The 57,380-nt window shown below is 36.8% G+C and carries 62 protein-coding genes, 1 tRNA gene and 1 pseudogene; 39 read left to right on the top strand and 25 right to left on the bottom strand.

Going from position 1 to position 57,380, the window contains the following annotated elements; all coding sequences use genetic code 11:
* Positions 1-11 precede the first annotated feature (11 nt).
* The 3 genes from K0A91_RS03995 (at position 12) to K0A91_RS03985 (ending at position 1,923) form a co-directional block, all read left to right on the top strand.
* Positions 12-101: transfer RNA gene (locus K0A91_RS03995), tRNA-Ser, on the top strand.
* A gap of 130 nt (positions 102-231) precedes the next feature.
* Positions 232-480 carry a hypothetical protein gene (locus tag K0A91_RS03990; protein WP_295008388.1) on the top strand — a complete coding sequence of 83 codons (249 nt, stop codon included), beginning with the start codon at positions 232-234 and terminating at the stop codon, positions 478-480.
* Between the two features lie 147 nt (positions 481-627).
* Positions 628-1,923, top strand: a complete 1,296-nt coding sequence (locus K0A91_RS03985; protein ID WP_295008386.1) for a hypothetical protein — start codon at positions 628-630, stop codon at positions 1,921-1,923.
* 47 nt (positions 1,924-1,970) lie between these two features.
* Here the strand turns inward: K0A91_RS03985 and K0A91_RS03980 are convergent, their stop codons facing one another.
* The 4 genes and pseudogenes from K0A91_RS03980 to K0A91_RS03965 all read right to left on the bottom strand — a co-directional run bounded on the left by K0A91_RS03980 (position 1,971) and on the right by K0A91_RS03965 (position 7,456).
* A complete protein-coding gene (locus K0A91_RS03980) occupies positions 1,971-2,576 on the bottom strand; it encodes a LuxR C-terminal-related transcriptional regulator (protein ID WP_295008384.1) in 606 nt (201 codons plus the stop codon).
* Positions 2,577-3,923: an HlyD family type I secretion periplasmic adaptor subunit gene (locus K0A91_RS03975; RefSeq protein WP_295008382.1), complete on the bottom strand. Its 1,347-nt coding sequence runs from the start codon at positions 3,921-3,923 to the stop codon at positions 2,577-2,579.
* A pseudogene (locus K0A91_RS03970) lies at positions 3,904-6,086 on the bottom strand (type I secretion system permease/ATPase). Before K0A91_RS03970 ends, K0A91_RS03975 begins: the two are co-directional and overlap by 20 nt.
* 26 nt (positions 6,087-6,112) lie before the next feature.
* Positions 6,113-7,456, bottom strand: a complete 1,344-nt coding sequence (locus K0A91_RS03965) for a TolC family outer membrane protein (protein ID WP_295008380.1) — start codon at positions 7,454-7,456, stop codon at positions 6,113-6,115.
* A 329-nt stretch (positions 7,457-7,785) separates the two neighbouring features.
* On the opposite strand from K0A91_RS03965, the gene dapE reads away from it, so the two are divergent.
* From dapE to K0A91_RS03800, 33 genes are all read left to right on the top strand, one after another.
* Positions 7,786-8,883, top strand: a complete 1,098-nt coding sequence (gene dapE, locus K0A91_RS03960; protein WP_295008378.1) for a succinyl-diaminopimelate desuccinylase — start codon at positions 7,786-7,788, stop codon at positions 8,881-8,883.
* Between the two features lie 9 nt (positions 8,884-8,892).
* The gene (locus K0A91_RS03955; protein ID WP_295008376.1) at positions 8,893-9,285 is read left to right on the top strand and encodes a thioredoxin family protein; all 393 of its coding nucleotides are present in this window, start codon (positions 8,893-8,895) and stop codon (positions 9,283-9,285) included.
* Between the two features lie 11 nt (positions 9,286-9,296).
* Complete coding sequence (locus K0A91_RS03950; RefSeq protein WP_295008374.1) at positions 9,297-9,671, top strand: RidA family protein; 375 nt, start codon at positions 9,297-9,299, stop codon at positions 9,669-9,671.
* On the top strand, positions 9,668-10,894 hold the full coding sequence (locus tag K0A91_RS03945; protein ID WP_295008372.1) for a TolC family protein: 1,227 nt from the start codon (positions 9,668-9,670) through the stop codon (positions 10,892-10,894). Before K0A91_RS03950 ends, K0A91_RS03945 begins: the two co-directional genes overlap by 4 nt.
* A complete protein-coding gene (locus K0A91_RS03940; protein ID WP_295008370.1) occupies positions 10,891-11,643 on the top strand; it encodes an efflux RND transporter periplasmic adaptor subunit in 753 nt (250 codons plus the stop codon). The genes K0A91_RS03945 and K0A91_RS03940 overlap by 4 nt, the downstream gene beginning before the upstream one ends.
* Before the next feature lie 4 nt (positions 11,644-11,647).
* Positions 11,648-14,692, top strand: a complete 3,045-nt coding sequence (locus K0A91_RS03935; RefSeq protein ID WP_295008368.1) for an efflux RND transporter permease subunit — start codon at positions 11,648-11,650, stop codon at positions 14,690-14,692.
* A 133-nt stretch (positions 14,693-14,825) separates the two neighbouring features.
* Positions 14,826-15,134 carry a 50S ribosomal protein L21 gene (rplU, locus tag K0A91_RS03930; protein WP_295008366.1) on the top strand — a complete coding sequence of 103 codons (309 nt, stop codon included), beginning with the start codon at positions 14,826-14,828 and terminating at the stop codon, positions 15,132-15,134.
* 34 nt (positions 15,135-15,168) lie between these two features.
* Positions 15,169-15,426: a 50S ribosomal protein L27 gene (rpmA, locus tag K0A91_RS03925; protein ID WP_295008364.1), complete on the top strand. Its 258-nt coding sequence runs from the start codon at positions 15,169-15,171 to the stop codon at positions 15,424-15,426.
* A 181-nt stretch (positions 15,427-15,607) separates the two neighbouring features.
* Positions 15,608-16,714 carry a GTPase ObgE gene (gene obgE / locus K0A91_RS03920; RefSeq protein WP_295008362.1) on the top strand — a complete coding sequence of 369 codons (1,107 nt, stop codon included), beginning with the start codon at positions 15,608-15,610 and terminating at the stop codon, positions 16,712-16,714.
* A 10-nt stretch (positions 16,715-16,724) separates the two neighbouring features.
* Positions 16,725-17,489 carry a glutamate 5-kinase gene (proB, locus tag K0A91_RS03915; RefSeq protein WP_295008359.1) on the top strand — a complete coding sequence of 255 codons (765 nt, stop codon included), beginning with the start codon at positions 16,725-16,727 and terminating at the stop codon, positions 17,487-17,489.
* Positions 17,489-18,397 carry a methionyl-tRNA formyltransferase gene (gene fmt, locus K0A91_RS03910; RefSeq protein WP_295008358.1) on the top strand — a complete coding sequence of 303 codons (909 nt, stop codon included), beginning with the start codon at positions 17,489-17,491 and terminating at the stop codon, positions 18,395-18,397. The genes proB and fmt overlap by 1 nt, the downstream gene beginning before the upstream one ends.
* On the top strand, positions 18,378-19,013 hold the full coding sequence (locus tag K0A91_RS03905; protein ID WP_295008356.1) for a biotin--[acetyl-CoA-carboxylase] ligase: 636 nt from the start codon (positions 18,378-18,380) through the stop codon (positions 19,011-19,013). The genes fmt and K0A91_RS03905 overlap by 20 nt, the downstream gene beginning before the upstream one ends.
* Positions 19,010-19,795 (top strand): AAA family ATPase, encoded by a 786-nt coding sequence (locus K0A91_RS03900; RefSeq protein WP_295008354.1) that lies wholly within the window; start codon positions 19,010-19,012, stop codon positions 19,793-19,795. Before K0A91_RS03905 ends, K0A91_RS03900 begins: the two co-directional genes overlap by 4 nt.
* Complete coding sequence (locus tag K0A91_RS03895) at positions 19,792-20,634, top strand: ParB/RepB/Spo0J family partition protein (RefSeq protein WP_295008352.1); 843 nt, start codon at positions 19,792-19,794, stop codon at positions 20,632-20,634. Before K0A91_RS03900 ends, K0A91_RS03895 begins: the two co-directional genes overlap by 4 nt.
* Positions 20,635-20,760: 126 nt before the next feature.
* Positions 20,761-21,183, top strand: a complete 423-nt coding sequence (locus K0A91_RS03890) for a FoF1 ATP synthase subunit B' (RefSeq protein WP_295008351.1) — start codon at positions 20,761-20,763, stop codon at positions 21,181-21,183.
* Between the two features lie 9 nt (positions 21,184-21,192).
* Positions 21,193-21,702 (top strand): F0F1 ATP synthase subunit B, encoded by a 510-nt coding sequence (locus tag K0A91_RS03885; protein ID WP_295008349.1) that lies wholly within the window; start codon positions 21,193-21,195, stop codon positions 21,700-21,702.
* On the top strand, positions 21,703-22,236 hold the full coding sequence (locus tag K0A91_RS03880) for a F0F1 ATP synthase subunit delta (protein WP_295008348.1): 534 nt from the start codon (positions 21,703-21,705) through the stop codon (positions 22,234-22,236).
* A 21-nt stretch (positions 22,237-22,257) separates the two neighbouring features.
* Positions 22,258-23,775 (top strand): F0F1 ATP synthase subunit alpha, encoded by a 1,518-nt coding sequence (atpA, locus tag K0A91_RS03875; protein ID WP_295008346.1) that lies wholly within the window; start codon positions 22,258-22,260, stop codon positions 23,773-23,775.
* A 9-nt stretch (positions 23,776-23,784) separates the two neighbouring features.
* Positions 23,785-24,672 carry an ATP synthase F1 subunit gamma gene (gene atpG / locus K0A91_RS03870; protein ID WP_295008344.1) on the top strand — a complete coding sequence of 296 codons (888 nt, stop codon included), beginning with the start codon at positions 23,785-23,787 and terminating at the stop codon, positions 24,670-24,672.
* 11 nt (positions 24,673-24,683) lie between these two features.
* The gene (gene atpD / locus K0A91_RS03865) at positions 24,684-26,078 is read left to right on the top strand and encodes a F0F1 ATP synthase subunit beta (RefSeq protein WP_295008343.1); all 1,395 of its coding nucleotides are present in this window, start codon (positions 24,684-24,686) and stop codon (positions 26,076-26,078) included.
* A 16-nt stretch (positions 26,079-26,094) separates the two neighbouring features.
* Positions 26,095-26,487, top strand: coding sequence for an ATP synthase F1 subunit epsilon (gene atpC, locus K0A91_RS03860; RefSeq protein ID WP_295008341.1), 393 nt, complete (start codon positions 26,095-26,097; stop codon positions 26,485-26,487).
* 3 nt (positions 26,488-26,490) lie between these two features.
* Positions 26,491-27,057, top strand: a complete 567-nt coding sequence (locus K0A91_RS03855) for a MotA/TolQ/ExbB proton channel family protein (RefSeq protein ID WP_295008339.1) — start codon at positions 26,491-26,493, stop codon at positions 27,055-27,057.
* A gap of 3 nt (positions 27,058-27,060) precedes the next feature.
* Positions 27,061-27,453 carry a biopolymer transporter ExbD gene (locus K0A91_RS03850; RefSeq protein ID WP_295008337.1) on the top strand — a complete coding sequence of 131 codons (393 nt, stop codon included), beginning with the start codon at positions 27,061-27,063 and terminating at the stop codon, positions 27,451-27,453.
* Complete coding sequence (locus K0A91_RS03845) at positions 27,446-28,213, top strand: TonB C-terminal domain-containing protein (RefSeq protein ID WP_295008335.1); 768 nt, start codon at positions 27,446-27,448, stop codon at positions 28,211-28,213. The genes K0A91_RS03850 and K0A91_RS03845 overlap by 8 nt, the downstream gene beginning before the upstream one ends.
* A 3-nt stretch (positions 28,214-28,216) precedes the next feature.
* On the top strand, positions 28,217-29,467 hold the full coding sequence (tolB, locus tag K0A91_RS03840; protein WP_295008333.1) for a Tol-Pal system protein TolB: 1,251 nt from the start codon (positions 28,217-28,219) through the stop codon (positions 29,465-29,467).
* Positions 29,468-29,545: 78 nt separating this feature from the next.
* Entirely contained in the window at positions 29,546-30,085 is a 540-nt protein-coding gene (locus tag K0A91_RS03835) for an OmpA family protein (protein WP_295008331.1), read from the top strand.
* Between the two features lie 3 nt (positions 30,086-30,088).
* Positions 30,089-31,000, top strand: a complete 912-nt coding sequence (locus tag K0A91_RS03830) for a tetratricopeptide repeat protein (RefSeq protein ID WP_295008329.1) — start codon at positions 30,089-30,091, stop codon at positions 30,998-31,000.
* A gap of 67 nt (positions 31,001-31,067) precedes the next feature.
* Positions 31,068-31,580, top strand: a complete 513-nt coding sequence (locus K0A91_RS03825; RefSeq protein WP_295008327.1) for a peptidylprolyl isomerase — start codon at positions 31,068-31,070, stop codon at positions 31,578-31,580.
* The gene (locus K0A91_RS03820) at positions 31,534-32,319 is read left to right on the top strand and encodes a helix-turn-helix domain-containing protein (RefSeq protein ID WP_295008325.1); all 786 of its coding nucleotides are present in this window, start codon (positions 31,534-31,536) and stop codon (positions 32,317-32,319) included. The genes K0A91_RS03825 and K0A91_RS03820 overlap by 47 nt, the downstream gene beginning before the upstream one ends.
* A gap of 10 nt (positions 32,320-32,329) precedes the next feature.
* Positions 32,330-33,268 (top strand): ACP S-malonyltransferase, encoded by a 939-nt coding sequence (fabD, locus tag K0A91_RS03815; protein ID WP_295008323.1) that lies wholly within the window; start codon positions 32,330-32,332, stop codon positions 33,266-33,268.
* A gap of 1 nt (position 33,269) precedes the next feature.
* On the top strand, positions 33,270-33,986 hold the full coding sequence (locus K0A91_RS03810; RefSeq protein ID WP_295008321.1) for a nitrilase-related carbon-nitrogen hydrolase: 717 nt from the start codon (positions 33,270-33,272) through the stop codon (positions 33,984-33,986).
* A gap of 9 nt (positions 33,987-33,995) precedes the next feature.
* Complete coding sequence (locus K0A91_RS03805; RefSeq protein ID WP_295008319.1) at positions 33,996-34,688, top strand: 5'-methylthioadenosine/adenosylhomocysteine nucleosidase; 693 nt, start codon at positions 33,996-33,998, stop codon at positions 34,686-34,688.
* 16 nt (positions 34,689-34,704) lie between these two features.
* Positions 34,705-35,436 (top strand): ATP-binding protein, encoded by a 732-nt coding sequence (locus K0A91_RS03800; RefSeq protein WP_295008457.1) that lies wholly within the window; start codon positions 34,705-34,707, stop codon positions 35,434-35,436.
* Here the strand turns inward: K0A91_RS03800 and K0A91_RS03795 are convergent.
* Entirely contained in the window at positions 35,426-35,917 is a 492-nt protein-coding gene (locus K0A91_RS03795; protein ID WP_295008317.1) for a hypothetical protein, read from the bottom strand. The genes K0A91_RS03800 and K0A91_RS03795 overlap by 11 nt on opposite strands.
* 97 nt (positions 35,918-36,014) lie before the next feature.
* Here K0A91_RS03795 and K0A91_RS03790 point away from each other — a divergent pair, with 97 nt between their 5' ends.
* Entirely contained in the window at positions 36,015-36,725 is a 711-nt protein-coding gene (locus K0A91_RS03790) for a YebC/PmpR family DNA-binding transcriptional regulator (protein WP_295008315.1), read from the top strand.
* A gap of 34 nt (positions 36,726-36,759) precedes the next feature.
* On the opposite strand, the gene K0A91_RS03785 is transcribed toward K0A91_RS03790, so the two are convergent.
* From K0A91_RS03785 to K0A91_RS03700, 18 genes are all read right to left on the bottom strand, one after another.
* Positions 36,760-38,007: a type II secretion system F family protein gene (locus K0A91_RS03785; protein ID WP_295008313.1), complete on the bottom strand. Its 1,248-nt coding sequence runs from the start codon at positions 38,005-38,007 to the stop codon at positions 36,760-36,762.
* Positions 38,007-39,740, bottom strand: coding sequence for a GspE/PulE family protein (locus K0A91_RS03780; RefSeq protein WP_295008311.1), 1,734 nt, complete (start codon positions 39,738-39,740; stop codon positions 38,007-38,009). The genes K0A91_RS03785 and K0A91_RS03780 overlap by 1 nt, the downstream gene beginning before the upstream one ends.
* 8 nt (positions 39,741-39,748) lie before the next feature.
* Positions 39,749-40,291 carry a hypothetical protein gene (locus tag K0A91_RS03775; protein ID WP_295008309.1) on the bottom strand — a complete coding sequence of 181 codons (543 nt, stop codon included), beginning with the start codon at positions 40,289-40,291 and terminating at the stop codon, positions 39,749-39,751.
* Positions 40,288-41,145 carry a hypothetical protein gene (locus K0A91_RS03770; protein WP_295008307.1) on the bottom strand — a complete coding sequence of 286 codons (858 nt, stop codon included), beginning with the start codon at positions 41,143-41,145 and terminating at the stop codon, positions 40,288-40,290. The genes K0A91_RS03775 and K0A91_RS03770 overlap by 4 nt, the downstream gene beginning before the upstream one ends.
* Entirely contained in the window at positions 41,138-41,953 is an 816-nt protein-coding gene (locus K0A91_RS03765) for an AAA family ATPase (protein WP_295008305.1), read from the bottom strand. Before K0A91_RS03765 ends, K0A91_RS03770 begins: the two co-directional genes overlap by 8 nt.
* Entirely contained in the window at positions 41,950-43,542 is a 1,593-nt protein-coding gene (mshL, locus tag K0A91_RS03760) for a pilus (MSHA type) biogenesis protein MshL (protein WP_295008303.1), read from the bottom strand. Before mshL ends, K0A91_RS03765 begins: the two co-directional genes overlap by 4 nt.
* Positions 43,543-43,551: 9 nt before the next feature.
* Entirely contained in the window at positions 43,552-44,016 is a 465-nt protein-coding gene (locus tag K0A91_RS03755) for a hypothetical protein (RefSeq protein WP_295008301.1), read from the bottom strand.
* Entirely contained in the window at positions 44,013-44,654 is a 642-nt protein-coding gene (locus tag K0A91_RS03750) for a hypothetical protein (protein ID WP_295008299.1), read from the bottom strand. The genes K0A91_RS03755 and K0A91_RS03750 overlap by 4 nt, the downstream gene beginning before the upstream one ends.
* Positions 44,651-46,204 carry a hypothetical protein gene (locus K0A91_RS03745; RefSeq protein WP_295008297.1) on the bottom strand — a complete coding sequence of 518 codons (1,554 nt, stop codon included), beginning with the start codon at positions 46,202-46,204 and terminating at the stop codon, positions 44,651-44,653. Before K0A91_RS03745 ends, K0A91_RS03750 begins: the two co-directional genes overlap by 4 nt.
* Positions 46,201-47,514 carry a M99 family carboxypeptidase catalytic domain-containing protein gene (locus K0A91_RS03740; RefSeq protein WP_295008295.1) on the bottom strand — a complete coding sequence of 438 codons (1,314 nt, stop codon included), beginning with the start codon at positions 47,512-47,514 and terminating at the stop codon, positions 46,201-46,203. The genes K0A91_RS03745 and K0A91_RS03740 overlap by 4 nt, the downstream gene beginning before the upstream one ends.
* Positions 47,515-47,527: 13 nt before the next feature.
* Positions 47,528-48,493, bottom strand: coding sequence for a L,D-transpeptidase family protein (locus tag K0A91_RS03735; RefSeq protein WP_295008293.1), 966 nt, complete (start codon positions 48,491-48,493; stop codon positions 47,528-47,530).
* The gene (era, locus tag K0A91_RS03730; protein ID WP_295008291.1) at positions 48,490-49,392 is read right to left on the bottom strand and encodes a GTPase Era; all 903 of its coding nucleotides are present in this window, start codon (positions 49,390-49,392) and stop codon (positions 48,490-48,492) included. The genes K0A91_RS03735 and era overlap by 4 nt, the downstream gene beginning before the upstream one ends.
* Before the next feature lie 8 nt (positions 49,393-49,400).
* Positions 49,401-50,729, bottom strand: coding sequence for an HslU--HslV peptidase ATPase subunit (hslU, locus tag K0A91_RS03725; RefSeq protein WP_295008289.1), 1,329 nt, complete (start codon positions 50,727-50,729; stop codon positions 49,401-49,403).
* Positions 50,726-51,271, bottom strand: a complete 546-nt coding sequence (gene hslV, locus K0A91_RS03720; protein ID WP_295008287.1) for an ATP-dependent protease subunit HslV — start codon at positions 51,269-51,271, stop codon at positions 50,726-50,728. Before hslV ends, hslU begins: the two co-directional genes overlap by 4 nt.
* A 92-nt stretch (positions 51,272-51,363) precedes the next feature.
* Positions 51,364-51,810 (bottom strand): 50S ribosomal protein L9, encoded by a 447-nt coding sequence (rplI, locus tag K0A91_RS03715; protein ID WP_295008285.1) that lies wholly within the window; start codon positions 51,808-51,810, stop codon positions 51,364-51,366.
* Between the two features lie 9 nt (positions 51,811-51,819).
* Complete coding sequence (locus K0A91_RS03710) at positions 51,820-52,557, bottom strand: ferredoxin-thioredoxin reductase catalytic domain-containing protein (RefSeq protein ID WP_295008283.1); 738 nt, start codon at positions 52,555-52,557, stop codon at positions 51,820-51,822.
* Positions 52,558-52,575: 18 nt separating this feature from the next.
* Positions 52,576-53,814, bottom strand: coding sequence for an argininosuccinate synthase (locus K0A91_RS03705; protein WP_295008455.1), 1,239 nt, complete (start codon positions 53,812-53,814; stop codon positions 52,576-52,578).
* A 135-nt stretch (positions 53,815-53,949) separates the two neighbouring features.
* The gene (locus K0A91_RS03700) at positions 53,950-54,333 is read right to left on the bottom strand and encodes a flagellar protein FlaG (RefSeq protein ID WP_295008281.1); all 384 of its coding nucleotides are present in this window, start codon (positions 54,331-54,333) and stop codon (positions 53,950-53,952) included.
* Positions 54,334-54,453: 120 nt separating this feature from the next.
* Here K0A91_RS03700 and K0A91_RS03695 point away from each other — a divergent pair, with 120 nt between their 5' ends.
* Both K0A91_RS03695 and K0A91_RS03690 read left to right on the top strand, forming a co-directional pair.
* Entirely contained in the window at positions 54,454-55,662 is a 1,209-nt protein-coding gene (locus tag K0A91_RS03695) for an MFS transporter (protein ID WP_295008279.1), read from the top strand.
* Between the two features lie 15 nt (positions 55,663-55,677).
* On the top strand, positions 55,678-55,818 hold the full coding sequence (locus K0A91_RS03690) for a hypothetical protein (protein WP_295008277.1): 141 nt from the start codon (positions 55,678-55,680) through the stop codon (positions 55,816-55,818).
* Between the two features lie 214 nt (positions 55,819-56,032).
* Here K0A91_RS03690 and K0A91_RS03685 read toward each other — a convergent pair whose 3' ends face one another.
* Both K0A91_RS03685 and K0A91_RS03680 read right to left on the bottom strand, forming a co-directional pair.
* Positions 56,033-56,359 (bottom strand): hypothetical protein, encoded by a 327-nt coding sequence (locus K0A91_RS03685; RefSeq protein WP_295008275.1) that lies wholly within the window; start codon positions 56,357-56,359, stop codon positions 56,033-56,035.
* Complete coding sequence (locus K0A91_RS03680; RefSeq protein WP_295008273.1) at positions 56,353-57,228, bottom strand: HAMP domain-containing sensor histidine kinase; 876 nt, start codon at positions 57,226-57,228, stop codon at positions 56,353-56,355. The genes K0A91_RS03685 and K0A91_RS03680 overlap by 7 nt, the downstream gene beginning before the upstream one ends.
* Positions 57,229-57,380 lie beyond the last annotated feature (152 nt).

The raw sequence follows: 57,380 nt of genomic DNA, 5'->3' as shown, positions 1-57,380 counted from the left end.
CAATCTTCAAAGGATAGATGGGTGAGCGGCTGAAACCACATCCCTGCTAAGGATGCGTACGGGTAACTGTACCGAGGGTTCAAATCCCTCTCTGTCCACCACGAAATTTTACTTTTCCTGCGCCAATAATACAATCATACAATAGAACCTCAAATATTATTTAATTGATTTAGCTATATTTTTGGTTACAATTTAAAAATTGAATAAAATAAAAAATATTAGGGAGCCGTAATGTTTGTCAAAGAGATGAAAATGTTAATAAAATACGGTGTTGAATTGGACATATCAGGGCTTGAGTGTAAAATAGGCTACAAGGGTGATGCAATTTTACGATTTAGTTCGAGTGACGACGATACTGTACATAAGATAGAAGAGTTTTGCAAAAAAGCTGACATTGAGCATAAAACTAGTTATAACATGGGAAGAGCGACAACAGATGTGTTCTGCGTTTTTAGCTCCGATATCTACAGCTTCAAATAGATAAAATCTTTCAATAATCTCTTTTTTCTACATACGCAAAAATCAATAAATTTTTAACAAATCTTCAGTAGCTGTACTTAGGTACAATATATTTTTTTTTAAACTTGTCGTATTATTGCCAAAATAGACTATATTTTGGAGTTACAGATGGCAGCAGTTGTTGGAAAAATCGCAAGCGTGGATGGTGTTTTTCATATAAAAGGGGTTGATGGTTCACTTCGTAAAGTTTCTGATGGTGAGACGATTTACGTGGGTGAGGTGGTTATTGGTGATAGAGGTAATAACTCTGCAAACAATCTGGTAGTCTCTGTTATGGATGGTTCAGACATTATAGTTATTGGGCAGGATAAACAGCTTTTTGACTCTTCTATTTTAGAGGAAGAGTTTACAAAAGAGGAGAGCGTTACACAAAAAGATACTATCATAACTCTGCTAGAAGAGAGCGGTGATATTGAAAATATAGAAGATTTAGAGACCGCTGCAGGAGAGGGCGCATCTGCTGAGTCCACAGAGGGTGCAGATGCTGTTTTTTCACAAATAAGCGATGATGCAGCAGATGTTAACGCCGAGCTTCGCGATAGAAGTTTTGTTGATGAGCCGTTTAATAATAGCATTGATGGCGAACTAATTGTTGAAACAGAACCTGAAGTACCTGCAACTGAAACAGAACCTGAAGTACCTGCAACTGAAACAGACAAAGAAGATAAATCTGACAAAGAAGATAAATCTGATAAATCTGACAAAGAAGATAAAAAAGACAAATCTGACAAAGAAGACAAATCTGACAAAGAAGATAAATCTGACAAAGAAGATAAATCTGACAAAGAAGACAAATCTGACAAATCTGACAAAGAAGATAAATCTGACAAAGAAGACAAATCTGACAAATCTGACAAAGAAGACAAATCTGACAAATCTGACAAAGAAGATAAAGAAGATAAAGAAGATAAATCTGATGCAAACGACAAGGGCGGTAATAAGCACGATAGAGACGATAAAGAGAGTGACGCTCAAGAAAAAGCAGAAGATAAAAAAGATCAAGAAGATAATGGAGATGAACATCAGTACCAAAATGGCGAAAATAATAATGAAAATGCGCTTTTAATCTCTGAAGAGATAGAGATAGATTTTGGCAAATTAACAAAAGAGAGTTCAGATGTTAACTCTATAAATCTTGGTGAAGGAAGTCAAACTTTAACAAATATTACCATTGAAGATGTTTTAGATATAACAGGCAATGAGAATATATTGAGAATTGACGGTGACAATGGTGACACTATAGAGTTGAGTGCTAAAGGAAATAGCGGCGAGTGGAGTTTAGGCGAGAGTGTAGTTATCGATTCTGAGACAAACCAGTCATACAATGTATACAATGGACACGACAGTGACGGCTCTGATGTTGCTTTAGAAGTAAACACAAACATTCAGGTTGACGAGAGTTAATAAGAATGTCGGCTATTTACATGTAGATATATTTTCTACATGTAAATCTATCTAAGAAGCAGTATTAAAGATACTCTGTCATTCACATGCAGTTTGTTAAAAATCGAACTTACATGCGCTTTTACTGTTCTTGTAGTAATATTTAGCGAGGATGCTATAGCATCGTTTGTCAGTCCCTCAAGCATAAGATAAACCACATCCTGCTCTTTATCTGACAATCTGTCCTCAATAAGCTTTTTTGACTCATCATCAATAGATGGTTTTTTGCTTTTTTTAACAAGCTGAGCGGTTAATTCCGGATATGTCCAGATATCTCCATCAGTAACCGTATTTAGCATCTGTGTGAAGTGATTATTAAGCATTCTCGAGTTTCCATAAGCCTTTGCCCCAAGCAAAATTAATCTCCTACCGGTTACTACCGATGGCTCTTTTTCAAGAACTACCAGCCTCTTTGGAATAAAGCCCGAAGATATCATGCCGTTTATATCAGAGGCAATACTGTCATAATCTGCTATTACTATTGACTGCGGGCTTTTTTTTAGTTCACTCTTTAGCCCCTCGGCGTCATAACAGATTGTGTTTTCTTTGATAGCATCTCTCGTTTTGAATTCATCTATAATATTTATGCTTGAGCTAAAAAAAATAATTTTCATCTATTTTTCCGAAAATACGTACTGTTTGGATTTGAGGATAGGCTTTAATATATATCCCATAACACTCTTTTTACCAGTAATTATATCTACGTTGGCGGTCATGCCGGGTATTATTTTTAGAGGGCTTGTTTTTGGCCCTAAGTAATTTTTATCAGTTACTACATGTATAATATAAAATGTGTTGTCTTTGCTGTCCGTTATCGTATCAGGCGATATATTTACAACTTTGCCTATAAGTCCGCCATGGATTGTAAAATCATATGCAGAAACCTTTACTTTTGCCTCTGCTCCCGGGTGAATAAAAGCGATATCGCTCGGTTTTATTTTAACTTCTAGATAGAGCTTTTGATTTGTCGGAACAATCTCTATCAAGTCGGCCCCTGGTTTAATTACACCGCCTATAGTATTTACAAATAGTTTTTGAACAATTCCCTCAACCGGAGACTTTACCATAGTCCTATCAACCTGATCGCTGTATGCAATTTGTTGGGTTTTTAGTCTGGAGATTTCTGCAATTACTTCGTTTAACTCTTTTTTAGCAGTATTTATAAAAAGCTGTTTGGATTCCTCCCTTTTATTTCTAAACTCTTCTATTACAGAGGTTAGTCTAGGCAGAGATAGTTTTGCCGCTTCTATATCGTTTTCAATAGCACTTGCTTCTCTTTTTAGCTTTAGAAAATCAACCCTTGATTTTACACCCTCTTTAACCATTGGCTCAGTCATCTCTATCTCTTGAGTTACAAATTCTAAAGATTTTTGCAAAGAAGAAACTCTTGCTCTTGCCTCTTTGTATGCCTGTTTTTTTTGCTCAATTTGATTAATAAAAGAGCTATCTTTTGCGTAAAACTCCGTCCTGTTAGAGTTGTATAGATTTTGTGCCAGTTTTATCTGGCTTCTAAACTCTTCGTCATCAACTTCGGGCACTGTAAAAGGAGCTAGATTCGCCTCTGCGTAAAGTCTAAGCCTTTTTGCTTCAAGCTCATAATATGTCATCTCATTTGTTCGAGAGGTAGAGACGGATTTTGCATTATTTATTTTTAAAATAACCTCTCCCTCTTTAACAATCTGTCCCTCTTCAACTAGGATAGATTCTACAATCCCGCCTTCTAGATTTTGAATGATTTTATTTTGACCGTATGGGATGATATCGCCATCACCTCTTGTTATCTCATCAACTTCCGCTAAAGAAGCCCAGATTAAAAATGCCGCTATCGTAAAGAGCCATATTTTTATGACTCTGCTCATCTTGAATGGTGTTTGTTCTAAAACTGCAGCACTGAGGCTGTTCATAAAGTTGTAGTCGTTTTTTGTATACTCAAAGGGTTTGTTATTTTTTTTCAATACCATCTCCTTCACTATCTTGCTTGTTTTGAAGTTTTTTAAGCGCTTCTTCTTTAGGAGCATCTATGAAAATCCTCCCCTCGTTCATAACTATTACCCTCTCTACTATTTTTAAAAGGTTTATCTTTTGTGTAACTATAAGAGAGCTTTTCCCTTTTAGAGCTGTTTGCATATTGCCCAAAAGTTTTGCTTCTGTCATCTGGTCCATTGCATTACTAGGCTCATCAAGGAGCATAATCTTTGATTCAAGCAAAAAGGCGCGGGCAATGCCTATGCTTTGTCGCTGACCCCCAGATAAACCTTGCCCCCGCTCTCCTATTGGCATCTCATACCCTTTTGGGTGTTTTTTTATAAAGTCTGAAGTTGTGCTGATTTGTGCGGCTCGAATCATGGAAGAGTCACTTGCATGCGATGCACAGAATGTTATGTTCTCTTTTACCGTTCCTCGAAATAGCATTATATCCTGAGAAACATAGCCTATATTTTTTCTCAAATCAGAAGGGTCTATTTGCTTAATATCTATGCCATCAATTAGTATTTGCCCAGAATTAGGCTCATAAAGACCTAAAATAAGTTTTTGTATCGTACTTTTTCCGGAACCTATTCGACCGATAATTGCTACATGTTCCCCCGGTTTTATTGTAAAAGAGACATTTTTAAGTGCAGGAATATCGCTGTTAGGGTAAGAAAATGTAACATCGACAAACTCTATATTTCCGCTAAAATCAGGTTTTTGCAGGAACTTTTTGCCAACAGGACGCTCGCTTGGCTGAGAGATTATCTCATTTAATGTTTCGTATGAGGTTTTTGTATCCTCGTAGTTTGTTAAAAGTGCTGCAACTTGACCCATCGGAGCAAGTGTTCTTGATGTCAAAATTACAATAGCTATTAGCCCGCCCATAGAGAGCTCAAACTCCTGAATCAGGTAGACACCTGCGACAATTATCATAACCGTATTTAGCTGGATAAGAAACTGTGTTACTGTCGGAATGGAAGCGGATAAAAGTCTTGATTTTAAACTTCTTGAAGCTATCTCTCCAGTCGACTCTTCCCAGTTCCATTGAGCCTGATTTACCGCACCTAACGTCTTTAATGTTTCGATATTATTAAGAGATTCAATAAGTATTGAGCTTTTTTTAGCACTTGCCTCGTGAGTGCTCTCTATGCTCTCTTGCAGCGGTTTTTTTATCAAAAATGCGTAAGTTACTATAAAAAGCATTGTAATTATCGGAATTAAAACAATAACTCCGCCGATATACGATATCACAAGCAGAAAGATTATAGTAAAAGGAAGGTCAATCACGGCCGCCATAGTGGCATTTGTTAAAAAACTTCTGATACTGTCAAAATCTCTTATATTGCTTGCGAATGAGCCAACAGAAGCGGGATGATGAGCCATTTTAAGGTCTAGTACCTTTTCAAAAATGATTGACGACATAATTACATCGCTTTTTTTTGCAGCACTCTCAAGCAGGTAAGTTCTTGTAAATTTTAAAAATGTGTCTATAAGATAAACAATTGTTACACCTATTGCAAATACCCAAAGTGTTTCAATCGCGTTATTCGGAACGACTCTGTCATAAACGTTCATAGTAAAGAGAGGAGAGGCAAGAACAAAAAGATTTATAAGCAAAGAGGCGTATAAAACATCTTTATACATAGGTAATGATAATTTTATGGTGCTCCAAAACCAGTGTTTTTGGTTAAGATGAAGCGTTCTTGAGTTTTTGTCGTTGTACTCAAAAGCTTTTTTATCATAAAGCCAAAACCGATATACTCATCTCTTAAAACATCAACTTCAACCCACTGTTCAATCGCTTCTTCTGCAGGCATAATGATTTTTGCCATTGTGCCCTCTTTGTTGAAGCTGTCTAAGATACAAGCTCCCTGATTTGAGAGCAAAAGAATCATAGGCAGCTGTAGAGGCGAAATTTGAGAGAGAGGTCTTTTGATAAGCGAAGATTTAAGTCCGGCCTTCTCCGCAGCACGGGAGAAGAGACCTTTTGCGTTGTTTATAGAGAAGAGTTCAGGTGCATCAGACCCTGGTTCAATAGGCAATCCAGCAGTTAGAGCCTCTGCAGAGAAAGGTTTGTGATATAGTTTTGTAAACAGCACCAAGCACTCAAGCAAGGCATCCATTTTTAAATTTTCTGTGCTTGTTAAAAGCATTTAACACCTTTAGAGTACTATTTTATCTATTCATCATAAGAAGTTGGTAGTTTATCATTATTTTGCGGAGCTTTTCCATTCAAACCGACATTTGAGTATAAAATATCAGTCTCACCCAGAACTGTTGAAACAAGTGTCCCCATTGCATCTAAAATTCTGTATTTTGCAAAAAGCATGCTGTATTCTGTATTTATAATCTGCGCTTTTGCCGCTATAAAATCATTTTGAGCAGAGAGAAGGTCAAGAAGCGAGCGGCGACCTAAATCATACTCTTTAGAGTAGAGCGTTAGAGTTTGAAGAGAGAATCTTTTGTATTCGTTTAGGTGCTCAAGCTGATTTGCAAGCTTTTCATGTGCGGACCAAGCTAGATTTAATCCCTCCATAACCTCGCGTCTTAATTGGTTTTTTGTCTCAATCTCTTGATGAATTGCGCTTACGCTTTTTTGGAGTTCAGCTTTGTCTGCGAATCCGTTAAAGAAGTTGTATCTAAGATATGCCATAGCTCTTAGATTGTCATACTTGCCCTCGATGCCGCTTAGGTTTTTGTTCATACTTTGAGATATTTCGATATCAAGTGAGGGGTAAAAAGGCGCTTCTTTCTCTTTATGTGTCTCTTGTGCCAGCTTAACGTTATATTTTCCAACCAAAAGAGATGGATTGTTTTGTATCGCAAACTGCGTCGCTTCATCAATATTTGCAGGAAGAGCAACGTTGAGTTCAGGTCTTAGCATCTTCTCTGGTTCAATAAAGCGCCCAAGAACTTTTTGCATGTTATAAGTTGAGTTTAGAAGCGTGTTTTCTTGAACTACATAGTTGGCTTTTGCAAGAGAGAGAGCCGATTCAATTTTATTTACTTCAGAGAGAGTAGTAAGCCCTGCATCATATAGCTTTTGTACTTTTTTAAATATTTCAGAGTTTATCTCTACATTCTCATTTTCTATATTAAGTAGCTCTCTGTTTTTCATAACTTGCAGGTAAAAGTTTAATGTCTCAAAAGAGGTGTCGTTTACTTTTTCAATATAGCTGTATGCTGCGGCAATTGTTCTGTTCTCTTGCTGTCCTACTCTGTGGGTTGTTTTAAAACCATTAAATAGATTATGAGTGTAGGTAAGAGAATTTTGGTATACGCTATAGTCAAACTTTTGATTTAGGGCTCTTTCGCCATCTTCTTTGCCGACACCGATTGATAAGTCAAGTTTTGGATAATAACCTGCCTGCGCGGTTGTAATGTCCTCTTTTGTAACATTGTAGTTTTTGAGTCTCTCCAAAACAACAGGATTTGTCGATAAAACTTCGCTTATTGTTGTCTTGATATCTTGAGAGAAAAGGGCAGTGGTAACTGAGAGTGCTAACGCAATTTTGAATTTCATAAAGTAAACTCCCAAGTATTAGATTTTGTTATTTTGTGATTATAGTGGGAGATTTATCTGTTGTCAATATAATGTCACATTGTTTTATTATTTTATATTGAAACTGTAACATTTTGTTAGATATTCTTTGTGATATAATCTTAGGCTTTAAAAAAATAAGAAAAAAGTAATTCATGTTTGCATCTGATATAGACTCAATTTTAAATAACGAAGATAGATTGTGACTTAATGAATATTAAAAAATGTGAAAATTAATAACAATAGAGATGTGATTAAAAAATAGTATAATTCACTTTCAAGTAAGCATAGAAAATTGATTTAGGTATTGAATGAAAATAATTGAACTTTTTAAATTTATGATAGAGGCTAAAAGCGAAACGCCCGATGACGGCGGACTTCTTGATTTTATAGAGAGCTACTTGGACGGCTATAAAGTAGTGCGTGTTGATGTAGAGGGTGTAAAAAATATCTTTATCTATAAAAAATTCGGTGATGGAGAACACCTATGTTTTGCAGGACATGTCGATGTTGTTCCTGCCGGAAAAAATTGGGAGAGCGACCCTTATAAGGCCGTAGAGAAAGACGGTTTTATCTACGGACGCGGAGCGCAGGATATGAAGAGCGGAGTGGCTGCGTTTGTGCAGGCTGTAAAAGAGACGGACTTATTTGATGGAACACTCTCAATTTTACTTACCTCTGATGAGGAGGGCGAGGCAACGTATGGAACTGTTGAGGTTTTAAAATATCTGCAAAATAACTCGCTTCTTCCTGATGCGGTAGTTGTTGCAGAGCCAACATGCGAAGAGATTTTTGGAGATGCCATAAAGGTCGGCAGACGCGGCTCAATTAACGGCTACATAACTCTTAAAGGAAAGCAGGGACATGCTGCTTATCCCGAAAAATCTATAAATCCTATAAGCCTTATTGCGCCAAGGCTCTTAAATATGGTGGGCGTAGATTTGGATAACGGAGATGAATTTTTCTCTCCGAGCAAGTTTGTCATAACCGACATCAGAGCAGGAATGCAGGTGACAAATGTAACTCCAGATGAGTTAAGTATGATGTTTAACGTAAGAAATACGACTCTTACAACACAAAAAGAGGTTAGAGAGTTTGTTGAAAAAAATTTAGAGGGGTTAGAGTATGAACTTCGTCTGACTCAGGGTTCATACCCTTTTAGAACAGATACGGATACAAAACTTGTAAAAAATATTGATGCTTCCATAGAAAAAGTGACCGGAGTAAGACCAAAACACTCAACTGCAGGCGGCACTTCCGATGCTAGGTTTATAGCTCCTCTTGGGATACCTGTTATTGAATTTGGAGTGAAAAACGATACAATTCACTCAACAAATGAGAGAACGTCAATAAAAGAGGTTGAAGAACTCTATGAAGTGTTTAAAAATTTAATTAAGATGTGGAAATAGGAGAGGGTTATGAGATTTTTTATATTGATAACGGCTTTAATATCGCTGCTCAGTGCCGGTCCTGATTGGCCAAATGACTATGAAAAAGCATTGGTAGAGGCTAAACAAGAGAAAAAAGATATCTATCTTTTTATAGGTTCGGAGTATTGCAAATATTGCGACAAGCTTGAAGCTGAAGTTTTTTCAAAAGAAGATGTTATAAAAAGATTGAAAAAGGATTATGTGCTTATCTATCTCTCAAGAGATATAGATGATATCCCAGAGAAATTTGAGACAAAGCCCGTTCCAAGACACTACTTTTTAACTACCGATGGCGAGATAATTTATACTACAATCGGCTACAGAAGCGTTGAAGCTTTTTACGAGCTTTTGGATGAAGTAAAAGAGGCAAAAAAAGATTAAAGGAAATTGATATGAAATTCGTACAAACAAACAGAGCGCCATCGGCAATAGGTCCATATTCACAAGCAGTAGTTGCAAACGGAATGGTTTTTACATCTGGGCAGATTGCTCTTACACCTGAGGGCGTTATGCTTGATAGTGATGTGGTTGTGCAGACAAAACAGGTGCTAAAAAATCTTCAAGCGGTTTTAGAAGAGGCTGGAAGCTCAATGGGCAGCGTGGTAAAAACTACTATCTTTTTGGCTTCAATGGATGATTTTGTGACAGTCAACGAGATATATGCGACAGCTTTCGGCTCTCATAAACCAGCGCGCTCAACAGTGGCGGTAAAGACGTTGCCAAAAAATGCGTTAGTAGAGATTGATGCAATCGCACTAGTAAAATGAGAACATTTTTCCTCTTATTGCTGCCCGTACTCATATTTGCGGATGATTTAAGGTCAATTTTGGATGCAGCGCACCAAAATAACGACCTGCTGCTCTCATCAAAATTTAAAAAAGAGGCAAAAGAGAGAGAAGTCGAATCAAAGAAGAGCGACTTCTTTCCAACGGTTGATATCGGCGCATCCTACCAAAACACAAGCGATACTACACTTTTTCAAATCAGAGACATCTACGCTGGATACGGCAAAATTGAGATGGATATTTATGATGGCGGAATCAAGTCATCACTTCTTAGTAAGACCAAAGATGAGTTCAGAGGAGCTGTCCACGACGAAGAGCAGATGAAAAAAAGCCTCTCATTGCAGATAGTCCAAGATTTTTATAACATCAAGAGTTTGGAATCAAGCCTAAGAGCAAAAGAGGATGCAGGAAAATCTCTCCAAGAGCAGCTAGGGAGAATTAAACAGTTTTATGATGCGAAACTTGCCACACAGGATGATATAGAAAGACTTCAAGCCTCATATGATAACAATCTTTATGAGATTGAGGCGCTAAGCTTTGAGATGCTGAGCGTTAAAAAATCTTTGGAGCTAAAAGTCGGCAAAGAGATAGAGAGTTTCGATGCTTCAGGCTTTAAAGAGGCGGAGCTTTTTGACTTAGAGCCAAGTGATGAGATAAAATCACTTACCTATAAAGTGAGTGCTATGAAAAACAGTGCCGAAGCGCTTGAGGGCGCATACTATCCAAATGTGAAACTCGAAGACAAATATACAATCTACGGCTATGATGACATCGCGCCAAATCATCCTGCAAAAATAGATAGACAAAACGTCTTGATGCTAAGTCTCAATATGAGGATTTTTGATTACTCAAGCACAAGCGAATCAAAGCAGGCTCTTATGTTAAACTCAAAAGCTCTGAGCCAAGAGATAAGCTACATGTCAAAAGAGCAGAAGATGCGTCATGAGATTTCTGTTGCAAGAGTAAAGAGTTCAAAACTAAAAATCAGAAGTGCAAAAAGTGCCTTGAATGCAGCTTTTAGTGCCTTTGCTATTATAAACGAGAAGTACAACGCGGGCATAGTTGATTATGTAATTTATCTCGATGCACTAAGTGCAAAAACAGACGCGTCCGCACTTTATGAGAAGTCGCTGAATGATTTGGAAGTTGCCTATGCAATGTTCTACTACTACGGCGGAAAAAAATTAAAGGATTTTATAAAATGAGAAAAATATTTTTAGGATTGATTTTTTCAATCATTACTCTAAATGCAGAAGATGTTTATGCCAATTTTTTCGTAGAGGCTTCAAAAAGCGCAAGTTTGGCATTTGACGCAGGCGGCATTGTAAAAAAAGTACATGTAGATATTTCCAGCAGTGTAAAAAAGGGTGAAAAGCTCTGTGAGCTTGCAAATGAGGATATAAAAGCATCTTTGGATATCACAAAGGCTGAGTTGGCAAATGCCGAGGTTGCGCTTAAATATGCAAAAAAAGATTATGAGAGACAAGAAAAAGTTAAGCATCTCGTAGACGAGGCACGTTTTGACGTTTATGCACTTGCTTACGAGAGGGCAAAAACAGCTGTTGCTTTGTCATCCGCAGCTCTTTCACATCAGCAAACACTTTATGACAAAACAGTGCTTTATGCTCCCTTTGATGGAGTGATATTTGAAAAAAATATAGAGATTGGAGACGTAGTGACAGAGATGTCGCCAAAAACAATCTTGAAGCTTCAAAGCGTAAACGAGAGAAAACTTGTTTTAGAGTTTGACCAAAAGTATTGGAAAAAAGTAAAAGCAGGGCAGAGCTTTAAGTATAAGATTGACGGTGACGAGGATGAGCATGTAGGCGTTATAGCAAAAGTGTATCCGCATGTAGATTTAAAGAGCAGAAAGCTAAACGCAGAGGTGTTTGCAAAAGATTTTGTAGTCGGGCTTTTTGGTGATGGCTATATAGATACAAACAGAAAAAAGTAACTACATGTACAAAATTTCAATCAAGAGACCTATTGCCACTCTGATGTACGTAGCAACGCTCGTAATATTCGGCTATATGAGCTACAAATCTATGCCATCGGCTCTTTTTCCAAATGTTGATTTTCCCATAGTTACCATTCAGACAAACTATCCGGGTGCAGAAGCGGGCACGATTGAGTCTCAGATTACCGACAAGGTAGAAGAGGCGATATCGAGAATCGGCGGAATAGACAGCATAACCTCAAGCAGCAGCGAGGGTGTGAGCGTAGTAACAGTTAAGTTTTTTTTAGAGCGGGATATTGATGAGGCAACTAATGATGTGCGAGATAAAGTCTCTGCAATTAAGCTTCCAAATGATGCTGAAGTTCCGCTTGTAAGCAAGCTGGACATCGGCGCTGCACCCATTGTAAATATATTTTTGACCGCAAAAGGGGATAGTCTTAAAAATCTTATGCTTTTTGCAGACGAGAAGGTAAAGCCGACAATCCAAAAGATAAACGATGTCGGGGCTATTAACATCGTGGGCTATAAAGATAGAGAGATAAAAATATTTCCAGATGCTCATTCACTTGGCAAATATGCAATTACTATTGCGGAGCTAAATGCGGCTGTTGCAAAAGAGAATGTAAAAATCGGTGGCGGAAAACTAATAACCAAAACCAAAGAGCTTACTCTTAAGACAAAAGCTGATGCACTAAGTGTCGAAGAGCTAAAAAATATAAAGATAAGAGATAATATAAGGCTAAGAGATATAGCAACTGTTGAAGACTCTCTGAGTGATGCTAAAAGCTATGCTTCTTACAACGGCGTAGAAGGTGTTATGCTTGAGGTTCAGAAGATTTCAGGAACTAACACCATAGACATTATAGAGCGCGTTAAAAAAGTAGTTCCAAAGCTTGAAGTTATGGCGGGAGAGAGATTTGAGGTAAAGGTTTTAAACGACACCTCTCCTTTTATAATCAACTCTTTAAAAGATGTGGAGTTTGATCTTATTTACGGCGCCATTCTTGCCACGATTATAGTTTTTGTTTTTTTAAGAAACCTGACTATCACTTTTGTTTCGGCTCTCTCTATTCCGGCTTCTATTATGGGTACGTTTGCGCTGATGGACTATATGGGGTTTGAGTTAAACAAGATGACGCTTATCGGGCTTACTTTGGCTATCGGTATTATCATCGATGATGCCATCGTAGTAATTGAGAATATCTATAAGAAAATGGAAGAGGGGATGGATAAGTATGAGGCGGCGTATGAGGGCACAAAAGAGATGGCTTTTACAATTTTGGCTATCTCTGCAATGCTTCTGGCCGTTTTTATCCCAGTTTCGTTTATGAGCGGAATTGTTGGCAAGTTTTTTGAGAGTTTTGCCATGACGGTAGGCTTTGCCATTATTATCTCCTACACGATAGCTCTGAGTTTTATTCCAAGTTTGAGTGCTAGGGTACTGCATAAAGGCGAGAGCAGATTTTATAATTTAACAGAGCCGATCTTTAAGTTTTTAGAGCGCATGTATGAGGTGATGTTAAGAGGTGTGCTGAGGTTTAAGATAACTACTATTGTTTTGGTGTTTGCAATATTTTTTGCTTCGCTTAGTCTCTTTCCAAAAATCGGCATGGATTTTATACCAAAAGAGGACAAAGCAGAGTTTGAGATAAAAATCAAAGCCGATGCCGGAATATCGCTTGAAGAGATGGTGAGAAAGTCAAAAATAGTCGAAGATCTTGTAAGAAAAAATCAACATGTAGAGTATACAACTCTCAGCGTCGGATATAACGCTACGCAAGAGAAACATAAAGCGCTTATCTATGTGAAGCTTGTCGATAAAAACAAAAGAGAGCTAAATCAAGAGGAGATTATCCAAGGCTTTAGAGAGGCTTTTGAACCGTATAAAAAAGATATGTTCATCACCGCTTCTGCTATTCCAAACATAAAAGGTGCAGGTGTATCGGTTCCTTATCAGATAGTTTTAAAATCGGACTCGTTTGATGACTTAGAGAGTGCAAAGAAAAATCTGGTTGAGTATCTCTCAAAAAAAGAGGGATTTGTTGACATAGACACAGATCTAGATGAGCAAAAACCACAGATAGATATAAACATACTAAGAGAAAATGCCTCACTCTTTGGCGTATCAGCTTCAGATATCGCCTTTGCAATATCTATCGCCTTTTCAAGCGATTTAGAGATATCATACTTTGAAGAGAGCGGAAAACAGTACAACATAACGCTTAGATTTGGCGACGAAAATAGAGTTAGTTTAGAAGACATCAAGAAGTTACAGGTAAGAACAAAAGATGGCAGGCTTGTTTATCTTGACGGTTTAGTGAAATTTAGCGATTCAAAAACACTCGGAGCAATAAATCACTTTGACAGACAGCGCGAGGTTACAATATTTGCCGACCTTTTCGGGCTTGATTTGGGCGGAGCGGTAAACTACACAAGAGCGGAGATTGAGAATCTTTTGCCAAAGGGTGTTGAGTATAGATTTACAGGTTTTGCCGAAGAGATGGTAAAAACAGGAGAGGCGTTTGGAGTGGCAATCGGGCTTAGCGTTATTTTGATGTTTATTATCTTGGCTGTTCTTTATGAATCGCTAATTCAGCCCATTATCATCATGGTAGCCCTTCCTCTGAGCATAATCGGGGTGATGCTATCCCTTTACATGTCAGGATTGCAATTTAGCCTTTTTGTTATGATTGGATTTATGCTCTTAATGGGAATGGTCGGTAAAAATGCGGTTTTGCTTGTAGATTTTGCAAACCACGCGGTTAATAATGGAAAGAGAGCTGAAGATGCGCTTATTGAGGCTGGAGAAAAGAGGCTTCGCCCGATACTAATGACCACTGTCGCAATGGTCTTTGCAATGCTTCCTCTTGCCCTTGGTGGCGGGCTTGGAAGTGAGACAAAAGCTCCAATGGCGATATCAATAATAGGCGGGCTTTTAAGCTCTATGGTACTGACACTTTTAGTGGTTCCTGTTATCTACAGATTGATAAGTCCACTTGATTTGTGGCTAAAAAAGTTCTATGAAAGTAAAAACATTAAAATATAATCATATGATTAAACAATACTTAAAGCTTGTGAGAGTATAATTCCGAACTTTTTGTAGAAATGAAAGACTTCTGGAGACATAAAATATATGTTCCAAAGGCTAGTAAGTATTTAAAGATTTAAGGAATTGTATTATGTACGCAATTATCAAAAACGGTGGCAAGCAGTATAAAGTTCAAGAGGGCGATATCCTATTATTGGATAAAATGTCTCTAGAGCCTAAAGCTTCAATCGAGATTAAAGAAGTTTTAGCTGTTAACGCAGGGGAACTTAAAATGGGAGCGCCTTTTGTTGAGGGTGCTGTTGTAACTGCTGAAGTTATTAATGAAGGTCGTGATAAAAAAGTTGTGACTTTTAAAAAGCGTCGTCGTAAAGACTCTAAAGTTAAAAGAGGCTTTAGAAGAGATTATACACGCGTTCGTATTATAAAAATCGCAGCATAATATCAAGCTGTAAAATTAACAAAGGAGATTTAAGATGGCACATAAGAAAGGTCAAGGTAGTACACAGAATAATCGTGACTCGGCTGGTAGAAGACTTGGTGTGAAGAAATATGGCGGAGAGGCAGTAATAGCTGGCAACATCATTGTTCGTCAACGTGGAACAAAAGTTCACCCTGGTAAAAATGTTGGTATGGGAAAAGACCATACAATTTTTGCTCTTGTTGAAGGTACTGTTTTATTTCATAGAAAAGATAAAAAACGTCAACAAGTTTCAATCATTCCTGCTGCGTAATTCTACTATATTTGGGCACTGCCCAAATATTTCTACTTCAACCGTTGGGTTTTGTATCTACAACAGTTAAAATATTCAACAGTTTACTTTTTTATTATAGTTGATTTTTGAGTATTTAAATGTCGAATTTACTGTCGATAATAGCTAAATTTTAGCTAAAGAGTAATTAAAAGGAAAGCACTTGTTTACAGATAGCGTAGAACTAACGGTTTCTTCAGGAAAAGGCGGTCAAGGGTGTGTTTCATTTCGTCGTGAAAAATTTGTTGTTAACGGTGGTCCAAACGGCGGTGACGGTGGAAAAGGCGGAGATATCTGGTTTAAATGCGACAATAACACGCACACGCTCTCACACTTTCAAAAGAAAATGCACATAAAAGCTGATAACGGTGCACAGGGCGAAAGCTCGAATATGACCGGAAAATCAGGTGAAAAAAAGGTTATTATTGTTCCTCCCGGGACACAGATTGTCGACATGGAGAGCGGTGAAGTTATTTTTGACATGTTAAAAGATGGACAAGAAGAGCTGTTTATAACAGGAGGAAGAGGCGGACTTGGCAACACGCACTTTAAATCTTCTACAAAACAGAGACCTACTTATGCGCAACCGGGAGAGAAGGGCGAGACTAGAGTCATCAAGCTTGAGATGAAACTTATTGCAGATGTTGGTTTGGTTGGGTTTCCAAATGTAGGAAAATCAACACTGATTTCAACTGTTTCAAATGCACGTCCAGAAATTGCAAACTATGAGTTTACAACGCTTACTCCTAAGCTCGGACAGGTTAATATAGGCGATTTTGAATCGTTTATTATGGCTGATATCCCCGGAATTATCGGTGGAGCACATGAAGGAAAAGGTCTTGGTATTCAGTTTTTAAAACATATCGAGAGAACAAAAATTCTTCTGTTTATGGTTGACTTGGCATCGTACAGAGATTTAAAAGAGCAGATAGAGACTCTTAAAGCAGAAGTTGCTGCATTCTCAGATACGTTGGCTCAGAGTGGTTATGCTATTGCTCTGACGAGAGCAGACATAGTTCCTCCAGAGCAGGTTAATAAGCTTGTAAATGGCTTTTTGGAGACTATCGGAGTAAAAGCGACTAAAAACGATGAAGCAGGTTTTGATGATTCAATGCCGTACTATATTCAAAAAAGCCCAGATGAGACGCTCGGATATGACAAAACTCTTCCATATTTTGTCGCACCCATATCATCAGCGATAAACAAAAACATAGAGCCGCTCAAATATGCGCTCTTTAATCTTGTGCAAGTAAATAGATATAGCAAATAGAGAAATAAAAATGAGAAGAGTAGTTGTAAAAGTTGGAAGTGCAGTACTTACACAAAACGACGCAATAGCACTTCAAAGAGTAAGAAATTTAGTTGATTTTTTATGTGAGCTTAGAAAAACAAATGAAGTTGTTTTAGTCTCATCTGGCGCAGTTGCGGCTGGATATACTGAGCTTAAACTTGATAGATGCGTGCTGCAAAACAAGCAGGCACTTGCTTCCATAGGTCAGCCGATTTTGATGAATAAGTATGCAAAAAAATTTGCTGAATACAATATTTTGACGGCTCAGATATTGGTAACGGCTGCAAATTTCAAGATAGAAGATGAGAGTAGAAAGATAAAAGATACTATCAATACGCTTCTCTCAAACGGAGTTGTTCCGATTATCAATGAAAATGATGCGACTACCACAAAAGAGCTTGTTGTTGGAGATAACGACCAGCTCTCAGCTTATGTCGCAAAACATACCGACTCAGATTTGCTTATCATCTTATCAGACATAGATGCTTACTATGACAAAGACCCGAGAAAATTCAGCGATGCAAAAATATTAAAAATTGTAAATTCTATAGATGCGGATGAGCTTGAGAAAGAGGCGACTCCTCACGGTGCTTTCGCAACAGGCGGAATTTTGACAAAACTAAAAGCGGCGAGCTATCTTTTGTCGCACAAAATTGACATGGTGCTGACAAGCGGATATGATTTAAGCGATATAAAAAGTTTAATGCTTGAGGGCAAACATGTCGGCGGAACTCTTTTTACAAGAGGTGCTTAATGAAGGTTATTTTTATGGGAACGCCTGATTATGCAGGACACATTTTAGAAAAAATTATTAATAAAAAAAATATTGAAGTTGCAGCGGTTTATACGCAGCCAGACAAGCCTGTAGGGCGAAAAAAAGTTTTGACTCCTCCAATCGTAAAAACAATCGCGCTTAAAAATAACATTGCCATTTATCAGCCAAGCAGACTTAGAGAAGCGGACGTTGTTACAGAGCTTAAAAAAATCGAGTACGACTATATCGTTGTAGCAGCGTATGGTCAGATATTGCCAAAAGAGATATTAAACCACGCTCCATGTATAAATCTTCACGCTTCAATATTGCCACACTACAGAGGGGCTAGCCCGATTCAGCAGACTCTCTTAAGCGGAGACACTAAAACAGGCGTAACTGCTATGCTTATGGATGAGGGACTTGACACCGGAGATATTATAAAAATCAAAGAGATTGATGTGGATGCTAGCGAGATGGCTGAATCTCTCTTTGAGAGGCTGACTGAAGCGGCGTGCGAACTGACTATAGATGTGCTTGAGAATTTCAACACATATACTCCCATCAAGCAGGATGACTCTGCATCTTCGCACTGCACAAAGATAACCAAACAAGATGGCGAAGTTGTATTTGAAGATGCGCAGAGTCTCTTTAATAAATACCGTGCATTTACACCTTGGCCTGGAATTTATCTAAGTTCAGGACTGAAGCTAAAAAAGATAGAACTGCTGGAAAATGAGAGCCAAAACGATGGCGGAAAAATTCTACATGTAGAAAAAGATTTTATTGTAGTGGGATGCAACAAAGGAAGCATAAAAGTTTACAGAGTTCAGCCTGAATCAAAAAACGAGATGGATGTTCTATCTTATATAAACGGAAAAAGATTAGCCAATGCAGATTATCTATCTTGATAGCGTTGACTCTACTCAAAAATATCTAAAAGAGCTGATACGGGAGGAGAAGGTATCTCTGCCATGTGCCGTTGTTGCAGATTTTCAAACGGATGGTGTTGGAAGCAGAGGAAAATTATGGAGCGGAGTAAGGGGAAATCTTTTTTTATCTTTTGCAATTCCTTTAAATGAACTTCCAAAAGACCTTAAACTTGAATCAGCCTCTATATATTTTTCTTATATTTTAAAAGAGATGCTCTGCGAATTTGGTTCTGTACTCTGGCTAAAGTGGCCGAATGATTTTTACATAGGCGATAAGAAAATAGGCGGCATGATTACCAACTTGGTCAAAGATAGCCTTGTATGCGGAGTCGGATTAAATATAGCAGAGGCGCCTCCCGGTTTTGGCAAGCTTGATGTCGTCGTAGACAGAGACGAGTTGACAGAGAGATATTTTAATAATATAAAGAAAATGAATTTATGGAAGCAAGTTTTTAGTAAATATAAGATAGAATTTTACAAGAATCAAAACTTTTATACACACAATAAAAATTTAATAATTTCTTTAGGGGACGCTTCACTTCATAGTGACGGCTCTATTGTAATAAACGGCGAGAGGATATATAGTCTGAGATGAGCGAAGTTATTGTAATTGCAAATCAAAAGGGTGGGGTCGGTAAAACAACTACTGCCGTAAACCTAGCTGCTTCACTTGCAGTTGCAGAAAAAAAAGTGCTTCTTATAGACTCAGACCCACAGGCAAATGCCACTACGTCGCTCGGCTTTCATAGAAATGATTATGAGTTTAATATCTATCATGTTTTAATTGGAACCAAAAAATTAAAAGACATTATTTTAAAATCAGAACTGCCTACTCTTCATCTTGCACCGTCAAACATCGGGCTTGTAGGTATAGAAAAAGAGTATTACGATGCTGAGAATTCAAAGGGGCGCGAGCTTGTTTTGAAAAAAGCAATTGCTAATGTTTTAAAAGATTATGACTATATCATTATCGACTCTCCTCCGGCACTTGGGCCAATGACGATAAACGCGCTCTCGGCTTCTAACTCGGTAATTATTCCAATCCAGTGCGAATTTTTTGCGCTTGAGGGTCTTGCACAGCTTTTAAATACTGTTAAGCTTGTTAGAAAATCAATCAATCAGAAATTGATAATAAAAGGGTTTTTACCTACAATGTTTAGCGCTCAAAACAACCTATCTAAGCAAGTTTTTGCAGATTTGAAACAACATTTCAGCAGCAAACTTTTTAAAGATATGGAGGGCGAGATTATTGTTGTTCCTAGAAATGTAAAGCTTGCCGAGTCTCCTTCATTTGGTAAGCCTGCGATATTATATGATGTAAAATCAATAGGTTCAATAGCGTATCAAAATTTAGCACAAGCGATTATGCAAGCATGAAGTCACAGAAGTTAGGCAGAGGATTAGGCGCACTTTTAGGCGAGATTGAAGAGGCTTACGACAATGAAGTTTCTCAAAAAGATTCAATTATAGAGATTGCATTAAAAGATATAAGACCGAATCCTTTTCAGCCAAGAAAACATTTTGAAGAGAGTTCTCTTTACGAACTAGGCGAATCAATTAAAAATGATGGTCTTATTCAGCCCATTATTGTGACTGAAGATGTTGACGGGTATATTTTAATTGCAGGAGAGAGAAGACTTCGCGCCTCAAAACTGGCAAAGCTAAAAACAATCCGTGCAATCGTCTTAAATAGCGACGAGCAGAAGATGAGACAGTTCGCGCTGATTGAAAATATTCAAAGAGACGAACTTAACTCAATTGAGCTTGCGCATGCTTACGGTGAACTTATCAAGCTTCACAGTATTACTCAGGATGAGCTCTCAACTAGAATCCATAAAAGCAGAACTCATATTACAAATACTATAAGACTTCTTCAGCTATCGCAAAAAACACAAAGAGCATTGATAGAGAAAAAGATCAGCACGGGACATGCAAAAGTTTTAGTAGGGCTTGATGAGAAGCAGCAACAGCTTATTGTTAACTCAATTATCGGCCAAAAATTAAGCGTAAGAGAAGTCGAAGCTACTATAAAGAGCATAAAAAATAGTACTGTTGAATCACAAAGCAAACATGAGAGCATCTCGTTTGATTTCAAACTAATAAAAGAAAAACTATCTTTACTTGGATTTAAAACAAAGAGTTCAAATAAAGGTTTAACAATTGAATTTGATAATGAAAATCAGACAAACTACTTTTTAACACTTCTTCAAAAATAAAGCGTTATAGGCTTCTTCCGTTTGAATATTATTCATAAAAAATATAAAAAATATTTAAAATTTTTATCAGTTTAACAATTCTTTTAATTTTAAAGTAGTATAATCACGCAACTTTTAGGAGGTGCTATGTTAGATATAAATCCGATACTACTTGTAGCTACATTAATCGTGTTTCTTACTCTTATTGCCGTTCTAAACAGTTGGCTTTACAATCCATTATTCGCTTATATGAGTAAAAGAGATGAAGACATCAAAAAAGACCTAGAAAAAGTAGGCTCTAATGATGAGGAAATCAATGAACTTAAGTTAAAAGCGCAGTCAATAATTGCAAATGCTAAATTGGAAGCTTCGGCCCTGAGAGATAAAGTTATTACGGATGCTAGAGAGTTAGCAGAGAGTAAATTAGAAGCAAAACGTGCTGAATTAGCTAGTCAGTATTTAGAGTTTGAGCAATTACTTGCTCGTTCTCGTGAGCAGTTAAGCGGTGATTTAAGATCACAAATGCCGCTGTTTAAAGAAGCTGTAAAAGCTAAATTTAGTCAAATATAAGGATGTGATGTGAGTAGAATTTTAGTATTTATGCTAATGATATCAACATATGCATTGGCATCTAGTGGCAATACAGAGACGGATATAGTCCAAAGAACAGTCAATTTTTTACTGTTTGCAGGACTAATCTGGTATCTTGTTGCTGAACCGGTAAAGAGCTACTTTGCGTCAAGAAGTCATGGAATCGCTGATGAAATGAAAAAAGTGCAAGATAAGCTAAAAGAGTCTGTCTCTTTAAAAAAAGAAGCACTTGCTAAGGTTGCTGCGGCTGAGAAGTTCGCAACAGATTTAGTAACTAATTCTAAAAAAGAGAATAAGGTCATTAATGACGCTATTATGACTCAATGTGAATCAGATATAGAGATATTAGTAAAGCAGCAAGCGGTACTTATGGATTTTGAACAGAGAAAAATGGTTCGTAATGTTGTTGAAAATATATTCTCTGAAGTATTGAGTCAAAGTGATGACTCTTTTGACAAAGAGGCTATGGCTAATGTTATCTTAAAGAAGGTGGCATAAATGGAAGAGTTGATTGCAAAGAGATACCTCAAAGCTATTAAACAGGGTTCTACTACAGAGTCTATGCAAGATATATTTCTGATATTTTCTGCTTTAGCTGGGGCGTTTGAGAACGAGAAATTTAAAAGAATTATCAGTAATCCAGATGTTAGTAAAAATCAAAAGTCTGATATCTTGCTGGCTGCAGTAAAATCTGCCGGCAATAAGGATGTTGAAAATTTAATTAAATTACTTGCTGAACATAATCGTATCAATATTATTCCTCTAATAGCGGAAGTAATGAGAAAAGATATCGCTAAAACTAATAAGATCTATAATGGAATTGTATATAGTGACAGCGATATTGATGCAAAGGTTATAGAAGGTTTAAGTAACGGATTAGGCAGGAAATTTGATTCTAAAATATCATTAAAGTTTGTTAAAGAGAACTTTAAAGGTATAAAAGTAGATGTTGAAGATCTTGGAGTAGAGATAAGTTTCTCTAAAACAAGAATCAACAGTCAAATGATAGAACATATTATAAAAGCAATTTAACTTCATGAGAGGAGATGTGTAGTGGTAGCAAAAATTCAAGCTGATGAAATCAGCTCAATAATTAAAGAGCGTATCGATAACTTTGAACTAAGTGTTGATATCAATGAGACAGGTAAAATTGTTTCATATGCTGACGGTGTTGCGAGAGTTTATGGACTTAGCAATGTTATGGCTGGTGAGATGGTAGAGTTCGAAGAGGGAACGAGAGGTCTGGTTATGAACCTTGAGGAGAGCACGGTAGGCGTTGTTATTCTTGGAGCAGGAGCCATGTTAAAAGAGGGCAAGTCTGTAAAAAGATTAGGTCGTCTACTTCGTGTTCCAGTTGGTGACGCACTTCTTGGTCGTGTCGTAAATGCACTAGGTGAGCCGATAGACGGAAAGGGTCCTATTGAGACAACTGAAACTCGTTTCGTTGAGGAAAAAGCACCTGGCATTATGGCTCGTAAATCTGTTCATGAGCCGCTTGCTACAGGTATCAAAGCTATTGATGCTCTTGTTCCAATCGGTAGAGGTCAAAGAGAGCTTATTATCGGTGACCGTCAAACAGGTAAAACGACAATCGCATTAGATGCTATTATCAATCAAAAAGGCAACGGTGTTGTTTGTATTTATGTTGCTGTTGGTCAAAAAGAGTCGACTGTTGCACAAATCATCCGTCGTTTAGAAGATCATGGTGCACTTGAGTACACTATTATTGTTTCTTCTACAGCTGCTGAAGCTGCTGCACTACAATTCTTGGCTCCGTATACCGGTGTTACTATGGGTGAGTATTTCCGTGATAATGCTAGACATGGTTTAATTGTATATGATGATTTAAGTAAACATGCAGTTGCTTATCGTGAAATGTCGCTTATTCTTCGCCGTCCTCCGGGTCGTGAAGCATATCCTGGTGACGTTTTTTATATCCACTCTCGTCTTTTAGAAAGAGCTGCAAAGCTTTCTGATGAAAAAGGTGCAGGTTCCCTGACTGCTCTTCCAATCATTGAAACACAGGCTGGTGACGTTTCTGCATATATTCCAACAAACGTTATCTCTATTACCGATGGTCAGATTTTCCTTGAGACTGAACTATTCAATTCGGGCGTTCGTCCTGCAATTAATGTTGGTCTTTCTGTTTCTCGTGTTGGTGGTGCTGCTCAGATTAAGGCTACTAAACAAGTTGCAGGTACGCTAAGACTTGACCTTGCACAATATCGTGAGCTACAGGCATTCGCACAGTTTGCTTCAGACCTTGATGAGACATCTCGCAAGCAGTTAGAGCGCGGACAGAGAATGGTTGAAGTTCTTAAGCAGCCTCCTTTCTCTCCACTATCCGTTGAGAAGCAAGTTTTAATTATATTTGCAGGAAATGAAGGCTTTTTTGATGATATGAATCCATCAAATGTGGTTCGTTTTGAAGCTGAGTTATATCCATTTATTGAAGCATCTTACCCTCAAATTTTTGAGAGCATTAGAAGTACTTCTAAGGTAGATGATACTACTAGCGCATTGATAAAAAAAGCACTTGAAGAGTTTAAATCTAGCTTTATAGTGGCGTAAGGATAATTTATGGCAAACTTGAAAGATATTCAAAGACAGATAAAGAGTGTTTCTAACACTCAAAAGACAACACGTGCTATGAAGCTTGTATCAACTGCTAAGCTCCGCCGTGCAGAAGAGCTTGCTAAGCGTTCTCGTCTTTATGCTGCAAAAATGAATCAGGTAATTGCCGAAATTGCTGGACGTATTAAATGTAACAAAGTTGGCGGAATCGACAATCGCTGTTTTATAGAGATTGAAGATCCAAAAACGGTTGACATCATTTTTGTAACTGCCGACAAGGGTTTATGCGGCGGATTTAATATTCAAACTATTAAAGCCGTTAAAAAATTATTGGCGGAATATAAAGCAAGAAATGTAAAAGTACGTTTACGTGGAATCGGTAAAAAAGGTATTGAATTTTTCAAATATAATGAAGTTGAGCTTTTTGATTCAGCTACAAATCTTAGTTCAAAACCTGATAAAGAAAAATCTGACGAGTTCATTTTGTCTTCGATAGAAGATTTTAAAGATGGGAAAGTTGATGCTCTTTATCTTGTTTACAATGGTTATAAAAACATGATAACTCAAGAGTTGCATGTGAATAAAGTATTGCCTGTTGATACAACTCAGTTTGAGTGTGGTGAAGCAAAGCAATCAATGCTTGAGGTAGAGTCTCAAGATGAAGAGAAGATGTTAGATTCTTTAGTAGATAGATATGTTCAGTATGCAATGTACTATTCGCTTATCGATTCTGTTGCCGCAGAACATAGTGCAAGAATGCAGGCTATGGATACGGCAACAAATAATGCTAAAGAGATGGTTAAATCACTAAATGTTGAGTTTAATAAAGCTAGACAAGCAGCTATTACTACAGAGCTGATAGAGATAATAAGTGGTGTGGAGTCTATGAAATAATGGAGAAAAATATGATTGGTAAAATAAGCCAGGTTATGGGTCCGGTTGTTGATGTTGATTTTGATGGATATCTTCCTATTATCAACGAAGCAATCGAAGTTAATATACATTTAGAAGGTACGGTAACCCGTTTGGTTCTTGAAGTTGCGGCTCACCTAGGTGATGGTCGCGTAAGAACGATTGCAATGGATATGAGTGAAGGTTTGGTTCGTGGAATGGAAGCAAAAGCTACGGGTGCTCCGATTAAAGTTCCAGTTGGCGACAAAGTTCTTGGACGTATCTTTAACGTTATCGGTGAAACAATTGATGATGGAGAACAAGTTACAGATGCTCCATTGTGGTCAATCCACCGTCAGCCTCCAGCTCTTGTTGATCAGTCAACTACTACAGAGATGTTTGAAACAGGTATTAAAGTTGTTGATTTACTTGCTCCATACTCAAAAGGCGGTAAGGTTGGACTATTCGGTGGTGCCGGTGTTGGTAAGACGGTTATTATCATGGAACTTATTCATAATGTTGCTCATGGTCATGATGGTCTATCAGTTTTTGCCGGTGTCGGTGAGAGAACTCGTGAGGGGAATGACCTTTATCATGAGATGAAAGACTCGAACGTACTTGACAAAGTTGCACTGTGCTATGGTCAAATGAGCGAGCCCCCAGGAGCAAGAAATCGTATTGCTCTAACAGGTCTTACTATGGCTGAGTACTTTAGAGATGAGATGAAGCTAGACGTATTGATGTTTATTGACAATATCTTCCGTTTTGCACAGTCAGGTTCTGAGATGTCAGCTCTGCTTGGACGTATTCCTTCGGCTGTTGGTTACCAACCGACACTAGCTCGTGAGATGGGTGCATTACAAGACCGTATTACATCTACTAAGAATGGTTCAATTACATCTGTTCAGGCTGTTTATGTTCCCGCAGATGACTTAACTGACCCTGCTCCGGCTTCTGTTTTTGCTCACTTAGATGCAACAACTGTTCTTAACCGTAAAATTGCTGAAAAGGGTATCTATCCTGCAGTTGATCCACTGGATTCATCTTCAAGACTGCTTGATCCGCAAATCTTAGGCGAAGAGCACTATAGTGTTGCTCGCGGTGTTCAGCAAACACTTCAGAAATACAAAGATTTACAAGATATTATTGCAATCCTTGGTATGGACGAACTTAGTGAAGATGACAAAAATGTTGTTGAGCGTGCTCGTAAAATTGAGAAATTCTTATCACAACCATTTTTTGTTGCAGAGGTATTTACGGGTTCACCTGGTAAGTATGTTTCTCTGGCTGATACCATTAAGGGTTTTAAAATGATTCTTGATGGTGAATGTGACCATATGCCAGAGGGTTCTTTCTACATGGTTGGTGGTATTGATGAGGCGATTGAAAAAGCTCAAAAAATGAAGTAATTCATAAAGGACTGACATGGATAAGTTAAAACTTGAAATCCTGACTCCTAACGGTGTAATCTATGATGGTGAAGCCGTTAGTGTAACTCTTCCTGGTGAAGAGGGTGAGTTTGGGGTTCTAGCAGAACACTCTTGTTTGACTACGCTTCTTGAAACTGGCGTAATCGACATAGAGAAAGAGGATAAATCAGTCGAATCAATTCTAATCAACTGGGGCGTTGTTCAAGTTGATGAGAAAAAGGTAATTGTATTAGTTGAGGGTGCTGTGGCAATCCGCGGTGCAACAGAAGGTGAAGTGGCTAAAGCACTCGAGAGCGCAAAAGAACTTATTGAATCTATTAAAGACAATAACCCTGCAATCGCTACTGTTACTGCAAGACTTGAATCAGCAGCTCAGAATTTACTATAGATTATGATTAACGATATAATTGATTTTTATATAAAAAGTCATCCAGTTACGCTGGGTGTTTTGGCTCTTTTAGCGGTATATTTTATAGTGCTAAATTGGGTTTTTTTCTACAGATACCTCTCAATAACAAATTGGCTTGAAATTGAGAGCAGATCGCTTGAGACTCTTTTGATGGGGGCTTCAAGCGTTCATCCTCAATCTTTTTTAAGCAATTTTTTAAAATCAAGTTCAAATATTACTAAAGATATATTATCTCTATGCCTCTTAGCGGCTACAAAAGATGCCACAAAGGGTCTCTCGATATTATCTGTATTTGCTTCAACGACACCGTTTATAGGTCTATTTGGAACAGTTGTTTCAATTTTAGACACATTTACGCATATTGGACAAAGCAGCGGCGGCATGTCTGTTATTGCTGCTGGAGTTTCTGATGCTTTGGTCGCAACTGCTGCGGGTATTTTTGTTGCGATATTTGCATATACGTATCATCAGATACTAAAGAGAAAATCATTTGAGCTTATTAGCTTTATTGAGATGCAAAGCGATGCAATAATAGCTAGAAAAGTGTAGCTAATGGCTTATAACTGGGATGAAAAACCTGAACTAAACATTACTCCACTAGTGGATGTAATGCTGGTTCTATTGGCTATAATGATGGTTATAGCACCTAATATGATATATGAAGAGAAGATAAATCTTCCTCAAAGCTCAAAAACAAAATCATTATCAAAAATACCTCCTGTACATATAACTATTGATAAAGATAAAAATTTAAAAGTCAACAAAGACAATTTTCAGCTTAATTCGTTTTTAGATAATTTTTTTCTCTATTCAAAACAGTTGGATTTAAAGGCGACCGTATTGATTAGTGCAGATAAAAGTTTAGACTATGGTGTAGTTATGTCTGTTCTTGCTGCCGTAAAGCAGGCAGGCTTTATAGAGGTTTCGTTAGCTACTAATGGATAAGAAAGACTACTATTTTTATTTCAGCGGTTTTATATCGCTGTCTCTCTTCGTATTTTTCACAGCACTTTTTTTTATTGCTATAGTGGCATCAAAGGATGTTAAAATATATGCATTGCAAAAAGATGATTTTATTTCTATATCTGTAGATATGGCAAATGTCCAATCAACTAATGTTCAAAAACCAGTTGAGAGACCCATAGAAAAAGAAGAGAAAGAACCTGTTGTAAAACAAGAGCCCGAAGAGGAAAAAGTTGCGCAAACAGAGAAAAAAGAGGTTAATATAGATAACCTATTTAGTCAAGTTTGGACAAAAGATATAAAAAAAGAAGATAAAAAAATCCAAAAAGAGCTAGATAAAAGAGTCGCTCAAGAGCTTTCCAAGAAAAGTGCAAAATCTGAAGTAAGCAAGGTTGAATCAGCTAGCAGTAAAATTCAAAAAGTCAACTCAGAAAGTAAATCCGAAAAGGATTCTAAAAGCTCTACGGGAACGGAAGTAAATGAATATTTGGCTAAAATTCAAGGCATAGTGTATCAATATTTCATGCCGCCTGACAATACTGAGGGCAAGGTTGTAAAAGCAGTTATAGAGCTTGACTCTTTTGGAAAGGTTATTGATTTTAGAATTCTCACCTATTCAGACAGCGATGCTCTTAATAGTGAGTGTGATAAAATAAAGGGGAGATTGACAAATGTCCTCTTTCCCAAAAATCCTGATAACAAATCAGGTAAATATTTAATAAATTTAATATCGCAGGAGTAGACTTTGAAAATTTTTGTTTCAATTTTATTGGTTATGGCGTCTTTGTTTGCCAGTGACGCAACCATAGATGTTGTAAAAAAAGCAGATAGCCTTCCGACCATCGCAGTTGAGGATTCGTCAGTTAGCTATGACCAAACTTTTAAAAGCAAATTTTTTAAGTCAGTAATAGCCGACTTGAATGTTCTGTCTATATTTAATGTAGATAGAAATCATAGAAATGTTAATTTTGATGCAACCAGCGTACTTGTTGAAAATAAAAATATGAACTATGTCCTCAGATATAAATTATTTGAGGGTGATGGACGTTCTTTGAATGTGGAGCTTAAGCTTATAAGCAACAATGGTGTTGTTTATAATAAAAACTATAAAGTTAATAACACAAATACGTACATGTTTGTTTCTCATACAATAGCATACGACATAAATAAATTTATGGGAGAGCCTCCTGTTGAGTGGATGAAAAGAAAAGTAATATTTGCCAGAATGGTTTCTCCTCAAAAAAGTGAATTGGTAATTTCTGATTACACTTTAACTTATCAACATATTGTTGTCAAGGGAGGTTTTAATGTTTTTCCAAAGTGGGCCAACAAGGAACAAAGCGCTTTTTACTACAGCTCTTTGGATGAAAATAAACCTACACTTAAACATGTGGATATTAAAACCGGGAAAAGTAAAGTTATAAAATCATCCGATGGAATGATGATATGTTCAGATGTCAATAATGACGGAAGTAAGCTTTTGCTGACTATGGCCCCAAAAGGACAACCAGACATCTATCTGTATGATGTAAATACAAAGGCTACTAAAGCATTGACAAACTATGGCGGCATAGATGTAAGCGGACAGTTTTTGGAGAGCGATAAAGTCGTATTTGTATCTGACCGTTTGGGCTATCCAAATATATTCTCTTTAAATATGAATACGGGCGCTGTTGAGCAGGTAGTTTATTATGGAAAAAGTAATGCAGCATGCAGCGTTTTTGGTAAATATATAGTCTATAAAGCAAGGGAGAGTTCTGATGCGTTTGGCAGCAATACGTTCAATTTGCATCTAGTATCAACGGAGACAGATTTTATAAGAAGACTTACCGCAGTTGGTGTAAATGAGTTTCCAAGGTTTTCTGTAGATGGCGATGCAATAATTTTCATAAAAAATTATGAGGGTCAAAGTTCAATAGGCGTAATCAGATTAAACCATAACAAAAACTATCTTTTCCCACTTCAGTATGGGAAAGTTCAATCAATGGATTGGTAATATTTAATTTATTTTATAAATAAATTTTAATATAATTCTGATACAATTCCTGTAAACTAAAATATAAGGTAGAAGAAGATGAAAAAAGTAGTGATTTCAAGCGTGTTAATGGCGCTCTTGGTGTTAAGTGGATGTGGTGATAAAGAGCCTCAGGTTGAAGCAACAGACAGTGCTACTCAAGAAGTTCAACAAGTAGAAACGGAGAGTGTCTCCTCCGTAGAGGCTCCTGTTGTTACTGAGAGCGCTACAGAGTCTACAAGTCAAGTTATCACTAGATTAGAAAGTGAGCTTAAGACAATTTACTTTGATTTTGATAAGTTCAATATAAGAGCTGATATGCAAGCTAACCTATCTGCCGGTGCTTCTGTTGTGAACACTCAAGCAAAAAACTTTTTCGTAAAACTTGAAGGAAATTGTGATGAGTGGGGAAGTGATGAGTATAACTTCGCACTCGGTCTTAAGAGAGCTGAAACTGTTAAAAAAGCTCTAGCTGCTGAAGGTGTTGACGCTAGCCGTATCTCAATGGTAAGCTTTGGCGAGAGCAACCCGGTATGTACAGATAAAACTAAAGAGTGCTGGTCTAAAAATCGTAGAGTTGAGTTCAAGCTTCTACCATAATTAATGAATATCAGTAAAATAGTTGTCATATCGGCAATACTTATACCTTCATATTTAATCTGCGCCGAACCTTCTGCATTCGGTGCAGGTGATTTAAATAATCCAAATCCTTATGGTTTAACTTCCACTGAGGCCACTCTGCTTGAAACTAAAAAAAATCTTCAAAAAGTTGTTGTAAAAAGCAACAACCAAGCGAACGAAGTTGACTCTTTAAGAGAGAGAGTTGATGGGCTTCAAACAATAATAGAGTCAATTAGTTCATCTTCTCGCGAAAACAAGATGAAAATAAAATCTTTGGAAGATGAAAAAACAGATAGTTCCGAGTATAATAAAAGAGTTGCCGAGTCAATTCAGATAAACAGCAAAGATATTGAAACAATAAAACTAAGCCTTGCCGAAATCTCTAAGCTTATTGATGCAATAAATAGCTCATATATTACAAAAGATGAGTTCAATTCATTGGTTAATGATGTAAATAAGTTTAAAGATCTTGTAGCAAAAGAGCTTAAAGCAGGACTGGGTCCAAAAAAATCCAAAACCACAGCTATGTCCGGTGCAGATATAGAGAAAAAAGCCAAAGATTTTTATAATAAAAAGTCTTACGGCGAATCTATTGAGCATTACAAGCAACTTATTGCAATGAATTATAAGCCGGCTCAATCTCACTATATGGTTGGAGAGATAGAGTACTATAGAAATAATTACGCAGAGGCGATTGCTTACTTTAAAAAGAGCGCTACGCTCTATAATAAAGCTAGCTATATGCCTACACTGTTGCTTCATACTGCTGTATCTATGGAAAAAACTGGAGATAAAAAAAATGCAGAAGTTTTTTACGATGCAGTTGTCTCTCAATTTCCTGATAGCAAACAGGCTCAGAGCGCAAAAAAGAAATTAAGTTCAATAAAACAATAATATAGCAACTTATTTGTAGTTACTACTGTTATTATGATAAAATCACAAAAAAATAAAGGCACCCATTATGGCAATAGAAAAAAATCAAATTGTATCGATAGAGTACGAAGTAAGTGACGGAGAAAAAGTAGTAGATAGTAATGTTGGCGGAATGCCTTTAGTGTTTATGTTTGGAAAAGGCCAGATTATTCCTGGACTTGAGAATGCAATCTCTAACATGTCAATAGGTGAAAAAGCAGAAGTTCTAGTAAAAGCAGAAGATGCGTATGGCGAGTATAATGCAGAAGCTAAGCAAGAGGTTCCAAAGGATCAGTTTTCAGGAATTGATTTGGAAGTTGGAATGGCTCTTTATGGTCAAGGCGAAGATGGCGGCACTGTTCAAGTAGTAGTTAAGGAAATTGGTGAGGAGAACGTAATTATAGATTTTAACCACCCATTGGCTGGAAAAGATTTATCTTTTGTGGTATCTATAAACAATATTAGAGAGGCTTCTGCAGAAGAAGCAATGAGCGGTATACCGGTAGAGAACCAGCATGATGATTGTTGTGGAACTGGCGGCGGCACGGGTTGTGGATGCTAATTCCATAGCTGCCTCTGCCTCTTCGGCGCAGGCATTTAAAACAGCAGCTCTTTTAAAGACACTAAGCGTAAATGCCCTTATAAGAGGGGATATTGGTGTCGGAAAAAGAACTCTAGCTCGTTATATTCTCCCAGATGCCCCACTGCTTGACGCATCAAATTATGATGAATTGTTGTCGGCTCTTGAGAGTGTTAATGAGATTGTAATCAGTAATTTGGAAAATTCACCAAATATCAATAAAATTTTAGACATTATAAACAGAGCCAACATAAGAGTAGTGGCAACAGCGAAGAGTTCATACTACAATGAATTTGCAGAGAGACTTTTTAGTATAAAACTTGATATCCCGTCTTTGCAGGAGAGGCCTGAAGATGTAGAGCATCTGGTACAAAAATTTAGTAAAGAGGCCTCTTTGCTTTTTGACTCAAAAGAGGAGTTTAGTCTAAAAAAATTTAAGCCCGACTTGAGTCAAAATGCTCTCTCTTTGAGAAAACAGGTAATGATTAATTATCTGGTGCAAAACATCAATGAAAATGAGTTAATGGGTATTATGCAAAATTATCTTGTTGATAAATTGGGTTCAAATAGTGATTATAAAAACTTTTTACATCTATACGAGATACCGATAATTAAAGCAGGACTTCAAAGATTTAGGTCGCAATTGAAGCTGGCGGATAAACTTGGATTAAATAGGAACACACTTAGAAAAAAGATAGCTGACAACAGCAGATATTTATAGAAGGATGAAGATGAAAAAAATAGCGATGATTTTTGCAGGACAGGGCTCTCAAGCAACAGGCATGGGTAAGGATTTTTATGACAACTCGGAGTTGGCAAAAGAGATGTTCGAAGAGGCTGGCAAAAGAGTCGGATTAAAATTTGATGAGTTGATTTTTGGTGAGCACGACCTGTTAAATCAAACAGCATATACTCAGCCTGCAATATTGTTGGTTCAAATGGTCGCTTATCGCCTCTTTAAAGAGAAGTGCCCAGATTTAAAAGCAGAACTTTTTCTAGGACACTCTTTGGGTGAATTTTCTGCTCTTTGCGCAAGCGGTGCTATTGATTATGTTGACGCAGTTGAGCTTGTTCATAGACGTGGACAGTTGATGCAAGATGCGTGCAGCGATATTGAAGCAGGAATGATGGTTGTTATGGGTCTTGAAGATGAGAGTGTTGAGAAGATTTGTGCAGATGCGCAAAAAGACGGAAAAAAAGTTTGGCCTGCAAATTATAATCAAGATGGACAGCTTGTTGTTGCGGGAATGAGAGCTGATTTGGCATCGTTAGAGCAGACATTTAAAGATGCGGGTGCTAAAAGAGCACTTCTTCTTAATATGTCGGTTGCAAGTCATTGTGAACTACTCTCTCCCGCACAGATTCCGCTTAAGAGTTTAATGGAGGGGATGATTGAGGATAATTTTGAGGCTCCTGTTATCTCTAACGTAACAACCACTCCATATGCGACTAAAAAAGAGGCTGTTGAGCTTTTAACTGAGCAGTTGGTAAAACCTGTTAAATATAAGCACTCTATACTTGCGATAGCTAATCGCGTTGATATTGCAATAGAGTTTGGAAACGGAGCTACTCTTAAGGGCTTAAATAAGAGAATTGCGCCAAATTTAGAGACATACACTGTTTCAGATATGAAATCTCTGCTCGAAGTTGTAGAACAACTCTGCAAATAAGATGAGAATTACGCTAGCTCAGACATCACCGAAATTAAATCGCTCAAATTTAGAGGATTTAGTCTCAATAATTGCTACATGCAGGAATGAAACTGATTTAATAGTTTTTTCTGAGCTCTCTCTAAACGGCTACATGCTTCAGGATAAACTCTACGAGGATGCTTGGGATATAGCCGAGTTAGATATTTTAAAAGATTTAAGTAGAGATGTTGATATCGTCGTAGGTGCGGCTATTAAAGAGGGAACTGATTTTACAAACTCTGCACTCTACTTTTCTAATGGCACGCTTTTATCAAAACACGATAAGGTCTATCTTCCTAATTACGGTATGTTTGAAGAGGCTAGATACTTTAAGGCAGGTAATGTTTTTGAGAGTTTTTCTAGCAGCCATGGAAAAGTATCAATGGTTGTATGTGAAGATTTGTGGCATGTCAGCGTTCATAAAAGCTTAATATCTGAGAATCCAGATTATATAATTGCGCTGGCCGCTTCTCCTGCGCGCGGTTTTAGCGATGCCGGACTTGAGATAGAAGATAAATGGTATGAGATTATAAAAACGCTAGCACTAGAGTGCAACGCAAAGCTTATATTTGTAAACAGGGTCGGTTTTGAAGACGGGCTTGGCTTTTGGGGCGGAAGCTGCATAGTCAATGAAGAAGCAAGTATAGTTTATAAGCTGCCGCGTTATGAAAAAGTAATAAAAACATTTGAGATATAAGGAAAATAGATGAAAATAGCAATAATGGGAGCTATGCCAGAAGAGATCTCTCCGATACTTGAAAAAATTGGTTCATATAAAACCACAGATTATGCAGGAAACAGATATTATGAAGCATCATATAAGGGTGTTGAACTTGTTATAGCTTATTCAAAAATCGGAAAAGTATTTTCAACTCTTAGCGCGGCTACTATGATTGAACACTTCGGAGCTGAAAAACTGCTCTTCTCGGGTGTTGCAGGAGCTATATCGCCGACCTTAAAGGTGGGAGATTTGATAGTTGCTACAAAGTTGGCTCAACACGATTTGGATATTACCGCATTTGGACATCCGTTTGGCTACGTTCCGGAGGGAGCTGTATTTATTGAAGCTGACAAGCAGATGATTGAGATGAGCAAGGAAGTGGCTAAGAGTATGGGTAAAAGCATACAAGAGGGGATAATTGCCACAGGAGATCAGTTTGTGGCTAACGAAGAGAGAAAAAACTGGATAGGAACTACCTTTGGTGCAGATGCGCTGGAGATGGAAGGCGGAAGCGTTGCTGTTGTATGTAGCGCGCTAAATGTGCCATTTTTTATTCTTCGTGCAATAAGCGATGCGGCCGATATGGATGCAAGTTTTAGTTTTGATGAGTTTTTACACACAAGCGCCAAAGAGAGTGCAGAGTTTGTTATGAAAATGGTTGACAAGCTTGCAGATTAAACTTTCAAAAAAAATCATGAGCAAGCTTGGTAAAACAAACGCTGAGTTTAACTTAATAGAAGAGGGCGATAAAATCCTAGTGGGTTTAAGCGGTGGTAAAGACTCACTTACAATGGTTCATGCGCTTAAAGAGCAGCAGCGTCGTGCTCCTTTTAAATTTGAGTTTATTGCAGTAACGGTTTCATACGGCATGGGTGAAAATTTTGATAAACTTATTGCACACTGCAAAGAGCATGAGATTCCTCATGCTATTCATAATACGCAAATTTATGATTTGGCAGGTGAAAAAATAAGAAAAAACTCATCGTTTTGTAGCTTTTTTTCTCGCATGAGAAGAGGTTCTCTCTACGGCGCTGCTGAAAAACATGGTTGCAACAAGCTTGCACTTGGTCATCATATGGATGATGCTGCGGAGAGTTTTTTTATGAACTTTATCTACAATGGACAGCTTCGCTCACTTGCGCCAAAGTATAGAGCCGAGAATGGTTTGATTGTAATTCGCCCGCTTATTCAGATGAGAGAGAGACAACTGGCTGCTTGTGCGTTTGACAATGAGATGCCAACAATCGGCGATGAGGCATGTCCATCAATGAGATTTGATGTAAAAATGCCTCATGCTAGAGCCAATGCAAAAAAGATGTTAAGAAATATGGAAAAAGAGTTTCCGACTCTTTTTACAAGCCTAAATGCAGCTTTTAAAAATATATCCGTAGAGAGCTTTTTTGATAAGGATAAGTTTAATACTTAGACTCTATCCTCTCTTCATCTTTGGCAATTTGTGATTTTTTATCATGAAGAGTCTCATCTTTTATAGCTTTTAAAAACTCTAGAATATTTTCTTGATATGAGATTGTATCGCTATCATGCGAGAGATTAATCAACTCTTTAAGCTGTTTGATTTCTATTTTTTTAGCGTATCTTGGCACCTGTTTTAACTCTTTTTGAATTCCGGCAATTAGAGCATCTATACTAAACCCATTGTTCTCTTTTACCTTTTTAACAAGCTCTTTTGTCGATAACATCAGCAAGCTTGCTCTATCCTCATCATTTTTATAAATTTCCATACCAATTTTTCTAACAATATCATAGTTTTCTGCTTTAATCTCATCATTCGCAGAGATAACAAGTGCAAAAATTTTTGCACGAAACTCTAGCGAACCGTGATGATGAACAAATAGCTCGCGAAAAGCGCTAAAAAAATGACTTTTAATTTTAAAATTTGACACCATTTAAATTCCTACTGTATTCTAATATGCTATTATACATTTTTGATTTTAAAATGAGTGTAAATAGAGATTAGTATATAAAATAGGTGAGGTAAAGTTTATGGGAAGAGCTTTTGAATACAGAAAAGCATCAAAGTTAAAAAGATGGGGGGCCATGTCAAAATTGTTTCCAAAATTGGGAAAAATTATTACTATGGCTGCTAAAGAGGGTGGAGCTGATCCCGATATGAATGCAAGGCTTCGCACGGCAATAATAAATGCTAAAGCTGAGAATATGCCAAAAGACAATATAGAAGCAGCCATTAAAAGAGCAACTTTAAAAGATACGGCAAACATGCTAGAAGTTACTTTTGAGGGTAAAGCACCACATGGTGTACAACTTTTTATAGAGTGTATGACTGATAACAATACGAGAAGCGTTGCAAATGTTAAAAATATACTTACCAAGCATGGAGGAGAGATGCTCATCAAGGGCTCTTTGGAGTTTATGTTTGACAGAAAAGCTATGTTTGAATTTTCACAAAAAGATAGTATGGATTTAGAAGAGTTGGAATTAGAGTTAATAGATGCCGGACTAGAAGAGATAGAGGCTGATGAGGGCATCGTTATAGTTACGGCCGATTATAAGAGTTTTGGTGCTATAAACAGTGCGTTGGAGGGTATGGGTATCGAGATTACAAAAGCAAATTTAGAGAGAATGGCAACATCTCCTATAACTCTTACACCTGAGGAGCAAGCCGATATAGATAAAATTATAGACAAGCTTGAAGATGACGAGGATGTGCAAAAAATATTTACAAATATTGCATAAGGAGTGTCACAAAAAAGAGTAAATAGAATTTATTCTATTTACCACCTGTAACTGCGTTACCCATATCCCACATAGGTAAGAATATGCCAAGAGCAAGAAGAAGAACCATGCTTGCCAGTATTAGCAACATAATTGGCTCAATTGCTTCCGAAAGACCATCAATGATAGCATCAAACCTCATTTTGTAGTACTCTGCAACTTTTCCAATCATGGTGTCTAAGGTACCGCTGTCTTCGCCGGCACTAACCATTTGAATAATCATATTTTCAAATAGTTTTGTATCATCTAATCCTTCATGCAAAGATGAGCCTTTTTCAACAGCAAATCTAACAGATGAGAGTTTGGCTTTTAATGGAAGGTTGTCAATCATTGATATTGAAGTGTCAAGCGCTTCTGCTATAGGTATACCGGCCCGAATAAGCTCTGAAAACACGAGAGTAAAACGGCTAAGTGTTGCAAACATAATGATATTTTTTATCAAATATGTTCTTAATAAAACCTCATGCCAGCCATATCTGATTTCTTTGTTGTTATTTATCAGATATTTAAAAATTGCAAATGATATAACTAAGGAGGCTAATACATAGAGTCCGTAATTGTTAAAAAGATACTCAAGTTTTAATAATATAAGAGTAGGAAGTGGCAGTTCGGCATTTAATTTCTCAAACATGGTCTTAAAGTTTGGAACAACATAAGAGATTAGAACAGTAAATGCAACCGCCATCGCAATCATAACATTTCTAGGATATGCCATGGCTTTTTTAAATTTAACAACATTTGAGCGAATCTCTTCAAGCATGTTAGCAAGAGAGTAGAGTGCATCATCTAGGTTACCTGTTTTTTCACCTAGTTGAACCATGGCTATAGCCAAGTTGCCAAGTTCAAAGCGGAAGTTATTCATAGATTTTGAGAGTGAATGTCCAGAGTTTATATCTTCTGCGAGTTTGCCAAAAACAAGTTTTAGATTTTCGTCAGTTGTAGATTTTGAAATTTCGCTAAGTGAGTCATAAATAGAAATACCGGCATTAGTCATAACCGCTAACTGCCTAATTGATGCAATTAATGCATCCGGCTTTATTTTTCTTTTTTTAACATTACTTAATAGAGTTGTCTTAAATCTTTTAAGCTGAGCCTCTAACGGCTCCTGCTCTTCCGTAATTTTAAGAATAATCCCAACATGTTTTAGTTTTGTAAGCTCGTTCGCCTGTTTCCTATCTTTTGCATACATGCCAATCTGTTCTTTTTTGCCTTTTGTAAGTATAGTTGCTACAAAGTATTTCATTATTTTGCCACCCTTAAAATTTCTTCTAAACTTGTAACACCAGCAAGAGCCTTGTTGATGCCGTTTTCAAATAATCCAATAAATCCATCTTCTAACGCTTGAGCATGTATTAATTCTACTGGCGCATTCTTCGCAATAAGAGATGATATTTTTTCGTTTACAACTAAAACTTCACAAATCATTTCCCTGCCAAAATAACCACTCTCATTACACTCTTTACATCCTTTGCCAATATAAAATTTACTCTCCGGCGGAATCAAATTTTTTAAATCATCAAGTGCTGAAAGAGGCACTTTCTCCTCAGTTTTACAGTTTTGGCAAATTTTTCTAACAAGTCTTTGCGCCTGAATTGCAACCAAGGAGCCACTTATAAGATACGGAGCAATGCCCATGTCAACCATGCGAGTTACAGCGCTTATTGAGTCATTTGTGTGCAGCGTAGAGATTACTAAGTGGCCTGTTAGTGCAGCTTTAACTGCTATTTCTAGCGTTTCAGAGTCGCGAATCTCACCAATCATGATTTTATCGGGGTCTTGTCTTAAGATTGAGCGAAGAGCATCTGCAAAACTAAGACCGACTTTTGGATTGACCTGTACCTGCTGAATAAGATTCATTCTGTACTCAACCGGATCTTCAACGGTAATAACTTTGTCTTCAACATTTCTGAGTTCATTCAGAGCACCATAAAGGGTTGTTGTTTTACCGCTTCCTGTCGGACCCGTAACCAATATAATGCCATATGGTGTTTTTAGCGCTTTTAAAAATTTTTGGTAGCTGATAGAATCCATTCCGGCATCTTCAAGTCTCACGAGTGCTTTTTGTTTATCAAGAACCCTCATAACAATAGATTCGCCGTATAAAATCGGGAGTGTAGATATACGGAAATCATACTCCTTGGAGCTAACCATAGTTGAAAAACGGCCATCCTGCGGTTTTCTTTTTTCTGCTATATCAAGGTTGGCTAGCAGCTTAAGTCTAGAGGCAAGAGGAGGGTAGATATCTTTTTCAAATAAAAATATCTCAATAAGTTTTCCGTCAATTCTTGTTCTGACAACACAATTTTTTTCTGTCGGCTCAATATGAACGTCACTTGCGCGGTTTTTAATACATGCATTTAAAATAACATCAATCAAAAGAAGAATAGAGGATGCTTCTTGTTGCTCCTCTATGGAGTTTATAGAATTTAACTCATCCCTGATTTTTTTTACTAGACCCTTTATGCTGTCTTTAAGCTCTATTTTAAAAAGGTATGATTCAATCTGTTTTTTCGTAGCTACTGCTATTTTAAGTGGTTTTTTTGGAAAAAGTCTCTGAATCGATTCGTGTGCTTCCATATCAAGTGGATCGCAAAAGGCAACAGTAATACTTAAATCATCTTCTGAGACAGGAAAAGCATTATATTTTTTTAACTGTGCAAGGGAGACTTTTTCTGTTAGTCTATAATCCATATCTATAGAATCTAAATCAAGAAATTGAGCATTTTGTTTTTGGGCTAGTTTGATTAGAACATCTTTTTCTTGGATATAATCGTAGTCATCAATGATTGAGAGGTCATACTCGCCGCTTTGAATCTTATCAACAATGAAGCGTACAAGCCTATCCATAGTCATAAATCCAGATATAGTAATGTCTCTAAGAATAAGGTTGCTGTCAAGACCTTTGGCAATAAGTCTGTCAACCTGGCTCTTCATTATGGAGCCGTTAGCTAGTAAATCAGATGTAATCCTATCCATAATGCCCTCTACCAGTAGATATGTTTTTTAGTGCTTATTGAATTGTAGAACTCTTCAATAACCATTTTATCTATTTTACCATCTTTTAAAATATAAAGTTTATATTTTAACTCTTTATCGTTTTCATCTTCAAGAATATAAAACTCTCTTTGCCCATCTTTTTTTATTTTTGTAAATAAGTCAAAAACTTTTGATAGAACATAATCTGTAGTTGGTAAATTCAATGAAGATATATCATGGTTATCAAGAAGTGCATGATATAGAAGCTTTTTTTGCATAAGAATAGTCGAAAAATATGCAGCATTTGCACGTGCCTCTTTTGAAAATTTAAGCGTTGCAATAGGTACTGCCAAACGGTCAACATAGTCAATTTTTAAGCAGGAAAATGAGTACAAAGAGACATACTCCTCATCTCTTGAGTGGTCTCCAAAGTTTTTAAAACCAAGATTACAAACGTCCGCATATTTTTTATCTTGATAAAGCGCAAACATATCCTGTTTTACGTCAGCGTACATAGTTATTGAAATTAGTATTGATAGTAATATTTTCATTTGAATTTTCCTGTTTGTATCTCCTCTAAAAGCTGTCTTGCCTGTGAAGAGTGCGAGTGTGAAATATATTTTTTAAGAGTCTCCAAGGCCAGCTCTTTTTTATTTAGTTTAACTAGAGACTTTGAAAATATAAGCCAACTATCCTCTATGTTGTTATTAATATCATTTGTAATAAGTGCATAGTTATATGCTTGCTCATAATCACCTAGTTGATAATATTTTTTTGCCACAAACAGGCTTAGTGCAGGATTGTGGTTTACATTAAATCTTTTGAGTACGTGCGCGATATCTTCTATCTCGTCTTTTCTTGCTATATTGATAGAGCTCTTTTTATCTGTATTTATTGTAATCTCTTCGATTTCCTCTTTTTTAGGTGCTATTTGTTTATTTTCTATTTTTGGCGATACTGTTTCTGCTCGTTTTTGTTCTGGCGTCTCTTTTGGTTTTGGAGTGCTGTTTAACTCCTTGGCTGGCTCTTTATAGATTTGGCTCTTTGATTCTAATTTGCTCATAAATCCTAAGGATGGTGAGAGCACAAGTTTCTCTTGCTTTTCTTCGGCTGTTTCTTCTCTTACAGCGTTTTCAGATATTACATGTAGTTTTTCTTTAGTTGCCAATTCTAGCGTTGATTCATTTTTTTCTTCAACAACAGGTTCAGTTTCAATTTTTTGTGCAACAATAGGCTCTTTAACGATTTTGTTTTCAACTATAAATGTATTTTTTTGGTTGTATACAAAAAACCAAGTAATAGATGCTGCGATTATTGCCGTAGAAACAATCATGGTAAATAGCGGTGCATAGTACTTTCGTTTATATTTTTTGTGTCTAAGTTCTAAATCATTAATATTAAGCATCTATTAACCCTGTGTGAATTGCAGCCATCTCTATAAACTTGGTTGAAATTTCGCTCGTATTTATTTTGTTTGGATTGTTATTTGCATAGTATACATATATATCAAATAGCGTGTATACAAGTTTGTTTACGTCTCTGTAATTTCCATCAGTCAATTTATGGACTAAATCAATAGATTTTTGTGTAAACATACTAGCAGTGTCTATTGAATTTGCTTTCATAAGTTTCTTTTGAATATAGATTTTCAACTCTGAAGTTGAGGCATTTTCAAGTTTTATGCTCTCCCAAATTCTTGTTTGAAAGTGCTCCTTCGCAATAATGTCCTCTTTTTCGGTTTTGTGAAGCGCTATAACAAATTTAACTTTTCTAGTATCAGAGAGAAGTCTTATTTTTTCCATCATCGGCGTTGAGTATAGTTGAGCTTCGTCTAATAGTATCAGCGGAACAGTTGCTCCGACTAACTCTCTTTTTTCAACAACTTTTACAAATTGTGTAAAATTCAATTCACCATCATAAGTCATTGCATAGAGATCCTGAGCTAACGTTTTAAAAAATTCGCTCTCGTCCAAAATCGGTGTTTTATAGAGGCAAACTTTTTGAGATGATGAGAGATTCTGGTGAAGTTTTGATAGGAGCATGCTCTTGCCTGTTCCCGGCTTACCGTATAAAAGAACCATCTTTAGCGGCTTTTCTATGGAATCCCTAAGAGATTGGTAAAAGATGGAGACTCTCTCTAGCTGGATGTAATCTTCAGCATTGACCGTATCTAAAAAAACATCCCTAGAGTTTTCATAGATACTTGGTTTCAATTTTCCTCTTTTGATAAATCTACAGTAGCATCAATTGCATCTTTAGAGCCTAGTAAAACTTTTTCAGAGAGACCCTGATAGCCTAAATCCGAAAGAGAGAGATCGCTTTTGCCTTTTCTGACAATGCGCGGCTCAATAACAATAACAAGTTCCTGTGTTATTTTTAATTTATCTTCATACTTAAATAGATAGTTTAGTATAGGAATGTCACCTAGTATAGGAACTTTATTTACATTAATAGAGTTGCTTGTATTAATTAAACCGCCTAGTATGATACGATTGCCATCTTTTACTGTTACAACTGATGAGAGTTGGCGACGGCGAAGGTCCGGCGGCATCGTTCTGTCTCCTGGTTCAACAAGAGACATATCAGTTGCAGTCTCAGAAAGAGATGGATTTATTTTTAGCGTTATCATATCGTCATCTGAAATCTCAGGAGTAATGTCCAATAGAACCCCTGCAAATACTGACTGAAGGTCTTCACTAGTGCTCTGTGTGCCACTTGTTGTGCCAGACAGAGTCTCTGTACTTATAATTTTATAAAAATACTCAGTACCAGCCGTTATAAGAGCAGCTTGATTATTGAGTGTTAAAACTTTAGGGTTGGAGATTGAAGTAACATCACCTTGGGTTTTAAGAAATTTTATTACCTCATTTAGGCTTCCCTTTGCAGACAACTGGAACGCATGAGCATTATTAACGGCCTGTGGTCCCATTGTGTCAAATGACGTGGTTCCTAAAATACCGCCCTCATTAGTTAGTTTAATTACATTGTTTTTACTTATATAGTCAAATGCTAAATCAATATCCTGAAGTTTATAGAGCTGAGCCCAGTCAACTCCGGTAGTTTTACCTTTGCTTAGTGTGACGGACAACAACTGAACATCGATTAGAACTTGGAGTTGAACTTTGTCTTGTAATTTTTTAAGATACTCTTCTAGTCTCTCCATCTGCTTGACTGTTGAAGTAACTGTAATAATTCCTGCATTTTTATTTATTATAGGAGCTTGAGCTACGTAAACATCTTGCGGTCTATTTAGAATTTCTTGCAGCTCTAAATCCAGCTGATGCCAAAACTGCACTTCGTCAGAGCTATTTACATTCATGCCTGATTTGCCTGCAGAACCGCCACCAACTTCTTCATTTGTGGCAACAGTTGCTCCTGTTTGAGAGGATGTGCCAGCACCTTCTGATGATAGCGTAATGTTTGTTTTGGATTCGCTCTTTCTTTGAGAAAGAATGTAGTCAATATTAAACATCTTTGTCTGAAGGTATGCAATTTTTAATATATTGTTTTCAAGAGTATATGTAAGATTGTTCTCTTTTAATATAATATTAAAAACCTCATCTATCGTCAGGTTGTTTAGATTGGTCTTGTTTAAGTTGCTCTCCAAAAATTTCTGCGCATTTGGATCGGTAACTATAATACTAAATTCACACTCATCACTAAGTTGCTCTATGAAATCTATTATTTTGGTCTCTTTAGTAGAACTAATACTAAAAAGTTCATAAGAACAGTCAGCCAAAGCACTGCTTGATAAAAGAAGTGTTAAAAGCGTTGTACACATTGTTGTTTTTATAAGTTTCATAAATCTGCCCTACTTATTTTTGAATTTTAGAGTTTGTTTTTTGGTAACAGTTGATAAGATAAGTAACTTATCACCTTTTTTCAGGGTTACGCTATTTTTGCTAATATCAGAGATAGTGTAGCTGTTTATAACGTCACTCTTTTTGTACCAGCTTCCGTTAATTAAAGCCGATGAGTTGATAATCGTACTTAACTCAAAGCTGCCGCTTTTTTTCACACCTTCATCTTTTTTCACGCCAGAAGCAGACTTTGCTGTTGCAACTTTTGCGCGAGGCGCTGAAGAAGAAGCGCCTTTGTCTTTGGATTTAGGTTTATTTTTCTCTAAGAAAACAAAGGGATCATTGATTCCTGAAATAGAATATCCTTTCCTTGGCGGTTTTATCGCCTCTATCTGCTCATCTACCCACTCAAGCTCACCAGCGAAAAGAGAAGTACTTAAAATAACTGCGAACAGTCCTATTGATATTGTTTTCATTTGTAAGTAATCCCCCAAACTGAAATAGCAAGTTTTGTATTTAAAGTATCTTGCGCTTTGATATCTATGTTGTTGACATCAACAACAAGATCGCTTTGCTCTAAAGAGTTGATAAATTTGATTGTGCCCAAATAACTACCCTTGACATCAAGTGCGATATCCAAGACATGACCAAATGATGAGTCATTATTTAGCGAATATGTATTTGTAAAGTTAATAATCTTTATATTATGCTCTTTAGCACGTATAGATATTGAGTTAAGATATTTACCCCATGCAATTTCATCATATATTAAAGACGATATCGTCTCAATCTTCTCTTTAATATATTTATTGGTCTCTTCCTGAGCAACCAACTCACCCTCTAAAGCTTTTATAGCTTGCTCAAGTTTGGCTATAGTAGCTTCGGTATTTATTTTTAGGTAGATTTTATCAGCATCAATTTTAGCCGTAATTTGAGTTACTTTCTCTTTTACCGTATTAAACTCGTTTTCAGATGGTTCATAAAATGGATAAGCTAATGCGCCTAACACGGCAACAATCATTATGTAAATTATATAGACATCTTTTTGAGATTTTTCCTTAAAAAAATTGTCAATTTTTTGTAAGGTATCTTCAATCATTAATTTGAAATTCATAATAGATTCACCCTCAATTCACCAAAGTATAATTTCTCTTCAACTTTATATGATATCTCATTAATAGAGAAGTGAAACTTTCCTTCATAGGTTTTAGTTAGATATTTGACTAAATCAGTAATCTTTTTATCATTAGATGCAACAAGACCAAGCTTGAACCCTTTAGAAGCCTCAACTTTATCGCTTTTTTCAGTTTCAGCGTAAATAGCGACCTCTAATCTCACATCATGTCTGTTTAAATCCTTAGTCAGCACCTGTATCAGATTTGCTTTCATCGGATAATTGACTTTAACCTCATGAATTTTTACAAGCGTGTTTTTCTTCTCAACATACTCTTGCTGTTCATGGGCTAGCAGTTTTGAGACTTTGTCTTTTTCTGCTTCTTTATTTTTTATAGTTGCTTCTCTTGTAACTTTAATATTGTGAACAGTTTTGTATTCATCTACTAGAAGCTCATATTGCAGTGATTGAGCATATGTCAGTGTCCAATATGTTGCTGGATACAAGAAAGCAAGCAGCAATGCGGCAACAGCCAATAAGATAGCACGTCCGCTATCTCTTTGTGTGAATTTTGGAGGGCGGTGATATGTGGTGAAGTTACACTCATATCTCTCTTTTTCAGGAAGAGTAGTGTAGATATACATAAGAGAGTGAAGATGGTCAATATGACTCTCTTCACTGAGAAGTCCATAGTTAAAGTTATAACTGCTACTTCTTATGCCAAGCTCTACCTCTGCCATCTCATCTATTTTAGTGAGAGTGGAGAGCTCTGTATCTATGTATACTGAGTCAATCTTGTCAATGTCCAATGCTCTTTTTACGTAAGTTAATATATCGTTTATATTTGAAAATATCTCTTTATAAAGCTTGATAACAGAGGTTTTGTAGCTATTGTTAGTATTTTTAAGATTTTCACGTGACAAGAAATTGATAAAATCGTCATACTCAACCATCTCTCCATGTATCTCACAAAATCTCTCATGCATCTGCAAGAAAGAATAGTTTATTGACTTTGTATATAGGAACTCTTTTTCACTATATATAGTAATAGCCGTATCGTTCTCCTGAAAATATATGAAACAGTGCACACCGCTGTCTTGTATAATCTCTCTGGAGTAGAGTGACTTTAGCAGAAGAGGCGCAGGAATAATATAGTCTATATATTTAACTTTTTCAACGGCATTTCTAAATATGTCGTTGACTGCCAATGGATCAATAATAAATACATGAAAGCTTCTGTTGCCTTCTTCTAGGTTGCCAAAAGTTTCTATATACTCAATCTGGTACATAATCGCTTGGTCGAGTCCAAGCTCATCATACGCTTTATTGTAAATTGCATCGTATAAATCATCTTGGGGAATATTTTTACTAACAGAAATATTGCTATTAATAAAACTTTTTGTATTAAGGTAAGAGATTACATACTGCTCTTTGCTATAAATAGGAGTCGCAACAATCTTTAGGGAGCTGGCAACTGCGCTGAAATATCCGCCTTTGTATGGATTGATAGAAAGTACACTAGAGAAAGAGTGCTGTTCTTTTTTACTCATTTTGCATTATCCTGTCTAAAATGAACTTTGGACATAGAACAAAATTCATTATTTTTATAAAACTCTACCCTGTAAACCTTTTCGTTTACGTCAATAGAGAATTTTTTGTCAAAATCTTGAAGTTTAACGTTGATATCACTTTCATCAAGACGACCCACCGCTCTGTAACCAATAATATTTACACGATAACTATCTTTTTTGACGATACTGAAATCGTCATTTACAAAAAAATCTGAAGCTCTATTCAATGAAACTTTTTTTCCATCAACAACTGCTTCAAACTCTTCCGAGCAAGACTCACCCATTTTGAAATATTGCGGATTAAGAGTTGCGACTTTTTGATTGCCTATGTAAACAACAAAACTTCTACCCTCCCTAGCAACACTACCTAGCGGGCTGGAGAACTTAAACACGTTACTCTCTGATTTTATCGGAATAAAGCTTAAAGATTTTTTTATATCATTTAAATTAATAGAAATATTGTTGTTTATAGTTAAATTTCCGTAATTTTTTAAAATTTTATCTATTTCAAGCTCGTTTAGCTCAAACTCTCTTTTAAAGGAGATACCCATGATATTCATAAACTCTTCTATTGAAAGAAGATGATAAAAAACTTTTTGTGACAATGAAGGGAGGTTCTTGCTGCTCTCTATTGCAAAAGCAGGTTTATTGTGTGTGACGGCAAAGTATGTAAGAGATAGCTGCATAGCTTCATCATAAAACTTTGTGTTTGTATTTTTTACGTCAAAAGTATGATGCTCTTCGATAAGCCTTCTGTTTATTCTATCTTTAATCTCAAGAGCGATTGTATTTAAATTCCCAAATGGCTGATTTATGTTTAGCTCGCATTGATCAATTACGCATGTCTGTCCCCAGGCATTTGGATTAAAAATATTTCCCTTGTCTGTCTTTCTGTAAAACCCGTTGCCGTCATGCAGATTTAAAACTAATGAGACGTTTTCTTGAGTAATAATATTTTTTATCTCATCAACGGTTTTTTTGTCTCTATCACCATTCTTTACAATGGCAAATTTTCTATTCATATCTCCGTTGATACCTCTGCTATCTTTTTGAATGCTTTCTTGATTTAGGTTTGGGACTATCCAGAGGTTTTTTGAGTCTATTTTATAGTGAGTTGCTAAAATTGATGCTGAAAAATATCCACCAGGCTCATCGCCGTGTATGCCCCCTATTACAAGCAGGGTAACATTCGAATCATTGTTCTCTTTTTTAATAAGCTGAACATCTGCATGTAAAAAAAGAGGCGCTAGAAATAATATAAAAAGGAGTTTTGCAAAAACATATTTCATCTAGTGCTTCTTTTTACTTTTCAGTAAGTATGCGAATTTTTCTGTTTTTATCAAACTCTACAAGTAATGTTTTTTCGCCACTGAATTGAAAACTGTCTGATTTATAATACTCTTTAAATGTTATTTGGTAAATGTTAGCGCTGTTTGGATAAGGCAGTATATTTATGTCATTAAAGATAATGCTCTTTTTCTCTGCTTTTTTAAAAATCCTACTTTTGTAGCTTGTGAACTTTTTAATATCCATTCCGTCAAATCTAACAAAATTAGGCGAGTAGAAGCCTAAATAACTATCTATGTCATCATAGATCCAAGCGTATCTCCAAGCGTACAACTGGGCAAGTACGGATGTTAGAATCTCTTTAGATATGTCCGTCTTGATACTTGAATCATTAATTATAAGAAGAGTTTTAGAGATATCGATATCGTTGTCTAAACATTCAATACTTGAGTTGCTAATTGCAATGCAGCCTCTGGTAAACTCATCTCTGTCCTCTGCAGGGAGACCATGAATCCATATTCCTGAGCCATTTTTTCCTCTGTAGGTATCATATACGTTAGGGTATGAAGTAACAAAAGCCAAAGGACCGTAAAATGGATCCAGCTTTGTCTCTTTCGAGAGTTTTTTAACAATTTGATATATTCCAATCGGAGTTCTTAAATCACCCTCTTTTATTTTATCGCCTTTTAACTTACCTGTAAAAGCGCTATATGTTTTTTTGAATTTAAAACTTTTATTTTGATCAACTGAGTAGAAATCCAGAGCAGACTTCGATTTGTCACATGTCAAAACATTGCTGTAAGATTCTATATAACCAAATTTTGTATCTTTGTCAGCCAAATACTTTTTCCAATACTCCTCTTTGGAGAGTTCCATATCGAGCTGTTTCTCAATATCTACAGTACCATTAACTCTATAGCTGGTCAATATATCGCCGGCAAACAAATTTAAGCTTATAAAAATAAGTAGTAGTAATCTCATGACGTGTAACCTATCTCTTGTAAATATGATTTATCTTTTGTCCATCCCTTTTTTACAACGACTTGTAAATCAAGATAAACTTTTTTCCCGCTAAGCATCTCTATCTTCTCTCTTGAATATTTTCCGATTCTCTTTATGCCTTCTCCGCCTTTGCCGATAATAATCCCTTTTTGGGACTCTTTTTCAACAATAATGGTGGCAATAATTCTGTCTATATTCTTCTCTTCATCTATTTTGTCTATTAAAACATCAGATTCGTACGGAATTTCATCACTTACATTTTGAAATATACCCTCTCTGATAAATCCTGCATATATGTCGCGAACAAGCTCGCTTGTCAAATCCTCTGGGTCAAAAAGAAACGGTGACTCAGGCAGTAGTTTTGAAATAGTCTCAAGCAAGTCTTTATGGCCGACTTTCTTAGGTACAGCCATAGGAATAAGTGCTTCGAAATAATCTGCAAATTGACTATATTGAGCTATCTTTTTGAAGAGCTTTTCTTGAGTAATCTGATCTATTTTGCTTAATACTATTATATGTTTAATTTTAGAGTTGTTTAGTTTTAAAAATTTTTCATAATACTCAACACTGTCTGTTACGGGAGCCAGATAAACAATCAAATCGCAGTCACCCATAGCCTTTAGGGCTTCATCAAGCATAAACTGATTTAAAACTTTTTCTCTCTCATGTAATCCTGGAGTGTCAACAAAGATAATTTGTGTGTTTTCATGCATAACAATCGCATTTGATCTTTTTCTAGTTGCATTGGCTTTTTGGCTAACCATCGCGATGTTTTCGCCTAAAAGAGAGTTCATAAGAGTACTCTTTCCAGCGTTTGGACGACCTATTAGAGAGACAAAACCCGCATGGGTTTTTTTAGTAACATCGGCTTTAGTCATATTTTTTCCTATAAGATATATCTAGATAAGTCATCGTTTTCTACGACATCATCCAATTTTTCATGTACAAGTTTTGCAGTTACTATAAATTCTTTCTCTTTGTACTCATCTGCATCAAAACTTACATCTTCCAAAACTCTCTCTAGCACGGTGTGGAGCCTTCTGGCTCCAATATCTTCTGCTACTTCATTTGCTCTGTGAGCCAGTTTTGCAATGGCTCTAATCGCCTCATCTTCAAAAATAAGCTTCATTCCTTCAGCACCCAGCAGGGCTTCGTATTGTCTAAGGAGAGAGTTTTTTGTCTGGGTGAGTATCTTATATAGAGTATCTTCTGTAAGAGATTCAAGTTCAACTCTTAGCGGAAATCTGCCTTGAAGTTCTGGAATCAAATCACTCGGTTTGCAGAGATGAAATGCGCCTGCGGCAATAAAAAGTATATGATCTGTATTTATCGTTCCATATTTTGTGCTCACGCTGCTTCCCTCGACTATAGGGAGCAAATCTCTTTGAACTCCCTCTTTACTTGGGTCATTTCTTCCCTGTGACTTTTCGCTTATAGCGATTTTGTCAATTTCATCCAAAAAGATTATTCCGCCGCTCTCGGCGCGCCTCAGCGCTTCGGATTGTATATGTGTAGAATCAAGAAGTTTCGAGCTAGCCTCATTTTTTAAAATAGTTTTTGCGTCCTTTACAGTTACCTCTTTTTTATTATCCTCTTTATTCATTTGAGAGAACACCCTAGAGAAAGACTCTTGAACTTTTGCCATTTCAGGAGGAAGATTTGTATCGTTAAATTCTACATGTATCTTTTCAATCTCAAGCAGTATGATTTTATCATCCATCTCGCCTGAGAGAACTCTCTCTTCCATAACGCTTAAAAGTCTCTGGTAGTCATCTTTTTTGCTCTCGCTCGCACCAAGCGGAAGAGGGGGAAGAAGCTTCTCTACTATCTTGTTTAAGACGTAGTTCTCTATCTTCTCTTTACTCTGCTCCTCTTTTTCTGCTTTTACAATAGCAATAGACGCAACAACCAAATCTCTAATCATAGACTCGACATCTCGTCCGACAAATCCGACTTCGGTATATTTGCTGGTTTCAACTTTGATAAAAGGGACTTTCATCATCTTTGCCAAGCGTCTTGAGATTTCTGTTTTTCCTACACCTGTTGAGCCTATCATCAATATATTTTTTGGCATTATTTCGTCTTGAATCTCGGGAGCGAGCTGCATTCTTCTGTATCTAGTTCTAAGGGCAAGTGCGATAGTTTTTTTAGCGTTGTTTTGTGAAATGACATACTTGTCTAAATATTCAACAATCTCTTTTGGTGTTAAATTCACTTATCTTCTCCGATGAGCGTGAGAGTTTTAATGTTGTGGTTTGTGTAGATGCACAAATCTGCTGCAATTTTAAGGCTCTCGCGTACAAGCTCCTCTTCATCAAGATTGGCATGTTGCTTTAGAGCGCGTGCAGCAGATATAGCGAAGTTTCCGCCGCTTCCAATTGAAGCAATCTCTCCATCCTCTGGCTCGACTACATCCCCGTTGCCGGTAAGGATAAAAATATGTTCATTATTGAGTACTATCATCATAGCCTCAAGACGGCGAAGTACTTTGTCTTTGCGCCAAGCTTTTGAAAACTCGACGACAGATTTTAAAATATCGCCTTTTTTAGTTTCTAGAAAATCTTCGAACATGTCAAAAAGATTAAAAGCGTCAGCCGTGCTACCTGCAAAGCCGGCTAAAATTTTGCCGTTATGAAGAGTTCTGATTTTAGTAGCATTGCCTTTTAGAACACTGTTTCCAAAAGTAACCTGACCGTCTCCACCGATTACTGCTTTGTTCTTGCCCTTATATGCAAGTATTGTAGTTGCATCAAACAAGTTTGTCTCCTTTTGCAAAGAAGTGAATTCTTTGCAAAATTCCCCTCTCTAAAGCTTCGCCTAATGGCGAGACGAAATAACACATGGCTTATTTACTCACCCTGAACATCCACATGCAGAGTTGCGTGGATTCCATGACCTAGTTTAAGGTCAAGGTCATGCTCGCCGACTGTTTTGATTGAAACTTTATCTGTTATATGTTTTTTGTCAATTTCGATATTGTGCTGCTCTTGAAGAGCAAGGGCAACTTCATCTTTTGTAATCGAGCCGAAAAGGTGACCGTTTTTGCCAATTTTTTTTGTAATTATTACTTCAGCTTTATCCAGTTTTGTAGCCAGCTCTTTTAGAGATGCTATCTCTTTTTCAAGCTCTTCTGCTGCCAATCTCTCATCCTCTTTATGCTTAGCCAAAATTTCGGTAGTTGCATGTTTTGCAAAACCTTTTGCTATTAAAAAGTTTTGGCCGTAGCCATCTTTTACCTCTTTGACTTCGCCTGCTTTGCCGAGAGTTTTTACATCTTTAATCAGTAGTATTTTCATCGTTTTTCCTTATCTCTCTATTTCGCCGCCATATGAAACTATTCCATATGATAAATTTCCTATTTTCGTATATCCCATGTCTGAGAGAATTCTAGCACAGTGTGCGCTTCTGCTTCCGACGTGACAATATACAATTATGTTTTCGTCTTTATTTAGTTTTGCGTCATCAAGTGCAGCAAAAAAACTGCTTGTCGGAACAAGTTTGTCAGCACCTTTTATGTGACCCATCTGCCACTCCATGTGCTCTCTTACGTCAACTAATTTAAACTCTACCATACCTAGATTTCTTGCTTCAAGCAGAGATGTGAGCTCATCACCGTCTAGTTCACTCTGATTTAGCAAAATCGCCGCTTCATCTTTTGTTAAGCCGCGAGAATGAGTATGAACAACATCTTCAATGCCCATCTCCGCTTTTTTGTTTGCAGCAAACTCAGGTGTGCAGTAGATTCCGCAGTGGCATGTTCCATCTTCTGGAATCTCTTTTTCGATTGCCGGCTTGCATGGGCAAATACGATTTTCTACACTTCTTGGTTTTTCATCAACAACTTCAACCATAAAACAAGGGCAGAAGCGTTTGCCGTACATAATCTTATTTCTCGCAAGACCCATCTGCACGCCTTCGTTAACCTCTGCTTGTGGATTGTAAACCCAGCCAAACTGCTTATTTACTTTATCTGTAAACTCTATAGTTTTTTTCATCTCCGCCTGAAACTCAGGTGAATTCATATCTATTTTGATTATACTCATGCTATTTTCCCTAAGCGTTTATTTTTTTCTAGCTTTGCCCGCAATTATAAATCTAAGAGCGTTTAGTTTGATAAAACCTTGAGCATCTTTTTGGTCATATACTTCATCTTTTTCAAATGTGCAGTATTCAGGATTGAAGAGTGATTTTATAGATTCTCTTCCGACTACGCTTACATTTCCCTTGTAGAGTTTGAGTCTTACGCTCCCCTCTACATGCTCTTGTGTTTTATCGATAGCTGCTTGAAGCATCTCTCTCTCAGGGCTAAACCAGTATCCTTGATAGATGAGTTTTGCATATTTTGGCATAAGCTCGTCTTTTGCATGTGCCGCTTCTCTGTCAAGCGTGATAGACTCGATTGCACGGTGAGCTTTAAGCATAATAGTTCCACCCGGTGTTTCATAACATCCACGGCTTTTCATACCGACATATCTGTTTTCAACGATGTCAGCTCTTCCAATACCATGCTTGTTGCCATATCTGTTGAGTGTTTCAAGAAGTGTTGCGGGACTCATCTCTTTGCCATTAACTGCAATCGGGTCGCCGTTTTTGTACTGAATTGTAATGTACTCCGGAACATCAGGTGCATTCTCAGGTGAAGTTGTCCAAAGCCACATAGACTCTTCCGGCTCAGCGTTTGGATTTTCCAGGTGCAGACCTTCGTAAGAGATATGAAGAAGATTTGCATCCATAGAGTATGGAGAAACTTTTGGGTTGCCGTTTTCATCAATATGTTTTTGAGAGATTTCTATGCCGTGCTCTTTTGCATATGCAAGAAGTGATTCCCTTGAGTTTAAATCCCACTCTCTCCAAGGAGCGATAACGGTGATATCAGGGCTAAGCGCCAAATATCCAAGTTCAAAACGCACCTGATCGTTTCCCTTTCCAGTCGCTCCGTGACTTACAGAATCAGCACCGACTTTTTTTGCTATTTCTATCTGCTTTTTTGCGATAAGCGGTCTAGCTATCGAAGTTCCAAGCAGGTATTCGCCCTCATAAATAGCGTTTGCTCTAAACATGGGAAATACGTAATCTCTAACAAACTCTTCTTTTATGTCTAAGATGAAAATATTTTCAGGTTTAATTCCCATAGCCAAAGCTTTTACACGTGCCGGTTCTACCTCTTCGCCTTGACCGAGATCGGCTGTAAAAGTCACAACTTCTGCGTTATAAACATCTTGTAGCCATCTTAATATAATACTTGTGTCAAGTCCGCCAGAGTACGCAAGAACTACTTTTTTAACTTCTTTTTTCATGATAAAACCTTTATGAGCAAAATAATTGTCGCGATTTTACTACAAAAAGTATTAAATAATGGTTAGCATAAAAGGAATTAGATATAAAAGCTATTAGGAGAATAAAAATTGTAGAAAGAGATTCAAAGGGGTGTTTTATTACCCTTTTGAATCAAATAAGATACCAGACACTTCTCTCATTTTTGGAAGAAAACCAAATGCTTCTTCAGCCGGAAATCTTCTTATCATTTTGCTTGTTTCAGATTCTATAACTGATACATAAAAGATATCTTGTGAGTCAACGCCAAACTTTATATTTGTCGTCATGGGAGCGAGAGCTCTGTTTAGCTGCTCTACTAAATCCTCTACTTGCTCTTTTGAATTAATCTTCTCAGATGTGCTTGAATTATCTTTTTGAATCTCCCTTACTACATCAGCCTGTTTAGGCTGTTGAATCTGCTGTGCCTCAGGCGCTCTTTCTTGAGACTCTTTTGTGCTCATTTGTGACTGCTGTTGCCTTGCAACATTTGCTATGCCATCCATGACCTTCTCCTCTTTTAAACAATATTATTAGAGACCAAATCGACACAAAAAAAAATAACTTTAGTAAATTTAGAAAAAAAATAACTTTTTTTATTTTATATTTATGATAATCTTGCATTTATGAATGAGTATATAAAATTATTGAAGTCAGAGCCTGTGTTAAGACGGCTCTCTGCCGTGCAATTGATTGCATATTTTGGCGCTTGGTTTAGCAACGTCGCTATTTATACACTTCTTTTAGATATGAAAGTAGGCGCCGAGATTGTGGCTTTTACCGCAATGCTTCATTTTTTATCAGGCATTATCCAAGCTCCTTTTTCAGGCTCTATAATTGATAAAATGAAGCCAAAAAAACTTATGCTGATTTTGATTTTATTTGAAATATTTGCAACACTCTTCTTAGTCTTTGTGAATGAGATTTCAGATTTGTGGCTTTTGTACATGTTGATTTTTATAAAAATGGCGGCGGCAAATTTTTACTTTACTGCAGAGATGTCGCTTCTGCCCAAACTGCTAAAGGGAGAGAAACTTCAGCGTGCCAATGAGCTTCACTCTATTATCTGGTCATTTTCATACACTTTGGGAATGGCGCTTAGCGGATTTATAGTCTTTTGGTTTGGCATAAAGGTTGCGTTTGTTCTCGATGCGTTTATGTTTGTCATCGGTTTTTGGCTACTAAACAGCTTGGAGATAAAGGTTGATTTTCTTAAAAGCAAAGAGAGTTTGCTTGAGATGATGGGTGATACTTTCAGGTATCTGAAGAAGTTTCCACATGCGCTTCATCTAATGCTTATCCACGCATTTGTAGGACTTACGGCTTTTGATGCCCTGGTTGCTCTAATGGTTGATAAATATTATGCTTCCATAATTGCTACTTCTTTGGCACTCGGACTTCTGCATGCCTCAAGAGCTGTCGGTTTGGTAATCGGACCGATGATTTTAAGCAGATGGATAAGTAACGAAAGAGTAAGTTATATCTTCGTGTTTCAGGCTATGGCGATTTGGCTCTGGGCAGTGCTTATGAAAGATTTCTACATGTCACTAATTGCAAGCGTTATTGTGGGGCTTTTTACTACTACATTATGGTCATACACATATACGCTTCTTCAAAAAAACATTGAACAGAAATATTACGGCAGGATAGTCGCATATAATGACATGTTGTTTTTGAGTTCGGCAGCGTTTACCTCATTTATGATTGGTTTTTTGGCAACAAACGACTACTCGCCGGAGTTTATAACTTCTTTAATAGGAGCGGGATTTTTTATAGGCGCGTTTTACTTTGCATGGATAGTTAAAACACAAAATTTAAAAGATGTAAAAATTTAAATAAAGAAAAAATATATGACATCAGGAATTTTTTTACTGCTTGACGATATAGCAATGCTCTCAGATGATGTAGCAGTTGCAAGCAAAGTTGCCACGCAAAAAAACAGCCTTTTTTCACCACAATTTTATAGAGGGAGTTCCTGCAATAATCAATGATTTAGTCATAGGTTTGGTTATAGGCGCTGTTGTGTTGCTTGTTATAAAGATATTTAAGAGATAACTGACCTTACTCACTTTTCATAAAAGTGCGTAAAATGCCTTGTAGTTCTCGAAAAACAAAGTTTTTCGTAGCTTTAGCGGGTTGCAGGGGACATCTGTCCCTGCCATTAAAACGGACGAGTTCGTTTTAATGCGTAACACTAGGAGATAACTAGTAGATTTTAGAGCGGAGGTTGAATCTATCGTAATAGACATTAATCATCTCTCTTAATGTTTCATCATCTAGCGTAGTTTTTTCTTTTGTGCCGAATCTGTTTATATACTCATACGGAAGAACTGACTTTTCAGAAGTGGGCTCTTTGAGGTAATTAAAAATAGCCTCTTTTATTCTTTTTTCGCTGCTATATTTTTGAGTATATTTCTTCATCATCATATTAAACTTAAAATCGTTTCCATGGCAGTTTAAACAGTTCTCCTCAAACGAAGAGGCATTTAAAAAAGTTAAAGAGATTACCGCTAAGAGTATGATTTTTACCATGTTAATGTTACCTTTGTTCCTTTGCTAGGTTCTGATTCTATGTTGATTTTTATGTTGTACTCATTAATGATTGACTTTATGATGCTGTATCCGATTCCAAAGCCGCCCTGTGTTTTATCAAAACGGCGATATCTTTGAAAAATAGTGCTTATCTCATCTTGGCTCATACCTTTGCCTTCATCTGAAACGCTAAAAGCGTGCTGTGTCAAAACAACTTTTATAGTCGTTGATATGTTTGTATATTTTATGGCATTTGAGAGAATGTTGTCTATTAAACGCTCTATTTTTTGCCTATCTGCATTAAAGCAGACACCCTCTTTGATATCTACATGCAGATTTAATTTTTTAACATTTGCCGCCTGTGAGAAGTAGTGCAGTCTCTGGTTTAATATTTCAGATATATTCAGCTCTTCGTTTTGCGATGAGATTTGGTGGTTTAATAGCAGATATACCAAATCCTGATAGAGATTGGAGATGGTGGTAGAAGCCGTTTTGATTCTTTGGAGTTTTCTCATAGATTTTTCATCACAGCTTTTTGAGTCAAGCGTCTCAATATTTGCAAGAATGGTTGTAATTGGAGTGTTTAGCTCATGCGTTGTCTCTTTTATAAAGTTGTCAAGAAGGCGCAGGTTGTCCCTTAGTGGTCTTAGAACAAGTTTTACCAGAAAAAATGAGGTTATGATTGTAATGGTAATGATAATTAAGGCCGTAATAATTAGATCGTTTAAAATGTCTATGGGTTTTCTCTTCTTTTCAATAACGCTGTAAGCAGCTCCGAGATGGTGCGGTTTCACCGACGAGATATAGTAGGAGTTTGAACCTTTAAAAAAGAAATCTTTATCAAGAGAGCCACTTGCAAATTCAATCAAGCAACCAAGCCAACACCTTCTAACCTCAATTTTCTAACTTTTTAAAAAACTGATTTTAGCCATTGCCTGTAATTTTACAGTTTTTTGGCTGATTTACTTTAATTTGCCATTTATAACTGCGTGCTTTATGGTTTAGGCTTGATTTTGTAACG

Origin of the sequence: Sulfurimonas sp., assembly GCF_019429335.1 — a bacterium.
In the GTDB taxonomy this organism is placed as follows: domain Bacteria; phylum Campylobacterota; class Campylobacteria; order Campylobacterales; family Sulfurimonadaceae; genus Sulfurimonas.
This window is presented reverse-complemented; position numbering and strand designations above follow the sequence as displayed.

Excerpts from the sequence above, each read along its gene's own strand:
- K0A91_RS03980 (WP_295008384.1), bottom strand. The coding sequence starts at position 2,576 with ATGAAAATTATTTTTTTTAGCTCAAGCATAAATATTATAGATGAATTC.
- K0A91_RS03755 (WP_295008301.1), bottom strand. The coding sequence starts at position 44,016 with ATGAAAACAATATCAATAGGACTGTTCGCAGTTATTTTAAGTACTTCT.
- atpD (WP_295008343.1), top strand. The coding sequence starts at position 24,684 with ATGATTGGTAAAATAAGCCAGGTTATGGGTCCGGTTGTTGATGTTGAT.
- proB (WP_295008359.1), top strand. The coding sequence starts at position 16,725 with ATGAGAAGAGTAGTTGTAAAAGTTGGAAGTGCAGTACTTACACAAAAC.
- K0A91_RS03900 (WP_295008354.1), top strand. The coding sequence starts at position 19,010 with ATGAGCGAAGTTATTGTAATTGCAAATCAAAAGGGTGGGGTCGGTAAA.
- K0A91_RS03805 (WP_295008319.1), top strand. The coding sequence starts at position 33,996 with ATGAAAATAGCAATAATGGGAGCTATGCCAGAAGAGATCTCTCCGATA.
- K0A91_RS03775 (WP_295008309.1), bottom strand. The coding sequence starts at position 40,291 with ATGAAAATATTACTATCAATACTAATTTCAATAACTATGTACGCTGAC.
- K0A91_RS03945 (WP_295008372.1), top strand. The coding sequence starts at position 9,668 with ATGAGAACATTTTTCCTCTTATTGCTGCCCGTACTCATATTTGCGGAT.
- K0A91_RS03750 (WP_295008299.1), bottom strand. The coding sequence starts at position 44,654 with ATGAATTTCAAATTAATGATTGAAGATACCTTACAAAAAATTGACAAT.
- K0A91_RS03790 (WP_295008315.1), top strand. The coding sequence starts at position 36,015 with ATGGGAAGAGCTTTTGAATACAGAAAAGCATCAAAGTTAAAAAGATGG.
- atpC (WP_295008341.1), top strand. The coding sequence starts at position 26,095 with ATGGATAAGTTAAAACTTGAAATCCTGACTCCTAACGGTGTAATCTAT.
- mshL (WP_295008303.1), bottom strand. The coding sequence starts at position 43,542 with ATGAAACTTATAAAAACAACAATGTGTACAACGCTTTTAACACTTCTT.
- K0A91_RS03740 (WP_295008295.1), bottom strand. The coding sequence starts at position 47,514 with ATGAAATATGTTTTTGCAAAACTCCTTTTTATATTATTTCTAGCGCCT.
- rplI (WP_295008285.1), bottom strand. The coding sequence starts at position 51,810 with ATGAAAATACTACTGATTAAAGATGTAAAAACTCTCGGCAAAGCAGGC.
- K0A91_RS03780 (WP_295008311.1), bottom strand. The coding sequence starts at position 39,740 with ATGGATAGGATTACATCTGATTTACTAGCTAACGGCTCCATAATGAAG.
- K0A91_RS03950 (WP_295008374.1), top strand. The coding sequence starts at position 9,297 with ATGAAATTCGTACAAACAAACAGAGCGCCATCGGCAATAGGTCCATAT.
- K0A91_RS03785 (WP_295008313.1), bottom strand. The coding sequence starts at position 38,007 with ATGAAATACTTTGTAGCAACTATACTTACAAAAGGCAAAAAAGAACAG.
- K0A91_RS03835 (WP_295008331.1), top strand. The coding sequence starts at position 29,546 with ATGAAAAAAGTAGTGATTTCAAGCGTGTTAATGGCGCTCTTGGTGTTA.
- K0A91_RS03985 (WP_295008386.1), top strand. The coding sequence starts at position 628 with ATGGCAGCAGTTGTTGGAAAAATCGCAAGCGTGGATGGTGTTTTTCAT.
- K0A91_RS03845 (WP_295008335.1), top strand. The coding sequence starts at position 27,446 with ATGGATAAGAAAGACTACTATTTTTATTTCAGCGGTTTTATATCGCTG.
- dapE (WP_295008378.1), top strand. The coding sequence starts at position 7,786 with ATGAAAATAATTGAACTTTTTAAATTTATGATAGAGGCTAAAAGCGAA.
- rplU (WP_295008366.1), top strand. The coding sequence starts at position 14,826 with ATGTACGCAATTATCAAAAACGGTGGCAAGCAGTATAAAGTTCAAGAG.
- K0A91_RS03820 (WP_295008325.1), top strand. The coding sequence starts at position 31,534 with ATGATGATTGTTGTGGAACTGGCGGCGGCACGGGTTGTGGATGCTAAT.
- K0A91_RS03745 (WP_295008297.1), bottom strand. The coding sequence starts at position 46,204 with ATGAGTAAAAAAGAACAGCACTCTTTCTCTAGTGTACTTTCTATCAAT.
- K0A91_RS03735 (WP_295008293.1), bottom strand. The coding sequence starts at position 48,493 with ATGAGATTACTACTACTTATTTTTATAAGCTTAAATTTGTTTGCCGGC.
- fabD (WP_295008323.1), top strand. The coding sequence starts at position 32,330 with ATGAAAAAAATAGCGATGATTTTTGCAGGACAGGGCTCTCAAGCAACA.
- K0A91_RS03825 (WP_295008327.1), top strand. The coding sequence starts at position 31,068 with ATGGCAATAGAAAAAAATCAAATTGTATCGATAGAGTACGAAGTAAGT.
- era (WP_295008291.1), bottom strand. The coding sequence starts at position 49,392 with ATGACTAAAGCCGATGTTACTAAAAAAACCCATGCGGGTTTTGTCTCT.
- K0A91_RS03700 (WP_295008281.1), bottom strand. The coding sequence starts at position 54,333 with ATGGATGGCATAGCAAATGTTGCAAGGCAACAGCAGTCACAAATGAGC.
- K0A91_RS03880 (WP_295008348.1), top strand. The coding sequence starts at position 21,703 with ATGGAAGAGTTGATTGCAAAGAGATACCTCAAAGCTATTAAACAGGGT.
- K0A91_RS03710 (WP_295008283.1), bottom strand. The coding sequence starts at position 52,557 with ATGAGTATAATCAAAATAGATATGAATTCACCTGAGTTTCAGGCGGAG.
- K0A91_RS03685 (WP_295008275.1), bottom strand. The coding sequence starts at position 56,359 with ATGGTAAAAATCATACTCTTAGCGGTAATCTCTTTAACTTTTTTAAAT.
- K0A91_RS03800 (WP_295008457.1), top strand. The coding sequence starts at position 34,705 with ATGAGCAAGCTTGGTAAAACAAACGCTGAGTTTAACTTAATAGAAGAG.
- rpmA (WP_295008364.1), top strand. The coding sequence starts at position 15,169 with ATGGCACATAAGAAAGGTCAAGGTAGTACACAGAATAATCGTGACTCG.
- K0A91_RS03795 (WP_295008317.1), bottom strand. The coding sequence starts at position 35,917 with ATGGTGTCAAATTTTAAAATTAAAAGTCATTTTTTTAGCGCTTTTCGC.
- K0A91_RS03695 (WP_295008279.1), top strand. The coding sequence starts at position 54,454 with ATGAATGAGTATATAAAATTATTGAAGTCAGAGCCTGTGTTAAGACGG.
- K0A91_RS03770 (WP_295008307.1), bottom strand. The coding sequence starts at position 41,145 with ATGCTTAATATTAATGATTTAGAACTTAGACACAAAAAATATAAACGA.
- K0A91_RS03890 (WP_295008351.1), top strand. The coding sequence starts at position 20,761 with ATGTTAGATATAAATCCGATACTACTTGTAGCTACATTAATCGTGTTT.
- K0A91_RS03895 (WP_295008352.1), top strand. The coding sequence starts at position 19,792 with ATGAAGTCACAGAAGTTAGGCAGAGGATTAGGCGCACTTTTAGGCGAG.
- K0A91_RS03830 (WP_295008329.1), top strand. The coding sequence starts at position 30,089 with ATGAATATCAGTAAAATAGTTGTCATATCGGCAATACTTATACCTTCA.
- atpG (WP_295008344.1), top strand. The coding sequence starts at position 23,785 with ATGGCAAACTTGAAAGATATTCAAAGACAGATAAAGAGTGTTTCTAAC.
- K0A91_RS03850 (WP_295008337.1), top strand. The coding sequence starts at position 27,061 with ATGGCTTATAACTGGGATGAAAAACCTGAACTAAACATTACTCCACTA.
- fmt (WP_295008358.1), top strand. The coding sequence starts at position 17,489 with ATGAAGGTTATTTTTATGGGAACGCCTGATTATGCAGGACACATTTTA.
- K0A91_RS03965 (WP_295008380.1), bottom strand. The coding sequence starts at position 7,456 with ATGAAATTCAAAATTGCGTTAGCACTCTCAGTTACCACTGCCCTTTTC.
- K0A91_RS03810 (WP_295008321.1), top strand. The coding sequence starts at position 33,270 with ATGAGAATTACGCTAGCTCAGACATCACCGAAATTAAATCGCTCAAAT.
- K0A91_RS03975 (WP_295008382.1), bottom strand. The coding sequence starts at position 3,923 with ATGGTATTGAAAAAAAATAACAAACCCTTTGAGTATACAAAAAACGAC.
- K0A91_RS03990 (WP_295008388.1), top strand. The coding sequence starts at position 232 with ATGTTTGTCAAAGAGATGAAAATGTTAATAAAATACGGTGTTGAATTG.
- K0A91_RS03855 (WP_295008339.1), top strand. The coding sequence starts at position 26,491 with ATGATTAACGATATAATTGATTTTTATATAAAAAGTCATCCAGTTACG.
- K0A91_RS03935 (WP_295008368.1), top strand. The coding sequence starts at position 11,648 with ATGTACAAAATTTCAATCAAGAGACCTATTGCCACTCTGATGTACGTA.
- K0A91_RS03905 (WP_295008356.1), top strand. The coding sequence starts at position 18,378 with ATGCAGATTATCTATCTTGATAGCGTTGACTCTACTCAAAAATATCTA.
- K0A91_RS03940 (WP_295008370.1), top strand. The coding sequence starts at position 10,891 with ATGAGAAAAATATTTTTAGGATTGATTTTTTCAATCATTACTCTAAAT.
- K0A91_RS03955 (WP_295008376.1), top strand. The coding sequence starts at position 8,893 with ATGAGATTTTTTATATTGATAACGGCTTTAATATCGCTGCTCAGTGCC.
- K0A91_RS03690 (WP_295008277.1), top strand. The coding sequence starts at position 55,678 with ATGACATCAGGAATTTTTTTACTGCTTGACGATATAGCAATGCTCTCA.